The organism is Burkholderia territorii (genome assembly GCF_001718335.1).
GTDB lineage: Bacteria > Pseudomonadota > Gammaproteobacteria > Burkholderiales > Burkholderiaceae > Burkholderia > Burkholderia territorii.
This window is the reverse complement of sequence record NZ_CP013366.1, coordinates 2,393,425-2,449,484: the sequence shown is the minus strand read 5'-3', so window position 1 is coordinate 2,449,484 and position 56,060 is coordinate 2,393,425. Positions and strand designations below refer to the sequence as shown.

Below are 56,060 nucleotides of genomic sequence, written 5' to 3'. Positions count from 1 at the left end.
AGAAATACTCGTCGCACCAGGTCTTGAAACGCGGATAGAGCTCGGCACCGAACGGATCGAGCGCGTCCTTGCAGGTCTGGTGGAAATGCCGCGCGTCGTCCTCGAACGGATAAACGGGTGTCAGATCCATGCCGCCGCCGAACCAGAAGATCGGCGCCTCGCCCGGCTTGGTCGCGATCAGCATCCGCACGTTCATGTGCACGGTCGGGCAGTACGGGTTGCGCGGGTGCAGCACGAGCGACACGCCGAGCGCCTCGAAGCCGCGACCGGCCAGCTGCGGGCGCGCGGCGCTCGCCGACGGCGGCAGCGCGTCGCCCGCGACGTCGGAAAAGCCGATCCCCGCGCGCTCGAACACGCGGCCGCCTTCGAGAATCCGCGTGCAGCCGCCGCCGCGCAGGCGCTCTTGCGGCCCGCGCTGCCACGCGTCGGTCGCGAGCGGCGTGCCGTCGAGCGCGCCGAGCGCGTCGGCGATGCGTGTCTGCAGGCCCTGGAGGTACGTGCGCACGCGCGCCACGTCGTAGGTCGAATCGGTCATGTCTGAACTGGGTGCCGCCGCGCGAAGCGGGGGCCGTAAAAAAGGCATCTGCCGGGCATTCTATCGAACCCCGGCAGAGGAGGCCGCCGCTTGCGACGGCAAGGCGGCGGTCACGGCGTCAAGCGCTCTTGCGGTTCAGCGCGCGGAAGCCGATGTCGCGGCGGTACTGCATGCCTTCGAAATTGATCTGGTTGATCGTGTCGTACGCATGCTGCTGCGCTTCGCGCACCGAATCGGCGAGACCGACCACGCACAGCACGCGGCCGCCCGACGTGACGAGCTTGTCGCCTTCGGCGAGCGTCGTGCCCGCATGGAACGTGACGGCCTGCTCGGTTTCGGCCGGGATGCCGTTGATGCGGTCGCCCTTGCGCGGCGCGTCCGGATAGCCGTGCGCGGCCAGCACGACGCCGAGCGCGGTGCGGCGGTCCCAGTCGAGCTCGACCGTGTCGAGCGTGCCCGCGATCGCCTGCTCGACGACCTTCGAGAAATCGCTCTTCAGGCGCGCCATGATCGGCTGCGTCTCGGGGTCGCCCATCCGGCAGTTGAACTCGAGCGTGCGCGGATTGCCATCCTTGTCGATCATCAGGCCCGCATACAGGAAGCCCGTGAAGCGGATGCCGTCCTTCTCCATCCCGCGCACCGTCGGCATGATGATTTCGCGCATCACGCGCGCGTGCATCTGCGGCGTGACGATCGGCGCGGGCGAGTAGGCGCCCATGCCGCCCGTGTTCGGGCCGCGGTCCTCGTCGAGCAGGCGCTTGTGGTCCTGGCTCGAAGCCAGCGCCAGCGCGTGCTTGCCGTCGACCATCACGATGAAGCTCGCTTCCTCGCCGTCGAGGAATTCCTCGATCACGACGCGCGCGCCGGCATCGCCGAGCTTGTTGCCCGACAGCATCATGTCGACCGCGGCATGCGCTTCTTCCAGCGACATCGCGACGACGACGCCCTTGCCGGCCGCGAGGCCGTCGGCCTTCACGACGATCGGCGCGCCCTTCGCGTCGATGTACGCGTGTGCGGCGGCGGCGTCGGAGAAGGTTTCGTAGTCGGCGGTCGGGATGCCGTGGCGCTTCATGAACGCCTTCGCGAAATCCTTCGAGCTTTCGAGCTGCGCGGCTTCGCGGGTCGGCCCGAAGATCTTCAGGCCGCGTGCGCGGAACAGGTTGACGATGCCGGCCGCGAGCGGCGCTTCCGGCCCGACGAGCGTGAACGCGACGCCTTCGCTTTCCGCGAAATCGGCGAGCGCGTCGAGCGACGTGATGTCGACGTTCTTCAGACGCTCGTCCTGCGCCGTGCCGCCATTGCCGGGCGCGACGTAGACCATCTGGACACGCGGCGACTGCGCGAGCTTCCACGCCAGCGCATGTTCGCGGCCGCCGGAACCGACGACGAGTAGTTTCATGGGATTCCCCGCAGACTAGAAAACAGGGCGGCCGGCACGCTCAGGCGCGCCGGCCGCGAAATCGGTCGGGCCGCCGCCGCGACGATGCGCACGGCGGCCGGCATCTCATTCCTCGACGATGACGGCGTTCGTATACACCTCCTGCACGTCGTCGAGGTTCTCGAGCGCGTCCAGGAGCTTCTGCATCTTCGCCGCGTCGTCGCCGGTGAATTCGACTTCGTTCTGCGGCTTCATCGTCACTTCGGCGAGCTCGGCCTTGAAGCCCGCCGCTTCGAGCGCGTCCTTCACGGCCGAGAAGGCCTGCCAGTCGCACAACACTTCGATCGAGCCGTCGTCGTTCGTGCTGACGTCGTCCGCGCCGGCTTCGAGCGCCGCTTCCATCAGCGCGTCTTCCGACGTGCCGGGCGCGAACAGGAACTGGCCGACGTGATCGAACATGAACGCGACCGAACCGTCGGTGCCCATGTTGCCGCCGAACTTCGAGAATGCGTGACGGACTTCCGCGACCGTGCGGGTGCGGTTGTCGGTCAGCGTGTCGACGATGATCGCCGCGCCACCGATGCCGTAGCCTTCGTAGCGGATTTCTTCGTAGTTCGCGCCGTCCGCGCCGCCGACGCCGCGGTCGATCGCGCGCTTGACGTTGTCTTTCGGCATGTTCGCGTCGGCCGCCTTGTCGACGGCGAGACGCAGACGCGGGTTCGAGCTGGCGTCGCCGCCGCCGAGGCGGGCCGCGACCTGGATTTCCTTGATCAGGCGGGTCCAGATCTTGCCGCGCTTCGCGTCGGCCGCTGCCTTCTTATGCTTGATGTTGGCCCATTTCGAATGACCAGCCATACCTTTCTCCGTGCCCGGGCGCGCTGCGCGGGCGATTGTGCCAATGTGTCGTTGAATCGGCGGCCGTCTGGGCGGGCGTGATGCCGCGGGGCCGCGCGTGTCGAGTGGATCGTGATTTTATCACGCGGCGACCGTCGCTTCGGGGCCGCCGTGCATGGCCGAACGGCCGGGAGGGCCGCCCGGCGCGCCGGGCCGCGCGGCCCGGCCGCGGCACGCGTCAGTTCTTGGTGCCGAACAGGCGGTCGCCCGCGTCGCCCAGGCCCGGCACGATGTACGCATGCTCGTTCAGGTGCGAGTCGAGCGACGCGACGAACAGCTTCACGTCCGGGTGCGCGTCCTGGAACACCTGGACGCCCTCGGGAGCCGCGACCAGCGCGACGAACATGATGTTCGCGGCCGGCACGTTGCGGCGCTTGAGCACGTCGACCGCGTGCACGGCCGAATAACCGGTCGCGACCATCGGGTCGCACAGGATGAAGATGCGATCCTCGAGATCGGGCAGGCGCACCAGGTATTCGACCGGGCGGTGATCCTCGGCGCGATAGACGCCGATGTGGCCGACGCGCGCGGACGGCACCAGGTCGAGCAGGCCGTCCGACATCCCGATGCCGGCGCGCAGCACGGGCACGATCGCGAGCTTCTTGCCCGCGATCACCGGCGCGTCGACCGCCACGAGCGGGGTTTCGACCCGCTTGGTCGTGATCGGCAGATTGCGGGTGATCTCGTAGCCCATCAGCAGCGTGATCTCGCGCAGCAGTTCGCGGAACGTGCGCGTCGACGTGTCCTTGTCGCGCATGTGGGTCAGCTTGTGCTGGATCAGCGGGTGATCGGTGATGAAGAGATTCGGGAAACGGCTGTCCTGTTTCATGACGGGGTGCCTTGGCGGCAAAAGGGGATCGGGGGCGGCGCCGGCGCCAGGCCGGCCATCGCTTATGGCCGCAATTTTACCAAGGCGCGCCACGTGATCCGGATATTATCGACGTCTCACGACAATCCGCGCGCCGTGCGCGCCCGTACCCGACCGCTCGCCCGTTCCGGCAACGCGGCGGGGGCTCGGCCGGCGCGCGTCGCCACAAGGGAATCGACGATGGATCTCGGCATCGCAGGAAAGACCGCGCTCGTGTGCGCGGCGAGCAAGGGCCTCGGTCGCGGCTGCGCGGAAGCGCTGGCCGCCGAGGGCGTGAATCTCGTGATCGTCGCGCGCACGCGCGACACGCTGGAGCAAACCGCGCAGGAGATCCGCGCCGGGTCGAACGTGTCGGTCACCGCCGTCGCGTGCGACATCACGACGCCCGACGGCCGCGCGGCCGCGCTCGCCGCGTGCCCGCAGCCGGACATTCTCGTGACGAATGCCGGCGGGCCGCCGCCCGGCGACTTCCGCGATTTCTCGCACGACGACTGGATCCGCGCGCTGGAGTCGAACATGCTCACGCCGATCGAGCTGATCCGCGCGACCGTCGACGGGATGATCGCGCGCGGCTTCGGCCGGATCGTCAACATCACCAGTTCGGCCGTGAAGGCGCCGATCGACGTGCTCGCTCTGTCCAACGGCGCGCGCTCGGGGCTGACCGGCTTCGTCGCGGGGCTGTCGCGCAAGGTCGCGGGGCAGGGCGTGACCATCAACAACCTGCTGCCCGGGCTGTTCGACACCGACCGGATCGCGACGACGCTCGCGGCCTCGGCGAAGGCGCAGGGCGTGACGGTCGACGAGATGCGCGCGCGGCGCACGAAGGAAATCCCGGCCGGGCGCCTCGGCACGCGCGCCGAATTCGGCGCGGCGTGCGCGTTCCTCTGCAGCGTGCACGCCGGCTATATCACCGGGCAGAACTGGCTGCTCGACGGCGGCGCGTATCCGGGCACGTTCTGATGCGCGCGACGCCATTCGCACCTACGACAACGATCGAACCACGAAGGAACCGGAGATGAGCAAACCCCGCATCGCATTGATCGCGCACGACGCGAAGAAGGACGAGATCGTCGCGCTCGCGGGCCAGTACCGCGATACGCTCGCGCAATGCAGGCTGGTCGGAACGGGCACGACGGGCGGCCGCATCGCGGCCGCGCATGGCCTGGAGGTCGAGCGCAAGCTGTCGGGGCCGCTCGGCGGCGACCTGCAGATCGGCGCGGAACTGGCCGAAGGCCGCGTCGACATCGTCGTGTTCCTGCGTGACCCGATGACCGCGCAGCCGCACGATCCGGACATCACCGCGCTGGTGCGCGCGTGCGACGTGCACGACGTGCCGGTCGCGACGAACGTGGCCACCGCGCGGATGCTGCTCGACGATCTGGCGCGGATCATGCAGGACGTTTGCTAGCCCGTCGCCAGGCCGATTGCCCTTACTGACGGCAGGGCCATGCACGCTGCGCAGTGACGCGCGAGAATCGGGCGTCGCGACGTGCCCCGGCCGCCGGTCCCGTACCGATCGTGCGGGCCCGCGTCGGCGGCCCGAATATCCGTTGACCTAGATTCGGAAACTTCAGAAACGAGGAGCGAAACGATGCCGAAAGCAATCCGATACGACCAGCCGGGCGGCCCGGAAGTGATGAAGTGGGTCGATGTCGAGGTCGGCGCGCCGAAGGCGGGCGAAGTCCGCATCCGGCAGCATGCGGTCGGGCTCAACTACATCGACGTGTATTTCCGCACCGGCCTCTATCCGCAGCCGCTGCCCGGCGGCCTCGGGATGGAGGCGGCGGGCGAGGTGACGGCCGTCGGCGACGGCGTGACCGCGCTCAAGGCGGGCGACCGCGTCGCCTATGTCGGGCAGCCGCCGGGCGCGTATGCGCAGGAGCGCGTGATGCCGGCCGAGCGGCTCGTGAAGCTGCCCGACGGGATCAGCTACGACGACGCGGCATCGGTGATGCTGCAGGGGCTGACCGCGCACTACCTGCTGCGCCGCACGTACCCGGTGAAAGCCGGTGACACGATCCTCATCCACGCGGCGGCCGGCGGCGTCGGCCTGCTCGTGTGCCAGTGGGCGAAGGCGCTCGGCGCGACCGTGATCGGGACTGTCGGCTCCGACGAGAAGGCCGCGCTCGCGAAAGCGCACGGCTGCGATCATCCGGTCGTCTACACGCGCGAGAACTTCACGCAGCGTGTGAAGGAGATCACGCACGGCGCGGGCGTGCCGGTCGTCTACGATTCGATCGGCAAGGACACCTACGTCGGTTCGCTCGACTGTCTCGCGCCGCTCGGCTATTTCGTCAGCTTCGGCAATGCATCGGGCCCGCTGCCGCCGATCGACTCGAAGGAATTCTCGTCGCGCGGCTCGCTGTTCTTCACGCGGCCGACGCTGTTCTCGTACATCGCGAAGCGTGCGGATCTCGAGTCCGCGGCCGCCGAGCTGTTCGACGTGATCCTGTCGGGCAAGGTGAAGACCAGCATCAACCAGCGCTATCCGCTCGCGGAAGTCGGCCGCGCGCATGCCGACCTCGAGTCGCGCAAGACGACCGGCTCGACGATCCTCGTTCCGTGACGTATCCCTTCGTGCCGGCGCCACGCCGGCACGCACCGTGACGGGCGGCGCCGTCCCCCGTCCGTTCCGCCTTCATCCGTCGCGCCATTCCTGCCTCGTCGCACGCGTTTACGCGTTTTTTATACCGCTCCGATCACCTTTGACCCGACCTTTACGCGCGTTCCCATAAGGTTCTAGTCGTCCGATTTCGACGACGGAGAACACAAAAATGGATGGGGTTTTCATCGGCGCGCTGGTGTTGTTCACCGCGCTGATCCTCGGTTTGCTCGCCGGTTGCGAGAAGCTCGTGCAATACGGACGCGGGGGGCGCGCATGACCTGGATGCTTTGGCTCGCGGGTGCCTCGACGGCCCTGCTGTTCGCGTATCTCGTCTTTGCGCTGCTGCGCGCGGAGGACATCGAATGAACGCGAACAACCTGTTGCAGATGCTGCTGTTCATCGTCGTGCTGCTCGCGGCGGCGGTGCCGGTCGCGCGCTACCTGACGGGCGTGATGGACGGCAGCTCGCGCGTCGTGCGCGTGTTCGGGCCGCTCGAGCGCGTGCTGTACCGCATCGCCGGCGTCGACGCCGGCACCGAAATGAACTGGAGGCAGTATGCGATCGCCACGATCGCGTTCAACGCGCTCGGTGCGCTGTTCCTGTACGGCCTGCTGCGCCTGCAGGGTTTCCTGCCCGGCAATCCGCAGCAATTCGGCGCGATGACGGCCGACGGCGCGTTCAACACGGCCGTGAGCTTCGTCACCAACACGAACTGGCAGGACTACACGCCCGAGCAGACCGTCAGCTACCTCACGCAGATGCTCGGCCTGACCGTGCAGAACTTCCTGTCGGCGGCGACCGGCATCGTCGTCGTGATCGCGCTGATTCGCGGCTTCGCGCGCCATACCGCGCAGACGATCGGCAACTTCTGGGTCGACCTCACGCGCGTGACGATGTACGTGCTGGTGCCGATGGCCGCGCTCGTCGCCGCGCTGCTGATGAGCCAGGGCGTGATCCAGAACATGAAGGCGTACCAGGACGTGCCGGTGCTGCAGGCCAGCACGTATGCGGCGCCGAAGCTCGACGCGCAGGGCAACGCGGTGAAGGACGAAAAGGGCAACCCGGCGACGGTGCCGACCCCGCTCGTGAAGCAGACGCTCGCGATGGGCCCGGTCGCGTCGCAGGAAGCGATCAAGATGCTCGGCACCAACGGCGGCGGCTTCTTCAACGCGAACTCCGCACACCCGTACGAGAACCCGACGCCGTTCGCGAACTTCGTGCAGATCTTCTCGATCCTGATCATCCCGGCCGCGTTGTGTCTCGTGTTCGGCCGCATGATCGGCGACCGCCGGCAGGGCATCGCGGTGCTCGCGGCGATGACGGTCGCGTTCGCGATCGCGATCGGCGTCGAGGTCGGCGCCGAGCAGGCAGGCAATCCGACGCTCGCCGCGCTGCACGTCGACCAGTCGACGAGCGCGCTGCAGCCGGGCGGCAACATGGAAGGCAAGGAAACGCGCTTCGGCATCGCGCAGACCGGCATCTTCACGGTCGCGACGACGGCCGCGTCGTGCGGTGCGGTCGACACGATGCACGATTCGCTGACGCCGCTCGGCGGTCTCGTGCCGATGTTGCTGATGCAGCTCGGCGAGGTGATCTACGGCGGGGTCGGCTCCGGCCTCTACGGGATGCTCGTGTTCGCGCTGCTCGCGGTGTTCGTCGCCGGCCTGATGATCGGCCGCACGCCCGAATACGTCGGCAAGAAGATCGAGTCGTACGAGATGAAGATGGTGTCGATCGTCGTGCTGCTCACGCCGCTGCTCGTGCTGGTCGGCACGTCGATCGCGGTGCTGGCGGACGCCGGCCGTGCCGGCATCGCGAACCCGGGCCCACACGGCTTCTCGGAAATCCTGTACGCGTTCAGCTCGGCCGCGAACAACAACGGCAGCGCGTTCGCGGGCCTGACGGTCGGCACGCCGTTCTACAACTGGATGACCGCGATCGCGATGTGGTTCGGCCGCTTCGGCACGATCGTGCCGGTGCTGGCGATCGCCGGCTCGCTCGCCGCGAAGAAGCGCATCGCGGTGACGAGCGGCACGCTGCCGACCCACGGCCCGCTGTTCGTCGTGCTGCTGCTCGGCACCGTGATGCTGGTTGGCGCGCTGACTTACGTGCCGGCGCTCGCGCTCGGCCCGGGCGTCGAGCATCTGATGATGTGGCTGGGCGCGTGATGCGCGCGCACATGGCGACACCTTGCAAAGACTGAAGAGATTGAAGAGATCGCAATGACTCAACATTCCGCAACACGGTCCATGTTCGATCCGGCGCTGCTGCGCCCGGCGATCGTGGATTCGTTCAAGAAACTCACGCCGCGCACGCAGTTCCGCAACCCGGTGATGTTCTGCGTGTACGTCGGCAGCATCCTGACCACGATCCTGTGGATCGCGGCGCTTGCCGGCCAGGCCGAGGCGCCGGCGGGCTTCATCCTCGCGATCGCGCTGTGGCTGTGGTTCACGGTGCTGTTCGCGAACTTCGCCGAAGCGCTCGCCGAAGGGCGCTCGAAGGCGCAGGCCGCATCGCTGCGCAGCGCGAAGAAGGACGTGATGGCGAAGAAGCTCAACGAGCCGCATCCGAAGTCGCCGATCCGCATCACGACCGCGTCCGACCTGCGCCGCGGCGACGTCGTGCTGGTCGAGGCCGGCGACGTGATCCCGGCCGACGGCGAAGTCGTCGAGGGCGTCGCGTCGGTCGACGAATCGGCGATCACCGGCGAATCCGCGCCGGTGATCCGCGAATCGGGCGGCGACTTCTCGTCGGTGACGGGCGGCACGCGCGTGCTGTCCGACTGGATCGTCGTGAAGGTCACGGCGAACCCCGGCGAGGCGTTCCTCGACCGGATGATCGCGATGGTCGAAGGCGCGAAGCGCAAGAAGACGCCGAACGAGGTCGCGCTGACGATCCTGCTCGTCGCGCTGACGATCGTGATGCTGCTCGCGACCGCGACGCTGCTGCCGTTCTCGATGTTCTCGGTCGAAGCGATGAAGGCCGGTCACGTGGTGACGATCACCGCGCTCGTCGCGCTGCTGGTGTGCCTGATCCCGACGACGATCGGCGGCCTGCTGTCCGCGATCGGCGTGGCCGGGATGAGCCGGATGATGCAGGCGAACGTGATCGCGACGTCGGGCCGCGCGGTGGAGGCGGCCGGCGACGTCGACGTGCTGCTGCTTGACAAGACCGGCACGATCACGCTCGGCAACCGCCAGGCGTCGACGTTCGTGCCCGCGCCGGGCGTGACCGAGGAAGCGCTGGCCGACGCCGCGCAGCTGTCGTCGCTCGCCGACGAAACACCGGAAGGCCGCAGTATCGTCGTGCTGGCCAAGGAGCGCTTCAACATCCGCCAGCGCGACATGGCGCAACTGCATGCGACGTTCCTCGGCTTCTCCGCGCAGACGCGGATGAGCGGCGTCGATCTGCCCGGCCGCGAGATCCGCAAGGGCGCGGCCGATGCGATTCGCCGCTACGTCGAGGCGCACGGCAGCCGTTTTCCGGAGGACGTGCGCCGCGCGGTCGACGACGTCGCGCGCCGCGGCAGCACGCCGCTCGTCGTGGCCGACCTGCACGACGGCGTCGCGCGCGTGCTGGGCGTGATCGAGTTGAAGGACATCGTGAAGGGCGGCATCAAGGAACGCTTCGCGGAGCTGCGCAAGATGGGCATCAAGACCGTGATGGTGACGGGCGACAACCGCCTCACCGCCGCGGCGATCGCGGCCGAGGCCGGTGTCGACGACTTCCTCGCGGAAGCGACGCCGGAAACCAAGCTCGCGACGATCCGCGAGCACCAGGCGGCGGGGCGCCTCGTCGCGATGACGGGCGACGGCACCAACGACGCGCCGGCGCTCGCGCAGGCCGACGTGGCGGTCGCGATGAACACCGGCACGCAGGCGGCGAAGGAAGCCGGCAACATGGTCGATCTCGATTCGAACCCGACGAAGCTGATCGAGATCGTCGAGATCGGAAAGCAGATGCTGATGACGCGCGGCTCGCTGACGACGTTCTCGATCGCGAACGACATCGCGAAGTATTTCGCGATCATCCCGGCCGCGTTCGTGACGACGTACCCGCAGCTGCGCGTGCTCGACATCATGCATCTGAGCTCGCCGGCGTCGGCGATCCTGTCGGCGGTGATCTTCAATGCGCTGATCATCGTCGCGCTGATCCCGCTCGCGCTGAAGGGCGTCACTTACCGGCCGCTCGGCGCCGCGTCGCTGCTGCGCCGCAACCTGCTGGTGTACGGCCTCGGCGGCGTGCTGCTGCCGTTCCCGTTCATCAAGCTGATCGACATGACGCTCGCCGCGCTCGGCTGGGCCTGATGCGCCGTACCTGAAGGAAGAACCATCATGAAATCGTTGATTCGCCCGCTCGTCGTGATCTTCGTCGTACTGACCGTCGTGACGGGGCTCGCATACCCGGCCGTGATGACCGTGTTCGGCCAGGCCGTGTTTCCGTCGCAGGCGAACGGCAGCCTGCTCGAGAAGGACGGCAAGGCGGTCGGCTCCGCGCTGATCGGCCAGTCGTTCGATGCGCCGAAGTATTTCTGGGGCCGGCTGTCCGCCACGTCGCCGATGCCGTACAACGCGACCGGCTCCGGCGGCTCGAACCTGGGCCCGCTGAACCCGTCGCTCGCCGACCAGGTGAAGGCGCGCATCGCCGCGCTGCGCGACGCGGGCACCGACATGTCGAAGCCCGTGCCCGTCGATCTCGTGACGGCGTCGGCGAGCGGCCTCGATCCGGAGATCACGCCGGCCGCCGCCGCGTACCAGGTCGAGCGTGTCGCGAAGGCGCGCAACCTGACGGCCGGCGCGGTCGCGCAGCTCGTGGCCGCGAACACGACGGGCCGCCAGTTCGGCGTGCTCGGCGAGCCGCGCGTGAACGTGCTGAAGCTGAACCTCGCGCTCGATGCGGCGCAGGCCGCGCACTGAGCGCATGCGGCAACCGGCGTCCGGCGCGGCCCGATCCGCGTCGGGCGCGTCTTTCCGACGGCGCATGCGCCGTCTTTGCCTTTTGCGGCGATTTGGAACAACAATGACAGTACTCGTTCGCCATCCCGCGCTTCGCCTTCCTGACGCATGAACCGCCCCGATCCCGACCAACTCCTCGACAAGCTGCAGCGAGACGAAGAAAAGCAGCGGCGCGGCCAGCTCAAGATCTTCTTCGGCGCGTCCGCCGGCGTCGGCAAGACCTATGCGATGCTGCAGGCCGCGCGCCAGCGCCGGCAGGAGGGTGTCGACGTCGTCGTCGGCATCGTCGAGACCCACGGCCGCAATGAAACCGCCGCGCTGCTCGACGGCCTCGACGTGCTGCCGCTTGCGCGCATCGACTATCGCGGCCGCACGCTCAGCGAATTCGATCTCGACGGCGCGCTCGCGCGCGCGCCGCAACTGATCCTCGTCGACGAGCTCGCGCATTCGAACGTGCAGGGCGCGCGTCACCTGAAGCGCTGGCAGGACGTCTACGAACTGCTCGACGCGGGCATCGACGTGTACACCACCGTCAATGTCCAGCACCTCGAAAGCCTGAACGACGTGGTCGGTGCGATCACCGGCATCCGCGTGTGGGAGACCGTGCCCGACCGCGTGTTCGACGCGGCCGACGAGGTCACGCTGGTCGACCTGCCGGCCGAGGAACTGCTCGCGCGGATGCGCGACGGCAAGGTCTATCTCGCGCAGCAGGCCGAGCGCGCGGTGCGCAACTTCTTCCGCAAGGGCAACCTGATCGCGCTGCGCGAACTGGCGCTGCGACGCACGGCCGACCGCGTCGACGCGCAGATGCGCGAATACCGTGCCGACCGTTCGATCCAGCGTATCTGGCAGGCGCGCGAGCGGCTGCTCGTATGCGTCGGCCCGGGCCCCGAGGCGCCGACGCTCGTGCGCGCGGCCGCGCGGCTCGCCGCGAGCCTGAAGGCCGACTGGATCGCCGTCTACGTGGAGACGCCGCGGCTGCAACGGCTGCCCGACGCGCGCCGGCAGCGCACGCTCGATGCGCTGAAGCTCGCGGCCGAGCTCGGCGCGGAGACGGCCACACTCGCGGGCGACGACGCGGTCGCCGCGCTGATCGGCTATGCGAAGGTGCGCAACGTGTCGAAGCTCGTCGCGGGCGGCTCGCCGAAGGTCGGGCTCGCGCGTCGCTTCGCGCGGCCGTTCGGCGAAAAGCTCGCCGAACGCGCGGGCGACGTCGACCTGATGCTGATTCGCGCGTCAGCAAGCGACGAAGTGCGCGCGGCGCCGCTCGACGCACGCGCGCGCGACTGGCGCGACGCGTTCGCGCAGTTCGGCATGCGGCGCTCTCCGCCGCGTCACTACCTGTACGCGGCCGCGATCTGCGCGGCGATCACCGGCGTCGCGAGCATCGTGTCCGAGCGGCTCGACCTGACGAACCTCGTGATGCTGTACCTGCTCGGCGTCGTGTTCTCGGCCGTGCGGCTCGGACGCGGGCCGGGCGTGCTGCAGTCGTTCCTGTCGGTCGCCGCGTTCGATTTCTTCTTCGTGCCGCCGCGCATGTCGTTCTCGGTCAGCGACACGCAGTATCTGCTGACCTTCTTCGGGATGCTGCTGACGTCGCTCGTGATCAGCCACCTGACGTCGACGCTGACGCGCCAGGCGAGCATCGCGCAGCGTCGCGAGCGGCGCACGGGCGCGATCTACGCGATGGCGCGCGAACTCGGCGCGGCGTTGACGACCGAGCAGATCGTCGAGATCGGCAGCCGCCACGTGGGCGAGGTGTTTCGCGCGCGCGTCGCGTTCCTGCTGCCCGACAGTGCGGACCAGGTGCGGCAGAAGATCGAGGAGCCCGACGCGGCCGTCACGCTCACCGGCGCCGATCTCGACAGCGACGTCGGCCAGTGGGTGTACGACCAGCAGAAGCCGGCCGGGCGCGGCACCGACACGCTGCCCGCGACCGCCGCGCTGTACCTGCCGCTGAAGGCGCCGATGCGCACGCGTGGCGTGCTCGCGGTCGCGTCGCGCGACCCTCGTGAGCTCGAGGTGCCCGAGCAGTTGCGGATGCTCGATGCGTTCGCCGCGCAAATCGCGCTTGCGCTCGAGCGCGTGCACTACGTCGAGATCGCGCGCGACGCGCTCGTCAACATGGAGTCCGAGCGGCTGCGCAACTCGCTGCTGTCGGCGATCTCGCACGACCTGCGCACGCCGCTCACGACGATCGTCGGTTTCTCTTCGATGCTCGCGAACGGACGCGCGGCCGCGCGCGACGGCGACGCCGCGGCGGCCGAACGCGTCGCGCAGCGCGAGGGCGAGCTGGTCGACGCGATCCACGACGAGGCGCTGCGGATGACCGGCATCGTCACGAACCTGCTCGACATGGCGCGGCTGCAGGCCGGCAGCCTGCAGCTCAAGCGCCAGTGGTCGCTGCTCGAGGAAACCGTCGGCGCCGCGCTCGCCGCGTGCAAGCGCGTGCTCGCGCGGCATCCCGCGCGCGTGTCGCTGCCGCCCGACCTGCCGCTGCTGCAGATGGACGCGGTGCTGATGGAGCGGCTGTTCACCAACCTGTTCGAGAACGCGGCGAAGTACACGCCGCCCGATACGTCGATCGACATCGGCGCCGAGCGCGTGACCGACGACGGCCAGCCATTCGTGCGCGTGCATGTCGACGATCACGGCCCGGGGCTGCCGGCCGGCATGGAAACGCGGATCTTCGACAAGTTCACGCGTGGCGAGAAGGAATCGGCGACGCCCGGCATCGGGCTCGGCCTTGCGATCTGCCGCGCGATCGTCGAGGCGCACGGCGGTAAAATCGGCGCACTCAACCGTACCGCGCCCGACGGCCGCGTGACGGGCGCGCGCTTCTGGTTCACGCTGCCGGTCGACACGCCGCCGGCCGTGCCTGCCGTACCCGACGACGAACTCGACATGCCCGGCGCATCGTCCCCCTCCGAGCCATTGCCAGACCATGAGTGAACCGAGCCTGACCGTCGTCCTGATCGAGGACGAGAAACAGATCCGCCGCTTCGTGCGCGCCGCGCTCGAAGAGGACGGCGTCGCCGTGTTCGAGGCGGAGACGGGCAAGCAGGGGCTGATCGATGCGGCGACCCGCAAGCCCGATCTCGTGATCGTCGACCTCGGGCTGCCCGACACCGACGGCCTCGACGTGATCCGCGAGCTGCGCGGGTGGTCCGAGGTGCCGGTGATCGTGCTGTCCGCGCGCACGCAGGAAGAGGAGAAGGTCGCCGCGCTCGACGCGGGCGCCGACGACTACCTGACCAAGCCGTTCGGCGTGTCCGAGCTGCGTGCGCGCATCCGCGCACAACTGCGCCGGCGCAACCAGGGCGGCGCGAACGAATCGCCGAAGGTGAATTTCGGCGGCGTGAGCGTCGATCTCGCGCTGCGCCAGGTGTGGCGCGACGGCGAGATCGTGCATTTGACGCCGCTCGAATACCGGCTGCTCGCGACGCTCGTGCGGCATGCGGGGCGCGTGCTCACGCACCGTCAGCTGTTGCGCGACGTCTGGGGGCCGTCGCACGTCGAGAGTCATCACTATCTGCGCATCTACATGGCGCATCTGCGCCAGAAGCTCGAACGCGATCCCGCGCAGCCCGAGCACATCGTCACCGAAACCGGCGTCGGCTACCGGCTTGTCGGCGCTGCGTGACGTCGCGGCATGCCGCGCGATGCGGCGTGAATGCAGCGCGGCACGCCGGTGAAGTTGCATCGGCGCGACATTGCTGCCGCATGCGCCGGCGGCGCACACCGGCCGCGGATTCCCCGCTATGCTGACCGTTGTGCGAACGAAACCGAGGAGCGTGCCATGTCCGTCCGTCTCGTCGTCATCAGTGCGCTGGCGCTTGCCGCGCCCGGCGCGTTCGCGCAGCCGCTGCCGCCCGGACAACAGCCTCCCGCGTCACAGCAGACGCTCGCCAATCCCGCGTCGGTCAATTGCGAAAAGCTCGGCGGACGCCACGTGATCCGCAATCTGCCGCGCGGGCAGGTCGGCATGTGCGTGTTCAAGGACGGCCGCGTGTGCGACGAGTGGGCGCTGTATCGCGACGACCGCTGCGTCGGCGGTGTCGGGGCCAAGCGCGTGTCGAACTGAAGCCGCGTGCGGCAGGACGGGCGGGGTCGCACCGCGCGTCCGCCCGATCTCCGTTCGCCGCCGGGAGCCGCGCATCCGGCTTGCCCGTTAGCGCCTTGTTATACTCGGCGCCGCCCGGGGACGACCCCGGGCCATTCGCTGCAACGGGGACGGCCCCATCCGTTCTGGAGTACGTCGAGATGGCGTGGGTATTGTTGTTGATTGCCGGTTTGCTGGAAGTGGCCTGGGCCGCCGGCATGAAGTCGTCCGAGGGTTTCACGAAGCTCGGACCGTCGGTGTTTACGATCGTCACGGCGCTGGCCAGCTTCGGGCTGCTCGCGGTCGCGATGCGCCAGTTGCCGCTCGGCACCGCATATGCGGTATGGACGGGCATCGGCGCGGTCGGTGCATTCGTGTTCGGGATCGTGATGATGGGCGAGGCGCTCACGGTCGCCCGCGTCGCGAGCGCGTCGCTGATCGTGCTCGGGCTGGTCGGCCTGAAGCTGTCGTCGGCTGCCTGATGCCGACGGGCCGGCGCGCCCACCGGCGGACGCCCCCAGTCGTGATGCACCGCGGAATTGCGCCGGCCCGCCGGCGAGCCTGTCTATAATGGAACGCATTCGGGCCTGAATGTCGCCGCGCCGCTCCCGGCCGCGCGGCTCCGGTCGCCACGCGCCGCGCGGCCGTCGCACCGACTCGATCCGATCAATCGGCAAAGCGCACGGTAAAGTGCAAGGAGAGGGCCATGATCGAAGCCATTTCGCTCGGCGCGGGGCTCGCGTGGGCGAGCGGGCTGCGCCTTTACCTGACGGTGTTGATCGCCGGCGTGCTCGCGCGGGTCGGCTGGCTCCATCTGCCGGACACGCTCGCGGTCCTGACGTCGCCGTGGGTCATCGGCGCGGCCGCCGTGCTCGCCGTCACCGAATTCCTTGCCGACAAGATTCCGGCGTTCGATTCGCTGTGGGACGCGGTGCACACCTTCATCCGCATTCCGGCCGGCGCGGTGCTGGCCGCCGGCGCACTCGGCCATGCCGACCCGACCGTGCTCGCGGTCGCCGGGCTGGCCGGCGGTTCGCTCGCCGGTGCCGCGCACGTCGCGAAGGCCGGCACGCGCGCGCTGATCAACCTGTCTCCCGAGCCGATCTCGAACTGGGTCGCGTCGTCCACCGAGGACGGCCTCGTGTTCGGCGGCCTCGCTCTCGCGTTCTTCGTTCCGCTCGCCTTCCTCGTATTGCTCGCGGCGTTCATCGCGGCGTCGGCCTGGGCGCTGCCGCGTCTGTGGCGCGGCGTGTCGGGCGGCTTTCGCGGAATGGCGAACCACATGGTGTCGCGGCTCAACTCGATCGGGGGCAAGCGCGATTGAAGGCGCCTTCACCCGCCGAGCGGCAGCCTGCCGACCCTTTGCCGGCCGGGCGGCCCGGCCATGCCGGCCGCTTCGGCTGGCACGACCTGATCCGCCAGGCGGCGCGGATGACCGCGCGCGACTGGCGCGCCGGTGAACTCACGCTGCTCGTGCTGGCGCTGGTACTTGCGGTCGCCGCGCTGACGAGCGTCGGTTTCCTCGCCGACCGGCTGCGCCAGGGGCTCGAGCGCGACGCGCGCCAGATGCTCGGCGCCGATTTCGTCGTGCGCGCCGATCATCCCGTCGATCCGTCGTTCGACCGCGAGGCGCGTGCGCTCGGGCTGCGTACCGCGACCACCGCGATTTTCCCGAGCATGATCGCAGCGGCCGCCGGCGGGCAGGCGGGCGACGCGGCGCCCGCGCGCCTCGCGGCGGTGAAGGCCGTATCCACCGGGTATCCGCTGCGCGGCGCGGTCGAGATCGTGCCGGCCGGCGCGAGCGCCGCGCACAAGGCGACCGCGATCCCCGCGCCCGGTACCGTGTGGGCCGATCCCGCATTGCTCGATGCGTTGCATCTGAAGGCAGGCGGCACCGTGCGTGTCGGGCTGCGCACGTTCACGGTCGCCGCGTCGATCTCCCGCGAACTCGATCGCGGTTTTTCGTTCGTCAATTTTTCGCCGCGGCTGATGATGCGCGCGGACGAACTCGCCGCGACCGGGCTCACCGGCTACGGCAGCCGCGTCACGTACCGGCTGCTCGTGGCCGGCGACACGCCGGCCGTCGCGCGCTTCGAGGCTTACGCGCACGGGCGCGTCGACGGCGGCAAGCTGCGCGGCGTCGGCCTCGAATCGTTGCAGGAAGGCCAGCCGCAGGTGCGCCAGACGCTCGATCGCGCGCGCCATTTCCTGACGCTCGTCGCGCTGCTCACCGCGCTGCTCGCGGCGGTCGCAATCGCGATGGCCGCGCAGCGCTACATGCGGCGCCATCTGGACGGCTGCGCGACGATGCGCTGCCTCGGCGTGAGCCGCCGCACGCTCGGCGCGCTGTTCGCGCTCGAATTCGCCGGCGTCGGCATCGTCTCGGGGGGCGCCGGCGCGTTGCTCGGCTACGGCGGCCACTGGGCGCTCCTCGCGGCGCTCGGCAGCCTGATCGACGTCGTGCTGCCGCCGCCCACGCCCTGGCCCGCGCTCGTCGGCATCGGCGCCGCGCTCGTGCTGCTGCTCGGCTTCGCGCTGCCGCCGCTTGCACCGCTCACGCGCGTGCCGCCGGTGCGTGTGCTGCGGCGCGACTGGGGCGACGCTTCGCGCACGGCCTGGGCGTTGTATGCGCTCGGCGTCGTGCTGTTCGCGGGGCTGCTGATCGTCGCGGCGGGCAACCTCAAGCTCGGGCTGATCGTCGCGGGCGGATTCGCGGGCGCATTGATCGGTTTTTCGCTGATCGCGCGGCTCGTGCTCTACGTGGCGGCGCGCGCGGTGCGCGATGCGCGCGTGGCTGCCGGCGTCGGGTGGCGCTATGCGCTCGCGTCGCTGCACCGGCGCGGCACGGCGAGCGCGCTGCAGATCACCGCGCTCGCGCTGGGGCTGATGTGCCTGTTGCTGATCGCGATCACGCGCAACGACCTCGTCGCCGGCTGGCGGCAGTCGACGCCGCCCGACGCGCCGAACCAGTTCCTGATCGACATCCAGCCCGACCAGCGCGCCGACGTCGCGGCGTGGCTCGCCGCGCATGGCATACGCGACGCGGTGCCCGCGCCGATGGTGCGCGGCCGGCTCGTCGCGATCAACGGCAAGCCGGTCAACCCGGACGCGTACCCGTCGGACGAGGCGCGCCGGCTCGTCGACCGCGAGTTCAACCTGTCGTACACGAGCGAGCTGCCTTCCGACAACCGGATCGTCGCCGGCGACTGGTTCGGCCGCTCGGCCAGCCCGCAGATCTCGATCGAAGCCGGGCTCGCGAAGACACTGAACGTGAAGCCGGGCGACACGCTGCGCTTCGACGTGACGGGGCTCACGGTCGATGCGCCGATCACCAGCGTGCGCAAGCTCGACTGGGGCTCGTTTCGCGTCAACTTTTTCGTGCTGATGCCGCCGCCGGTGCTGAAGGATTTCCCGGCTGTCTACCTGACGAGCTTCCATTTGCCGGCCGAGCAGGCGGCGTTGCTCGATCCGCTGATCGCGCGCTACCCGAACCTGACCGCGATCGACGTCGCGCCGATCCTTGCCCAGTTGCAGCGGATGATGCTGCAGGTGGTCGGCGCGGTGCAGTTCCTGTTTGCGTTCACGCTCGCGGCGGGCGTGCTCGTGCTGTACACGGCGCTTGCCGGCTCGCGCGACGAGCGCGTGCGCGAGGCCGCGCTGCTGCGTGCGCTCGGCGCGTCGCGCGCGCAGGTCAATGCGGTGCAGCGCGCGGAATTCGTCGTCGTCGGCGCGCTCGCCGGCGCGCTGGCGTCGGCCGGTGCGATCGCGGTCGGCTGGGTGCTGGCGTCGCGCGTGTTCGACTTCCAGCTCGCCGTCGATCCGTGGCTCGTGCCGGCCGGTATCGCGGCCGGCGTCGCGTGCGCCGGTGCGGCCGGCTGGCTGAGCCTGCATAATGTGTTGCGGCGCCCGGCGCTGCAGTCGCTGCGCGACGCGTGAGCGCCGCCGGCGGCCCCGACTATCCCGTTTTCGACGATTCGTATGACCGATGTGAATGATGAAGCGCCGTCGCAGCCGACGGCGTTCGAGCTCGTGGGCGGCGAAGCCCGCGTGCGCGAAATGGTGGACCGCTTTTACGACCTGATGGACCTCGAGCCCGAGTTCGCGCAGATTCGCGCGCTGCATCCGGCGTCGCTCGACGGCTCGCGCGACAAGCTGTTCTGGTTCCTGAGCGGCTGGCTCGGCGGCCCCGACCACTACATCAGCCGGTTCGGTCATCCGCGGCTGCGCGCGCGGCACCTGCCGTTCCCGATCGCATCGGTCGAGCGCGATCAATGGCTGCGCTGCATGGCGTGGGCGATGGAGGACATCGGGCTGGCCGAGCCGTTGCGTGAACGGCTCATGCATTCGTTCTACGACACGGCCGACTGGATGCGCAACCGGCCCGGTTGATCGACCGGTACGCCGCTGTCCGCATCCCGGACGATCTGCGTCTGGGCGCCTGGCCGGTGCGGCGCGACACTGACCGTTTCCCCATCGATACGAGGCTCGCCCGATGACGACTCATGCCCTGTTTCGTGAAGATGCCTATCTGACGCAATGCGAGGCCGTCGTCGCGGCCGTCGGCGACGACGGCATCCGGCTCGACCGCACCGTGTTCTATCCGCTTGGCGGCGGGCAGGCCGGCGACAGCGGCACGCTGACGCTGCCTGACGGCAGCACGATCGCGATCGCCGACACGCGCAAGGCGAAGTTCGACGGCGCGACGCCGGACGATGCCGTGCACGTGCCCGCGCCGGGCCAGGAAGCGCACGTCGCGGCGCTCGTGCCGGGCGCGCGCGTGGTCGCGGGCATCGACTGGCTGCGCCGCTACCGGCACATGCGGCTGCATACGGCCGCGCACCTGATGTGCGCGGTGCTGCCGTATCCGGTCGACGGCTGCAGCGTGACGGCCGACTACGTGCGGCTCGATTTCGCGACGTCGGACGCGATCGACCGCGTCGACGTCGAGCGCCGTCTCGCGGCGCTGGTCCACGGCGCGCATGCCGTCACCACCGAATGGATCACCGACGCCGAGATGACCGGGCGGCCCGAGCTCGTGCGCACGATGAGCGTGAAGCCGCCGCTGGGGCTGGGCCGCGTGCGGCTGTTGCGCATCGAAGGCGTCGATCTTCAACCGTGCGGCGGCACGCATGTGCGCAATACGTCGGAAATCGGCGACCTGCGGGTCGCCAAACTTGAAAAGAAGAGCGCGCGGACACGGCGCCTCGTCCTGGAGTTTGCATGACGGTCGAACACCCGACGGACAGTGCCGCGGCGCTCGATCCGCAAGCACGCGAGATTCTCGATTTCTGGTTCGGCGAGCCGGGGTCGGCCGAATTCGGCCACGCGCGCAAGGTGTGGTTCAACGGCGGCGCGGCGTTCGACGACTTGCTGCGGACGCGCTACGGCGCGTTGCTCGACGCCGCGTGCGACGGCGCCCACGATCGCTGGGCCGACACGCCGCTCGGCGCGCTCGCGCTGATCGTCGTGCTCGACCAGTTCTCCCGCAACATTCATCGCGGCACGCCGCGCGCGTTCGCGGCCGATCCGAAGGCGCTGGCGCTCGCGCGGCGCGTCGTCGCGGCCGGCTGGGATGCGCGATTGCCGAGCGGCCATCACCGCGCGTTTGCGTACCTGCCGTTCGAACACGACGAATCGGGCGAGAGCCAGCGCGAGGCCGTGCGCCTGTGCGCGGGTATTCGCGGCGAGGCAGGGTGCGAGAGCTATCACGACTTCGCGTTGCGTCATGCGGCCGTGGTCGAGCGCTTCGGCCGCTTTCCGCACCGCAATGCGATTCTCGGCCGTCCGTCGACCGATGCGGAGGCGGCATTCCTGCGCGAGCCGGGCTCGTCGTTCTGACGTGCGCGAGCGGTGAGACGGCCGGCGTGAAACCGCGCTTCGATGCCGGTTGCGCGGCCTCCCGGAAATGACGACGGCGCCGTTTCGCGGCGCCGCCTCGTTTCACTGCGTTTCGTGCTCTTCGGGCGTGCGCACGTAGACGCGCAGCAGTTCCTCGTCGTCGCCCGGGCGAGCGCCGGTCCAGAATAGTTTCCATTCGCTGCCCGGCGCCGGATCGACGGCCCGCACGCCCTGGACGATCATCCACGTGCAGCGGGTCGTTTTCGCGTCGTCGATCGGCGTGTGCTGGATACCGGAGAAGTAGTACAGCATCGGCGCTTCCGATTCGCCGAGCCCGTGCAGGCTCGCCATGCAGTCGCCGTCGCTCCATTCGAGCGCGAGATGTGCGTTCAGGTCGTCGAACACCGACCGGTAGCTCTTCGCGACGTCGAGCCACGGCAGCAACAGCGTATACACGAGACCCCAGGCGACCAGCGCGCCGGCGCCCCACGACAGCGCGCCACGCCACGGGCCCGTCGTGCGCAGCTTCGGCAGCAGCCCCAGCCAGCCGACCGTCAGCACGAGCGCGCCGATCACGAACGCGGGCACGATCGGCATCGTCCAGTCGAGCGGCAGCCAGCGGCCAAGCAGCGCGAGGCCCGCACGCGATGAACCCGGATCGGCCATTACCGCCCAGATTCCCCACGCGAGCGCGACCACGGTGCCGAACAGCAATCGGCTCAGGTAATCCCATGCGAGATGCAGCCCGCGCGGCAGGCGCTCGATCGCCTGCGCGGCAACCAGCGCGAGCGGCGCGAAGAACGGCAGGATGTAGAGCTGGCGCGAGGTCGCGGACACTTGCAGCACCGCGAGGCCGATCCCGGCGAAGAGTACGGGCAGCGCGATGCGCGGCGTGCGCCATTCGCGCCATGCGCCGCGTGCCAGCGCGACGATCGCGAGCGGCGCGACCGGGAAGCCGAGGAGCAGGAACGCACGCAGGATGAAGAACGGCTTGTCGTTTTCCGCGCCGAGTTCCGGCACCGAGAAACCGAAGAAGCGGCCGACGTTGTTGTCCCAGAACCAGGTCATGAACAGCGTTTCGGAACGCAGGAACAGCGCCGTCGGCCAGATGAGCGCGAACGGTGCGAACACGAGCGCGGCGACACCGAGCGAGCGCGCGAACGCACGCGTGCGGCAGGCGGGGTAGAGCACCAGCGCGCCCGTGAGCGTGGCCGCGAACACGAGCGGCACGAACAGTCCCTTTGCCATCAGCGCGATGCCGACGCCCGCGCCGAAGATCGGCGCGGCCCAGCGGCCGGACGGCCGCACCGGCAGCCCGTGTCGCATCCGGCGCGCGCGCGCGACGTGCTGCATCACGAGCTCGAGCAGGCCGCAAAAGCCCATCGCGGTGCCCGCGAACAGCGCGACGTCGGTCATCATGTCGTGCACGTGCTTGATGACGACGAGCGTGCCCGCGCTCAGCACGACGGGGCCGATCACGCGCAGGTCGAGCCAGTTGTCGGCCCGGCTGGCACTGCGTGCCGCGCGTGCGACGAAGGCGAACGCGAGCGCCGCGAACAGCGCGCTCGCAAGCCGCGCCGCGTCGTGCAGCGGCATCACCCGCTGCAGCAGCCATGCGAGGCTCGTCGCGACCCACGCGTAGAGCGGCGGCTTTTCCATGAACGGCTGGCCGGCGTTGGTCGGCACGACGAAGTCGCCCGTCTCGAGCATGTGCTGGATGATGCCGAACGTATAGGTTTCGTCCTGCTTCCACGGATCGTGGCCGAGCACGCCCGGCAGCGTGTACGCGCAGACCAGCGCGGCAACCAGCAGCCAGACGCGCCAGCCCAGCCGCAGAGCGCGATTGCCGGCGGCGTCCGTCGCGGGGCTGCCGGCCACGGCGGGCGTGCCGGCGGCATGGAGGGTCGCGCTGAGGTCGGGATCGGCGGCTGATCGGGCATGCATGGCCGAAGCGGGCACGGATGTGCGTCGCCGGCCGGGCGCTGCTGTTCCTGGCATGGAAAAGATCTCGGTCGGGTCAAGCGGGCCCGGCGACATGGGCCGGATCCAATAAGGGTCGCATCGAGGCGAGATGACAGCCGGATGACCGGCTGTTTTTGGTTGGCGCTAGTAGAACACGGAACTGTTACCGATGTTTACTGGAATGGTCACGATATTGTGGAGATTTGTGGTGTCGTGACCACGGACCGGCTTCAGCCGGTCCGTTTTTGCCCTTTGAGGGCGCGATTATCGGCCGCCGCCGACATCGAGCAGGGCGCCCGTCGTGTATGACGCGGTGTCGCCGAGCAGCCAGACGATCGCTTCCGCGATCTCCTGCGCGTCGCCCGCGCGGCCGAGCGGCGTCTGCGCGCCGAGGCGTGCCGCGCGCCCCGGCTGGCCGCCGCTCGCATGGATTTCCGTCTCGATCAGGCCGGGCCGCACCGCGTTGACGCGCACGCCGTGCGGGCCGAGCTCCTTCGCGAGGCCGATCGTCAGCGAATCGACCGCGCCCTTCGAGCCCGCATAGTCGACGTACTCGTTAGGGGAACCGAGCCGCGACGCGATCGACGACACGTTGACGATCGCGCCGCCGCGCCCGCCGCGGTCGGTGGACAGCCGGCGCGCGGCTTCGCGCGCGCACAGGTAGGCGCCGAGCACGTTGGTATCGAAGATCCGCCGCAGCCGGTCGAGCGGCATGTCGGCGAGCGGCATCGACGGCGCGACGATCCCCGCATTGTTCACGAGTGCGTCGAGGCGACCGAATGCCGCCGAGACGGTGTCGAACATCGCGATCACGTCTGCTTCGTTCGCGACGTCGCCGGCGACGACGCACGCGCGCGCGCCGGCGTCGCGAACCGCTTGCGCGGTCAGTTCGGCTGCTGCCGCGTCGCGTGCATAGTTGATGCCGACGTCCCAGCCGCGTTCGGCCGCGAGCACGGCGGTCGCACGGCCGATGCCGCGACTCGCGCCGGTAATCAGGACGGCCTTGCGTTCGGACGACGGTGCGGGCATCGCGTGCGGCTCCCGATAAACTTTACTTGGCCGCGTCCGGCGCCCACTTGTCGCGCGCGGGCGGCTGGTAGCCGCGCAATTGTTCGATCAGCGCGACCGGTTCGGCGTCGATGCGCAGCGCGTCGAAGTAGGTCGGACGCATGAAGCCTTCGTCGACCGTGTGGCGCAGCAGCGCGATCAGCGGATCGAAGAACGAATCGATGTTGTACAGCGCGACCGGCTTGCGGTGATAGCCGAGCTGCGCCCACGTATAGACCTCGAAGAATTCCTCGAGCGTGCCGGCGCCGCCGGGCATCGCGACGAACGCATCCGCGAGGTCGGCCATCATCTTCTTGCGGTGATGCATGTCGGGCACGACGTGCAGCTCGGACAGCCCGGTATGGCCGACTTCCTTGTCGACCAGCAACTCGGGGATCACGCCGACCGCACGGCCGCCGGCCGCCATCACTTCATCGGCGATCACGCCCATCAGGCCGACGCGGCCGCCGCCGTAGACGAGCGTGAGGCCCGCATCGACGAGCGCGCGGCCGAACGCGCGCGCGGCGTCCGCATAGACGGGCCGCACGCCGGACGCCGAGCCGCAGTAAACACAGACAGCCTTCATTGTTTCGTATCCTTTGCGGCGGGCTTGGCCGCGACCGGGCTGCCGGCGGGGCGCGGCGAACCGTCGCGCGGCGGCAGGTAGTCGGAGAACTGGCGCTTGGGCAGCTTGCCGGAGACGAGATCGTCGAACAGCTGGCGCGAACGTCCGCGCAGGTACGGGGCCATGACCGAGATCACGTGCATGCTCACCTGGTGCAGCTCTTCGCGGATCGCGTCCTGGTCGTTGTATTTGCGCGGGTGCATCACGTACTGATACGACAGCCAGTACGTCGAGATCACGGCCATGTTGGTGGCGATGACTTCGATCTCGGCGGGCGTCGCGACCATTTCGCCGTCGGACACGAGCAGCTCGCACATGTCGTGCGCGAAGCGCACCTTGTGGCTGATGATCTGTTTGAAGTGCGTCTCGAGCGTGCGATTGCGCGCGAGCAGGTCGTTGAGATCGCGATACAGGAACCGGTAGGTCCACATGAAATCGGCCATGTACTGCAGGTACGACCAGGTCTCGTCGATCGTCGGACGGTGATCTTCGGGAAAGCGCAACCGCCGTTCGATCTGCTGCTCGAACTGCGCGAAGATGCTGTTGATGATGTCGTCCTTGTTGCGGAAATGGTAGTACAGGTTGCCTGGACTGATTTCCATTTCCTCGGCGATCGTCGTCGTCGTGACGTTCGGCTCGCCGATCTCGTTGAAGAGTTTCAACGACAACTCGAGAATCCGTTCGCGGGTGCGGCGGGGAGGTTTCGCTTCCATGTCGTCCGGCCCTGTGTATGCCGGACTGGCGGGCGCTGCAATCGATGCTGCGAGATTCGTCCGGCGCGGGTTGCTGTTCTAGGTCTGGCCGACGATTATAAACCGCGGATTCCTTACAACGGGCGCATTTCGTGATCGCGATGCGTTGCGCGCATGGTGCACCGCCGCACGCGGGCGGTGCGCCGCTGGTGCCGCTAGAAGCCGAGCCAGCGCGCGACGACCGGGCCCAGCACGAACGCCCACGTCGTCACGCACGCGAACAGCGCGACGGTGACCGCCGCGCTGCCCAGGTCCTTCGCGCGCTTCGACAACTCGTGGCGCTCGAGCGAGATGCGGTCGATCGCGGCCTCGACGCTCGAGTTCAGCAGCTCGACGATCAGCACCAGCAGGACCGATGCGATCAGCAGCGCGCGCGACGCGGCAGGCACCGGCGAGAACGCGCCGATCGGCAGCATCAGCGCGGCGAGCGTGAGCTCCTGGCGAAACGCGCTCTCCTCGCGGATCGCGACGCGAAACCCGTTCAGCGAATGCTTGAGCGCGTACCACGCGCGCGTGATGCCGCGGTGCCGCTTGTACGGGTTGGGCGGCAGCGGCGCCAGGCGGTCGTCGGGGCCGAGCGGCTCGTGCGTGTGCACGTCCGCATCGGCGTGCGGTTCTTCTTCGTCGAACGGGCCATGCGGTTGCGCCGTCGCGGCGGGGAGCGGGGTCTTGTCGTTCAGGTCTCGTTTCAAACGGCGGCACCTTCGGCGGGCGAGTACGCAGTTTTCGGCAGCGGCTTCAGATGCGACGCGAACTGCTCGGACGCCGCGCGCCACGAGAAGCGCTCGGCCCACGCGCGGGCAGTTTCGCGTTCGATCTTGAGCGCCTCGAGGCAGGCCTCCTGCAGATCTTCGTGCATCGCGCCGGCGCCGCCCGTGCCGAGCACGTCGATCGGGCCCGTGACGGGGTACGCGGCAACCGGCGTGCCGCATGCGAGCGCCTCCAGCAGCACGAGGCCGAACGTGTCGGTGCGACTCGGAAACACGAACACGTCGGCCGCAGCATACACCTTGGCGAGCTCGGCTTGCGACAGGACACCGAGATAGTTCGCCTCCGGGTAGCGCGATTTCAGTTCCGCGAGCGCCGGACCTTCGCCCGCGACCCACTTCGAGCCGGGCAGGTCGAGGCGCAGGAACGCCTCGACGTTCTTCTCGATCGCGACGCGTCCCACGTACAGGAAGATCGGCCGCGCGGTATTGAGCACCTTCGACTCCATCGGCCGGAAGATGTCGAGATCAACGCCGCGCGTCCACAGCACGACGTTCGTGAACCCGAACTTCTCGAGGTCCTGCTTCACGACCGGCGTCGGCGCCATCACCGCGAGCGACGGCCCGTGGAACCAGTGCAGGAACTTGTAGGTCGCCGCCAGCGGAATGCCGAAGCGTGCCTGCACGTATTCCGGAAAGCGCGTGTGATACGCGGTCGTGTACGGCAGCTTGCGTGCGCGTGCATAGCGTCGCGCGGCGAGGCCGAGCGGGCCTTCGGTCGCGATGTGCAGCGCATCGGGTGCGAACGCATCGATCCGCGCGCGCAGCTTGCGGTACGGCAGGATCGACAGGCGGATCTCGGGGTAGGTCGGGCAGGGCACCGTGCGGAATTCCAGCGGCGTCAGCATTTCGACGCGGTGGCCGAGCGCGGTGAGTTCGCGGGAGGTGCTCTTCAGCGTGCGCACGACGCCGTTGACCTGCGGTTCCCACGCGTCGGTGACGATCATGATCTTCATCGCGGCATGTGTCCTGTAAGTGGAGTTGTGTCAGGCGGCGGTGGCCTTGGCCTTGCGCGACGGAGCGGCGGACGGCGCGGTGCGCATCACCGTCCAGTAGACGATCTTCAGCTCGCCTTCCATCGTTTCGACGAGCGCGGACAGGCTCTCGACCCAGTCGCCGTCGTTGCAGTACAGCACGCCGTCGATGTCGCGGATCTCCGCCTTGTGGATGTGCCCGCACACGACGCCGTCGCAGCCGCGGCGGCGCGCTTCGTCGGTCATCACGGTCTCGAACTGCGAGATGAAGTTGACCGCGTTCTTCACCTGGTGCTTCAGGTACTGCGACAGCGACCAGTACTGGAAGCCGAGCCGGCTGCGGATCCGGTTGAACCAGCGGTTCAGCACGAGGATCAGCGTGTAGAGCGTGTCGCCGAGATACGCGAGCCATTTCGCGTGCTGGATTACGCCGTCGAACAGGTCGCCGTGCACGATCCACAAACGTTTGCCCGCGAGCGTCGTGTGAAATGCCTCGCCGCGCACCTGGATGTCGCCGAACGCGAGGTCGCAGAACTGCCGCGCGCCTTCGTCGTGGTTGCCCGGGATGTAGACCACCTGCGTGCCCTTGCGCGCCTTGCGCAGCACCTTCTGCACGACGTCGTTGTGCGCCTGCGGCCAGTACCAGCCCTTCTTCAGCTGCCAGCCGTCGATGATGTCGCCGACGAGGTACAGGTATTCCGAATCGTTGTGACGCAGGAAGTCGAGCAGGTACGGCGCCTGGCAGCCGCTCGAGCCGAGATGGATGTCGGACAGCCAGATCGTGCGGTAGCGATGGGTGGACGGCTCCGGGTCGTCGTGTTGCCTGGCGTGCGTGGTCGTCGGTTCGTGCGACGAAACGGCATCGGTGGCGGCCGACCCGGACAGGAAGGCGGTGACGGCGCGAGCGCCGAGCGGTTGACGGAACAGGGAGGTCGCGGACGTTTTCTGGCCCATGCATGACTCGCGCCGGTTGACATTACCGGCATTGCGCCATGCGGGCGTGACCATGCCGTGACAGTCACGAGACGTTCTTATTACTGTCGTTCGGGCGTGTTTAGCAGTGAATGCGGCGGCGTTGCGTAATCTGGCGAACCGACTGTCTTGCGCCGATCGGGCAGACGACGCGGATGGGCGCCACAGTGCCTTCGAGTCATTTCGTCTGATGAATAGGCTTGGGCGCGGGGCCTGTGGCCGTCGCGCGGCGCGTCAGCGCGGGATCGCGACGACGCGCGTGCGGGCGAGGCGGTCGTGCGGGAACTGGCGACCGGTGTGCAGGCGGGCCGCGCCGGCCCACGCGACGATCCACGCGGCAGCCAGCGCGAGCGTGACGGGCACCGACAGCCCGAGGAGCGGATGCAGCGCGAGCGGCGGCAGGAACCACAGCCACGCGAGCACGTAGCGGACGAGCGCGTGGCCGGCGCCGAGCGGGCGGCCGCTCGACGATTCGAGGCGCAGCCGCCAGGTCTTCATCGGCAGCGTCTGGCCGCCGTGGGTCCAGAACCAGACGAAATACGCGCCGACGACGAGCGCGATCCACGCAGCGAGGAGATTGTGATGAACGAGGCCGTTGCGCTGCTGCGTCGCGAGGCTGAATGCGAGACCGGCGAAGAACACGACGCCGAACAGCAGCACGGCTTCGTACAGCATCGCGGCGAGGCGCCGCCGCACGGACGGCGCGGCGGCGGCCGCGGCCTCGGATGCGGCGGGGGCGCTCGCCATGCCGGGTCAGGAACCCTTGAACATCGACGGCGCGTCGGCCGGCGAGACGGGCGTGACGGTCGCAGGCGCGGGTGCGGTGCCGGACGTGGACGATGCCGTCACGGGCGGCGCGCCGGCGCCCGGGGAAGCGGGCGCCGATGCCGGCGCGGCGCTGCTCGCCGGATGCTCGTGCGAATTGACGAGGCGGCGCACATCGCGGTCGGCGACCGCCGGCGGCGCACTGACGACGCTCGGCCGGCGGCGGCGCTCGGTTGCGGCGAGGCGCTGCTTCTGTTCTTCGGGAAGTTGCTGGTAGGCCTTCCACGCGCGCTCGCGCGCCTGCGCGGACAGCTCTTTCGCGCTCTGGTAATTCTCGCGCGCGACGCGACGCTGCTCGGGGGTCATCCGTGCCCACTCGGACATCCTGTCCTGCAGGTGCTTCTGCTCATCGGGCGTCAATTTCGCGAAACGTGATGCGATCTTCAGCCATTTACGCTTGCGTGCGTCGCTGAAGCCGTCCCACTGGTCGGCGAACGGCGCGAGGGCAGCGCGTTGCGCGGGCGTCAGGCGCGCCCACGACAGCGGGCCGTTGGCGGCCGGCAGCGGCAGGGGCAGCGGAACGAGTTCGGTGGCCTGCCCGGCGGCGGCCGAGGTCGGCGCGGGCGCGCTGCTGGCCGCGACGGAGGACGTCGCGGGAGGCGGGTTGAATCGGGAATAGGTGGCGACGTACGAAACGGCGATCGCGATCACGCATCCGAAAAATACGGCCAGGCCGCGTTTCTGACTCACCCGTGCGATCCCCTCGTTGTTCTCTGTTAGCGTGCGTGCGAAAGATACGCGTTGAACCCGTGGTCGAGATACGCGTTGAGCGGCAGGTCGTCGCTCAGCATCGCCGCGTCGATGTCGGCGAGCTCGGCGGTGCGCTGCATGTCTTCCCAGTACGCGATGCCGACCAGCCCGGCCAGCAGCAGCGCAAGCGGCCACGCGCGCAGCAGGCGGCGCGCGAACGACGTCTGCGGACGACTCGCGGGCGGCGTCCCGTATGCGGCGCCGGCGCCGGCGAAGGCGGGCACGAACACCGGCGCGCTCGCGGTTTCCGGCTTCTTGCGCGCGAGCGCGGCCCGGCGCGCGGCGGCCAGGCGATCGGTGGTCGCGGCAGGCAGCGCCGCGGCACGTTCGTCCAGCGCGCGGCGGACCTTCAGCGCGAATTCGTGTTCTCGATTTACGGGAGCGGAGCTCATAGCGTGATTCCTTTGGCCTTGAGCGCTTGCGCCAGGGTGTGGGTGGCTCGCGAGCAGTGCGTCTTGACGCTGCCTTCTGAGCACCCCATTGCGGCGGCAGTCTCGGCGACATCCATATCTTCCCAATAACGCATCAGGAACGCTTCCCGTTGACGCGTCGGAAGTTTCTGGATTTCCTCGTCGATCAGGGCCAGAACCTGCTCCCGCTCCAGGCGGTGCTCGGTGCTCTCGACGCCCGCATTGTCGTCCGCGGACTCGAGCGTTTCCAGCGGATCGAAGTCCTCGTCGTCCGTGCTGTTGAGCGACGAGAAGAGCGTGACCCAGGTATTGCGGACCTTCTGCCGCCGGAACCAGTCGTGGATCGCATTCTGCAGGATCCGCTGGAACAGCAGCGGCAGCTCGGCCGCGGGCCGGTCGCCGTATTTCTCCGCCAGCTTGATCATCGCGTCCTGCACGATGTCGAGCGACGCATCGTCGTCACGCACGGCGTACGCAGCCTGCTTGAACGCGCGCCTTTCGACGCCCGCCAGAAAGTCGGCGAGTTCCTTGTCTGATGCCATTCCGTAAAGGTATGCGCTGCGGACTGCGGCGTGTGAAAGGTCGAAAAATTTCGTAAAACCCGCGGATGCTAACAAATTTTCGCGCGATTTGGCACCGGTGGCGGCTCGCTACGTTGCGCGGCAGCAGCGTCCGCGGCCCGGCCGGAGGCGGCCATGATGCGCTGCGGGATATTTTGCTTGACGCCCCCATCACGACCCGCTATCGTCAGCGATTCGCAACATGAAGTGATAGTCTCATTTGAGGCTGGCCCAAGAAGCCCGCCCTTCAAACTGGACGCGCCGCTTGAACCCGAGCCACAAGCCCGGCAGAGAGCACCCGATCAATTTTTTGCCGAAAATTCGAAAGGTCAAAATGAACATGCCCAGCGCGGAATTCTCCACGTCGGAACCCCTTTCCCCTCCCGATAGCGACTCCATCGGCGCCACCGTGCTCATGAAGGCACTGGCCGACGAGAACGTCGAATTCATCTGGGGCTATCCCGGCGGCTCGGTACTCTACATCTACGACGAGCTTTACAAGCAGGACAAGATTCAGCACGTGCTGGTGCGCCACGAACAGGCGGCCGTGCACGCAGCCGATGCGTATGCGCGCTCCACCGGCAACGTCGGCGTCTGTCTCGTGACGTCCGGCCCCGGTGTCACCAACGCGGTGACCGGCATTGCAACGGCATACATGGACTCGATCCCGATGGTCGTGATCAGCGGCCAGGTGCCGACTGCCGCGATCGGCCAGGACGCGTTCCAGGAATGCGACACGGTCGGCATCACGCGTCCGTGCGTGAAGCACAACTTCCTCGTGAAGGACGTGCGCGACCTCGCGGAAACCGTCAAGAAGGCGTTCTACATCGCCCGCACCGGCCGCCCGGGCCCGGTGCTGATCGACATCCCGAAGGACATCTCGAAGACCGCGTGCCAGTACGAGCCGGTCAAGAGCGTGTCGCTGCGCTCGTACAACCCCGTGACGAAAGGCCATTCGGGCCAGATCCGCAAGGCCGTGTCGCTGCTGCTGTCGGCGAAGCGTCCTTATATCTACACGGGCGGCGGCATCATCCTCGCCGACGCGTCGCGCGAACTGAACCAGTTCGCCGACCTGCTCGGCTACCCGGTCACGAACACGCTGATGGGCCTTGGCGGCTATCGCGCGTCGGACAGGAAATTCCTCGGCATGCTCGGCATGCACGGCACCTACGAAGCGAACATGGCGATGCAGCACTGCGACGTGCTGATCGCGATCGGCGCCCGCTTCGACGACCGCGTGATCGGCGACCCGGCGCACTTCGCGTCGCGCCCGCGCAAGATCATCCACATCGACATCGACCCGTCGTCGATCTCGAAGCGCGTGAAGGTCGACATCCCGATCGTCGGCGACGTGAAGGAAGTGCTGAAGGAGCTGATCGAGCAGCTGCAGACGGCCGAGCATGGCCCCGACACCGAGGCGCTCGCGCAATGGTGGAAGGACATCGAGAGCTGGCGTTCGAAGGACTGCCTGAAGTTCGACCGCGAAAGCGAGATCATCAAGCCGCAGTACGTGGTCGAGAAGGCCTGGGAGCTGACGGACGGCAACGCGTTCGTGTGCTCGGACGTCGGCCAGCACCAGATGTGGGCCGCGCAGTTCTACCGTTTCAACAAGCCGCGTCGCTGGATCAACTCCGGCGGCCTCGGCACGATGGGCTTCGGCCTGCCGGCAGCGATGGGCGTCAAGATGGCGCACCCGGACGACGACGTGCTGTGCATCACGGGCGAAGGCTCGATCCAGATGTGCATCCAGGAACTGTCGACCTGCCTGCAGTACGACACGCCCGTGAAGATCATTTCGCTGAACAACCGCTATCTCGGCATGGTCCGCCAGTGGCAGCAGATCGAATACAGCAAGCGCTATTCGCATTCGTACATGGATGCGCTGCCTGACTTCGTGAAGCTCGCCGAGGCATACGGCCACGTCGGCATGCGGATCGAAAAGACCTCGGATGTGGAGCCGGCGCTGAAGGAAGCGCTGCGCCTGAAGGACCGCACCGTGTTTCTCGACTTCCAGACCGATCCGACCGAAAACGTCTGGCCGATGGTACAGGCCGGCAAGGGCATCACCGAGATGCTGCTCGGATCGGAAGATCTGTAACGGCGCGACGCGCGCGCGGGCCGAAGCGGCCGCCTTCACGAAGGGCGGTGCGGCATCGGGCGGTGCGCGGCGCGAGTGAATCGACACGGACACATTCTGGAAGAAGCGAACATGAGACACATCATTTCCGTCCTGCTGGAAAACGAACCGGGCGCGCTGTCGCGCGTGGTCGGTCTGTTTTCCGCACGCGGCTACAACATCGAAACCTTGACGGTGGCGCCGACCGAAGACCAATCGCTGTCGCGGCTGACCATCGTTTCCATTGGCTCGGACGACGTGATCGAACAGATCACGAAGCATCTGAACCGCCTGATCGAGGTGGTGAAAGTGGTGGACCTGACCGACGGTGCACACATCGAACGCGAGCTGATGCTGATCAAGGTACGTGCAGTGGGCAAGGAGCGCGAAGAAATGAAGCGGATGTCGGACATTTTCCGCGGCCGCATCATCGACGTGACCGAAAAGACCTACACGATCGAATTGACGGGCGCGAGCGACAAGCTCGACGCATTCATCCAGGGGCTGGACGCGACCGCGATCCTAGAGACCGTGCGTACCGGCAGCTCCGGCATCGGACGCGGCGAGCGCATCCTGAAGGTGTGATGCCGATATTGCAGAAAAGGCACGCCGAAGGCACGCCGGGTGCGCCGTCATGTCCCGGCCCGCAGTACTCCATCCGAACGAATTGTTGAATTTTTGAATTAGCGAAGGAACCATCATGAACGTTTTCTACGACAAAGACGCCGACCTCTCCCTCATCAAGGGCAAGCAAGTCACGATCATCGGCTACGGCTCGCAAGGCCATGCACACGCACTGAACCTGAAGGACAGCGGCGTGAACGTGACGGTCGGCCTTCGCAAGGGCGGCGCGTCGTGGAGCAAGGCCGAAAACGCGGGCCTGTCGGTCAAGGAAGTCGCGGAAGCGGTGAAGGGCGCGGACGTCGTCATGATGCTGCTGCCGGACGAGCAGATCGCCGACGTGTACGCGAAGGAAGTGCACGCGAACATCAAGCAGGGCGCCGCACTGGCATTCGCGCACGGCTTCAACGTCCACTACGGCCAGGTGATCCCGCGCGCCGACCTCGACGTGATCATGATCGCGCCGAAGGCGCCGGGCCACACCGTGCGCGGCACGTATTCGCAAGGTGGCGGCGTGCCGCACCTGATCGCGGTTGCGCAGAACAAGTCGGGCGCGGCGCGTGACATCGCGCTGTCGTACGCGGCGGCCAACGGCGGCGGCCGTGCAGGCATCATCGAGACGAACTTCCGCGAAGAGACCGAAACCGACCTGTTCGGCGAGCAGGCCGTGCTGTGCGGCGGCACCGTCGAGCTGATCAAGGCAGGTTTCGAGACGCTGGTCGAAGCGGGCTACGCGCCGGAAATGGCGTACTTCGAGTGCCTGCACGAACTGAAGCTGATCGTCGACCTGATCTACGAAGGCGGCATCGCGAACATGAACTACTCGATCTCGAACAACGCCGAATACGGCGAGTACGTGACGGGCCCGCGCGTCGTCACGGAAGAGACGAAGAAGGCGATGAAGCAGTGCCTGACCGACATCCAGACGGGCGAGTACGCAAAGAGCTTCATTCTCGAGAACAAGGCAGGCGCGCCGACGCTGCAGTCGCGCCGCCGCCTGACGGCCGAGCACCAGATCGAGCAAGTCGGCGCGAAGCTGCGCGCGATGATGCCGTGGATCGCGAAGAACAAGCTCGTCGACCAGTCGAAGAACTAAGCACGCCGTGCTGTTCCGGCCCTTCGAGTGGAGGGTCGGTATCAAAAAGCCGTCCGAAGGCAGCAGTGCCCCGGGCGGCTTTTGCTATCCTACGGGCTTTGCAATTCACCGAACACCGAACGAACCCATGAACTATCCTCATCCGATCATCGCGCGCGAAGGCTGGCCGTTCATCGCGATTGCAGCCGTCATCGCGTTGTTGATCCACGCCGTCGGGGGCTTCGGCTTCGCGTGGCCGTTCTGGCTGCTGCTCGTCTTCGTCGTCCAGTTCTTCCGCGATCCGCAGCGCCCGATCCCGGCGCAGCCGAACGCGGTGCTGTGCCCGGCGGACGGCCGCATCGTCGCCGTCGAGACCGCCCAGGATCCGTACGCGAATCGCGAAGCGCTGAAGATCAGCGTGTTCATGAACGTCTTCAACGTCCATTCGCAGCGTTCGCCGGTCGACGGCGCGGTCACCAAGGTCGAATACTTCCCGGGCGCTTTCCTGAACGCGGCGATCGACAAGGCGTCGACCGAGAACGAGCGCAATGCGGTCGTGATCCAGACGGCGAGCGGCAAGACCGTCACCGCCGTGCAGATCGCAGGCCTCATCGCCCGCCGGATCCTCTGCTACGTGCGTGCGGGCGAGCCGCTGTCGCGCGGTCAGCGCTACGGTTTCATCCGCTTCGGTTCGCGCGTCGACGTGTACCTGCCGCTCGGCAGCCGCGCGAAGGTGTCGATCGGCGAGAAGGTGTACGCGTCGTCGACGATCCTCGCCGAGCTCGAACAGTAAGCGGCGGGACGCACGATGGCCGCATTCAAACCGCGTCGGCCGCGCAACGGCTCCGGCCAGACGCCACGCCCGTTCCGCCGCAACAAGGTGATGGCGTCCGATCCGGCGCCCATCGAAAGCCGCCGCGCCGCGCGCCAGCGGTTTCTCAAGACGCGCGGCATCTATCTGCTGCCGAACGCGTTCACGACCGCCGCGCTGTTCTGCGGCTTCTTCGCGGTCGTGCAGGCGATGAACGTGCGCTTCGAGATCGCCGCGATAGCGATCTTCGTCGCGATGGTGCTGGACGGGATGGACGGGCGCGTCGCGCGGATGACGCATACGCAAAGCGCGTTCGGCGAACAGTTCGACAGCCTGTCGGACATGGTGTCGTTCGGCGTCGCGCCGGCGCTCGTGATGTACGAGTGGGTGCTGAAGGATCTCGGCCGCTGGGGCTGGCTCGCCGCGTTCGTCTATTGTTCGGGCGCCGCGCTGCGTCTCGCGCGCTTCAACACGAACATCGGCGTCGTCGACAAGCGCTTCTTCCAGGGGCTGCCGAGCCCGGCCGCCGCCGCGCTGATCGCCGGCTTCGTGTGGCTCGCGACCGACAACCGCGTGCCGATGAAGCTCGGCTGGCTGCCGTGGGTCGCGTTCGCGCTGACGATCTATGCAGGGGTGACGATGGTGTCGAACGCGCCGTTCTACAGCGGCAAGGCGCTCGACGTTCGGCACCGCGTGCCGTTCGCGGCGATCCTGCTGGTCGTCGTCGCGTTCGTGCTCGTGTCGTCCGATCCGCCGTTGATGCTGTTCTGTCTGTTCGTGCTGTACGGGCTGTCCGGCTACGTGTTCTGGGCCTACATGGCCGTGCGCGGACGGGCGAACCCCGCGCGCTCGTCGCAGCGCGATCACTGACGCGCAACCTGCCCGGCAACGGCGGCCTCGAGGCCGCCGTTTTCATTTGCCCCTTTTTCGCACGGCGCGGCCCGGCATCTCGGGTGCCGTCCGATTGCGCACCCAGCGGAATGCCGCTATAGTCTTCGGCATGACTGCATTTTCCCGCCTCTCCCTCCTCCTAGCCGGTGCGCCGCTACGCGCGCTAGCTTTGGCGCGCCTGCCGCGCTGACCGTTCTCGCCCTCCGTCAAGCCTCGTCTGTTGTTGAGCGTCGCCAGCGGTGGCGCGATCTCATTACGTTTGATTCCCGTATAAAGAGCCCTGGAGCCCCCCATGACAGACAAGCTGATCATTTTCGATACGACGTTGCGTGACGGTGAACAATCGCCCGGCGCGTCGATGACGAAGGAAGAGAAAATCCGCATCGCGAAGCATCTCGAGCGGATGAAGGTCGACGTGATCGAGGCCGGTTTCGCGGCCAGCTCGAACGGCGATTTCGACGCGATCCACACGATCGCCGGCCTGGTGAAGGACAGCACGATCTGCTCGCTGGCGCGCGCCAACGACAAGGACATCCAGCGTGCGGCCGACGCACTGAAGCCGGCCAACAGCTCGCGGATCCACACGTTCATCGCGACGTCGCCGCTGCACATGGAGAAGAAGCTGCGGATGACGCCGGACCAGGTGTTCGAGCAGGCGCGCCTCGCGGTGCGCTTCGCGCGCAAGTTCACCGACAACGTCGAATTCTCGCCGGAAGACGGCAGCCGTTCGGATCTCGACTTCCTGTGCCGTGTGCTGGAAGCCGTGATCGCCGAAGGCGCGACGACGATCAACATCGCCGACACGGTCGGCTATGGCGTGCCGGAACTCTACGGCAACCTCGTGAAGACGCTGCGCGAACGCATTCCGAACTCGGACAAGGCGATTTTTTCCGTGCACTGCCACAACGACCTCGGGATGGCGGTGGCGAACTCGCTCGCCGGTGTGAAGATCGGCGGTGCGCGGCAGATCGAGTGCACGATCAATGGTCTCGGCGAGCGCGCGGGCAACACGTCGCTCGAGGAAATCGTGATGGCCGTGAAGACCCGCAAGGATTACTTCGGCCTCGACGTCGGCATCGACACGACGCAGATCGTGCCGACGTCGAAGCTCGTGTCGCAGATCACCGGTTTCGTCGTGCAGCCGAACAAGGCCGTGGTCGGCGCAAACGCATTCGCGCACGCGTCGGGCATCCACCAGGACGGCGTGCTGAAGGCGCGCGACACCTACGAGATCATGCGCGCGGAAGACGTGGGCTGGACCGCGAACAAGATCGTGCTCGGCAAGCTGTCGGGCCGCAACGCGTTCAAGCAGCGTCTGCAGGAACTCGGCGTGTCGCTCGACAGCGAAGCCGAACTGAACGCCGCGTTCATGCGCTTCAAGGACCTCGCCGATCGCAAGGCCGAGATCTTCGACGAAGACATCATCGCGATCGTCTCCGAGGAATCGGCGCTTGCGCAGGAGCAGGAGCACTTCAAGTTCGTGTCGCTGTCGCAGCGTTCGGAGACGGGCGAGCAGCCGCAAGCGAAGATCGTCTTCGCGGTCGAAGGCAAGGAAGTGACCGGCGAGGCACGCGGCAACGGGCCGGTCGACGCGACGTTCAACGCGATCGAGGGCGAAGTCGGCAGCGGTTCCGAACTGCTGCTGTATTCGGTGAACGCGATCACGACCGGCACGCAGGCACAGGGTGAAGTGACCGTCCGGCTGTCGAAGAGCGGGCGGATCGTCAACGGCGTCGGCACCGATCCGGACATCGTCGCGGCGTCCGCGAAGGCGTACATCTCGGCGCTGAACAAGCTGCATTCGAAGGACGACAAGGTCAACCCGCAGCGCTCGTAAGCGAAGCGCTGCGCGTCGAGCGTCCGACGCACACGAAATGCCCCGTGCGGCCTTGCGCCGCCGGGGCGTTTTCTCATGCGCCGCTCATTCGGCCGCCGGTGCGCGGAACTGCCAGCGGCGCGCGGCCGGGCGGGGCGCCGGGCTGCGGCGGCGAAATTCGACTGCGATCCCGCGCCGCGGCGCATCGGCGACGAACGCGTCGAGCAGTTCCAGCACGTCGTGATCGATGTAGTCGGCGCGCGTCGCATCGATGATCACGGCCGCGCGGTCGGGAATGTGCCGCAGGTGATGCTTGACCTGCACCTTGCCGAGGAACGACACGTCCTTGCGGAACGACAGCAGGAAGTGGTCGTCGTGCTGCGCGAGCGTGACGGGGCTTTTCAGGTTCGCCACTGCGACTGCCAGCACGCTGCACGCGAGTCCGAGCGCGATGCCGAACAGCAGGTCGACCGCCAGCACGCCCGCGATTGTCGCAGCGAACGGCACGAACGCGGCCGGGCCCTGCTTCAGCACCGAGCGGAACAACGCCGGTTTCGCGAGCTTGAAGCCGGTGTGGATCAGGATCGCGGCGAGGCTCGCGAGCGGGATCAGGTTGATCAGCCCGGTGAGCGCGAACACGCTGGCAAGCAGCAGGATCCCGTGCACGATCGCCGACATCCGGCTTTGCGCACCCGCGTGCACGTTCACCGAACTGCGCACGATCACCGACGTGATCGGCAGTCCGCCGAACGCGCCCGCGACGAGATTGCCGACGCCCTGCGCCTTCAGTTCGCGGTCCGGCTGGGTCGGCCGGCGCTTCGGATCGATCTGTTCGACCGCCTCCAGGCTCAGCAGCGTCTCGAGGCTCGCGACAACCGCGAGCGTGATCGCGACGCGCCATACGTCCGGATTGACCAGTTGCGCGAAGTTCGGGCCGAACTCGGCGTGCTTGAGCGACGCCGCGAGTGCCGCGAACGATTCGAGCTCCGGCAGCGTGACGCGATGTGCGGCGCCCGGCGCGACCGACGGTGCAACGACGCCGAGCGCGAGCGTCGCGCCGATGCCGAACACGACGACCGCGAGCGGCGCGGGCACCGAGCGCACCCAGCCGAAGCGCTTGAGCGCCGGCTGGTCCCACGCGATGAGCATGACGAGCGACACGAGTGCGATGGCCGTCGCGGCCCAGGCGGTCGGCAGGTTCGGCCATGACGCAAACGATTGCGCGGCCGGCCCGCCGATGCCGAATGCGAACGGAATCTGCTTGACGATCAGCAGCAGGCCGATCGCGGCGAGCATGCCCTTGATGACGGGCGACGGCACGTAAGCGGCGAAGCGGCCGGCGCGGAGCATGCCGAAGCCGAACTGGAGCACGCCGGACAGCAGCACCGCGAGCAGGAATGCGGAAAAGCTGCCGAGTTGCGCGATCCCTTCGACGACGATCACGACGAGGCCGGCGGCCGGTCCGCTGACCGACAGCGACGAGCCGCTCAGCAGCGCGACGACGATGCCGCCGACGATGCCGGACACGAGCCCGGCGAACGGCTCGACGCCGGATGCATTGGCGATGCCGAGACACAACGGCAGCGCGACGAGGAAAACGACGATGCCGGCGACGATGTCGCGCGGCAGCGTGGAGAGATGCTCGTTCAGTTTCATGGTTGGCGCGATTTCATTGGCGTAAGAGGGGCGGATCAGCCGAGTGCGGCGGCCGTGGCGGCATGCTCCGGCTCGACTTCGACCGGGGCTGCCGTGTAGCCGGAGTCGAGTTCCTTCAGGCGGCCGTCGGCGAGCGAAAAGATCCAGCCGTGCACGAGCGGCGGCCGCTGCCGGCCGCGCACGATCGGCGACGCACGAAGCAGCCGCACCTGTTCGAGCACGTTGAGTTCGGCCAGGCGGTCGGCGGCCGCCGTGTCGTCGAGCCCGGCGAGCGCGTCGCGATGGCGCCGCGCAAGCGCGCACAGCGGCGCGATGCGGCGTGCAACGTGCGGCAGGTCGGCGGGCGGCGGCAGCAGCGACGCGCGCACGCCGCCGCATCCGTAATGGCCGCACACGATCACGTGATCGACTTCGAGCACGCGCACGGCGTACTCGAGCACGCTCGCCGAATTGTCGTCGTCGGGATGGAACAGGTTCGCGATGTTGCGATGGACGAACAGCTCGCCGGGCGCGCAGTGCGTGATGGTTTCGGCTGGCACCCGGCTGTCGGCGCAGCCGATCCACAGCACGCGCGGGTTCTGGCCGCGGGCAAGTGCCTCGAAGAAGCCGGGCGTGTGTTCGTGCGTCTCGCGGGCCCAGGCGATGTTGGCAACCAGCATGCTCTTGGGGCGATTCATGAGGACTCCTTTCTGATAGGGGCAAACAGATACCGGACGAAGTGGAGCAATATGATGCTTTCTAAATTGAAAGGTTCAATTTCGTCCGATATTAGGGGTATGCCCTAACGTCTGGTGCCATTGATACAAATTGTTTCAACTGGATCTGACCAGGTGCATCGAATGCACCAATAGAACGCACGATATGTATCGTGCATGCCTTTTCCCGCTGGCGCCCATGTGGCAAGGGGTTCCGCATGATGCTGCCGGTGCGGCGCGAATCGGAAAGGATTGCCGCATCGAATGGGAAGTTAATCGAATATGACGGAAAAAATGAAAATGGCCATTCGCGCAATAATTCGTGAATGGCCATTGTGAAAATTGCGTATGAACGCGCAATCGATCCGATCAGAACAGGTTTCGGCGGTCTGGGTCGTGCAGCGGGTCCGGCGTTTTCTGTGTGGTGCGCAGGATGCCCTGCTGGTCGAAGTAGAAGCTGTACATCATGTACCAGACGTTGTCTTCGAGATAGCGGTAAGTCCACACTTCGCGCTTCATCAGCGGAAAGTAGGACGTCTCGACCGGGCGGCCGAAATTGACCAGCACGTCGGTCTTGGTCCACTTGCCGATCTCGGCGCGATAGAACTCGCTCGGCTGCAGCACCTGGCGGACATTGACGATCCGGTGGGCCGCGTCGACGTCGGCGGCAATGGTGATTTCGCCCATCGGTTGGGTCGGCCACATCAGGCGCTTGCCGCCGCCGGGCAGATCGTAGATCTCGCGCGGCGGGCCCATGCGCGCGACGATCGCCGACTCGTCCTGGCCGGCCTGGTATTGCTGCCACGGTTGTGCACAACCGGCAAGCAGCGCCGCCGCGCAGGCGACCAGCACCGGCAGGCGCACGGGAATGCGAATGCGCATGTGTTTCTCCAGAGCTCTCTAACCGCGCAGTTGTATCACGGACGGCACGCGCCTGTGCATCGTGCCGAAAAAATCGGTGCGGATCGCGGGCTGCGGCCGTCGACGTGTCGCGGTGCGCCGCGCTTGCGGGTGGCGGCGCTCGCGGCCTATGATCCGCGCTTCTCGGACAGATTGAAGGGCGAGGAGTCGATGCAGCTGTGGAAACGGTGTGCGCTCGCATTGAGCGCGGGGTGGATGCTTGCGTCGTCCGCGTTGGCGGCGGGCGAGCCGGTGCGGATCGCGCTGATCGAAGGCATGTCGGGCCCGTTCGCGAACGCGGGCGCGGCGGTCGAGCGCAACCTGCGCTTCGGCGTCGAACAGGTCAATGCGGCCGGCGGCGTGAAACTGCGCGACGGCGCGCATCCGCTCGAACTCGTCGTGCTCGACAGCAAGGGCAGCCCGGAGGAGGCGCTCGTGCAGTTGCGCGCGGCGGCGGACCGGCACATCGGCTTCGTCGCGCAGGGCAACAGCTCGGCGGTCGCGGCCGCGCTCGTGGCGGCGCTCGACAAGCTGAACACGCGCAATCCGGACAACCGGATGCTGTTCCTGAACTATTCGGCCGACGATCCGGCGCTCACAGGTGCGCGTTGCAGCTTCTGGCACTTCCGCTTCGATGCGCACGCGGGAATGCGGATGGCCGCGCTGGCGGATGTCATGGCACGCGACCGCACGCTGCGCAAGGTCTACCTGCTGAACCAGGACTACAGCTTCGGTCACGACGTCAGCGCGCTGGCGCGGCAGGCGCTGGCCGAGCGGCGCCCCGACGTGACGATCGCCGGCGACGAATTCCATCCGATCGGGCGCATCAAGGATTTCTCGCCTTATATCGCGAAGATCCGGGCGAGCGGTGCGGACGCCGTCGTGACCGGCAACTGGGGCAACGATCTCACGCTGCTGGTGAAGGCGGCGCGCGAGCAAGGGCTGAACGCGAAGTTCTATACCTTCTACGGCAACAGCCTCGGCGCGCCCGCCGCGCTCGGCGATGCGGGCGTCGGGCGGGTGGTGGCCGTCGCGGACTGGCATCCGAACGCAGGAGGCGCGAAGTCGGACGCATTCTACCGCGCGTTCCGGACCCGTTTCCCCGCGGCGCAAGACGACTACCCGGTGCGGCGCATGAGCCTGATGATCGAAATGCTCGCGGCGGCAATGACGCGGGCCGGCTCGGCCGATCCTGTCGCGGTGGCCCGTGCGCTCGAGGGGCTGTCGTTCGACGACGGCTTCCACGCGTCGACGATGCGCGCGCAGGATCATCAGTTGATCCAGCCCCTTTATGTCATGGAAATGGACAAGGCCGGCGCGCCGGGCGTGCGCTTCGACAACGAGGGCTCGGGATATGGCTTCCGGACGGTCCTCGCGGTGCCCGCGCAGCGTGCGCAGACGCCGTCGACCTGTTCGATGACGCGCCCGTGACTGGGGGCGGTAGGAACGGCGTGCAGTTGTGCTACAATGCCCGCCGGTTGTAAGTCACGGCACGGCCATTCTTCCGTGTCCGCCTGTTCAGTTAGCAAGTAGGAATCAAAGGAAATCACATGTCTGTTGCAGATATCAAGAAGTCGGAAGTCGTTGCTCAGTTCGCCCGCGGTACCAACGACACGGGCTCGCCCGAAGTCCAGGTCGCACTGCTGACCGCACGTATCGTCGAACTGACGGGTCACTTCAAGACCCACGCGAAGGACCACCACAGCCGCCGCGGCCTGCTGCGCATGGTGAGCCGCCGCCGCAAGCTGCTCGACTACCTCAAGGGCAAGGATGCCGACCGTTACCGCGCGCTGATCGAGAAGCTGGGTCTGCGTAAGTAATCGAGGCGATTGCCGCCAGCAAGATGCCTGTGTCAGTCCGCTGATGCAGGCATTTTGTTTTTGCGCGGTGCGTAGCGTCACGCGCACCGCGGGTAGTCCGGCACGTGAGTGCCGGCTGCCGGAACGGCTGATACCGGGGTCGGGATTTGTGTCATTCCAGCGAGGCGCTCGTCGAGCGGCGCGCTGGAATGGCATAAAAAACACACCTTGCTCCGGGTGATTCGGTCGGGACGCCGCCGCACGGGATGGCCCGCGCGGCGAATGAAATGAATGAATACAAAGGAGCAACCATGTCCATGTTCAACAAGGTCGTGAAGGAATTCCAGTGGGGCCAGCACAAGGTGCGCCTCGAAACCGGTGAAGTCGCTCGCCAGGCGAGCGGTGCCGTGATCGTCGACGTGGAAGACACCGTCGTGCTGGCAACCGTCGTCGGCGCGAAGTCGGCGAAGCCGGGCCAGGATTTCTTCCCGCTGACCGTCGACTACCTCGAAAAGACCTACTCGGCCGGCAAGATCCCGGGCGGTTTCTTCCGTCGCGAAGGCCGTCCGTCGGAACACGAGACGCTGACGTCGCGCCTGATCGACCGTCCGCTGCGCCCGCTGTTCCCGGAAGGCTTCTACAACGAAGTCCAGGTCGTGGTCCACGTGCTGTCCGTGAACCCGGAAATTCCGGCGGACATCCCTGCGCTGATCGGCGCATCGGCCGCGCTTGCCGTGTCGGGCCTGCCGTTCAACGGTCCGGTCGGCGCCGCGCGCGTTGCGTACATCGACAACGCATACGTGCTGAACCCGACGCGTGAGCAGCTCAAGGCATCGAGCCTCGACCTCGTCGTCGCCGGCACGGAGCGTGCGGTGTTGATGGTCGAGTCGGAAGCCGACCAGCTGCCGGAAGACGTGATGCTGGGCGCGGTCGTGTTCGGCCACGAGCAGATGCAGGTGGCGATCGATGCGATCCACGAACTCGTGCGCGACGGCGGCAAGCCCGAATGGGACTGGCAGCCGGCACCGAAGAACGAGGCGCTGATCGCGCGCGTGACGGAACTGGCGCACGGCGACCTGCTCGCCGCTTACCAGCTGCGCGACAAGCAAGCGCGTTCGACGAAGCTGAAGGAAGTCTACGCGGCGACCTCGGCGAAGCTCGAGGAAGAAGCGCTGGCGGCCGGCACGGTCGCGGCCGACAAGGCTACGGTCGGCAACATCCTGTTCGACATCGAAGCGAAGATCGTGCGTTCGCAGATCCTGAACGGCGAGCCGCGCATCGACGGTCGCGACACGCGCACCGTGCGCCCGATCGAGATCCGCACCGGCGTGCTGCCGCGCACCCACGGCTCGGCGCTGTTCACGCGCGGCGAAACGCAGGCGCTCGTCGTGGCGACGCTCGGCACGAAGGGTGACGAGCAGATCATCGACGCGCTCGAAGGCGAATACCGCGAGCGCTTCATGCTCCACTACAACATGCCCCCGTTCGCAACCGGCGAAACGGGTCGCGTCGGCTCGCCGAAGCGCCGTGAAATCGGTCACGGCCGTCTCGCGAAGCGCGCACTGGTCAAGTGCCTGCCGAGCGCCGAGGAATTCGGCTACTCGATCCGTGTCGTGTCGGAAATCACCGAGTCGAACGGTTCGTCGTCGATGGCGTCGGTGTGCGGCGGCTGCCTCGCGCTCATGGATGCAGGCGTGCCGATGAAGGCGCACGTCGCGGGTATCGCGATGGGCCTGATCCTCGAAGGCAACAAGTTCGCGGTGCTGACCGACATCCTCGGCGACGAGGATCACCTCGGCGACATGGACTTCAAGGTGGCCGGCACCGAGCACGGCGTGACGGCGCTGCAGATGGACATCAAGATCCAGGGCATCACGAAGGAAATCATGCAGGTCGCGCTCGCGCAGGCGAAGGAAGGCCGCATGCACATCCTCGGCAAGATGACGTCGGCGGTCTCTGGCGCGAACACGCAACTGTCGGAATTCGCACCGCGCATGATCACGATCAAGATCAACCCGGAAAAGATCCGCGACGTGATCGGCAAGGGCGGTTCGGTGATCCGCGCGCTGACCGAGGAAACCGGCACGACCATCGACATCTCGGACGACGGCGTCGTGACGATCGCGAGCACGAGCAGCGAAGGCATGGCCGAGGCGAAGAAGCGCATCGAGAACATCACGGCCGAGATCGAAGTCGGCCAGGTGTACGAAGGCACGGTGCTCAAGCTGCTCGACTTCGGCGCGATCGTGAACCTGCTGCCGGGCAAGGACGGCCTGCTGCACATCTCGGAAATCGTCAACGAACGCGTGAAGGACATCAACGACTACCTGAAGGAAGGCCAGCAGGTTAAGGTCAAGGTGATCCAGACGGACGAGAAGGGTCGCGTGCGTCTGTCGGCGAAGGCGCTGCTGAACGAAGCAGCGGCAGCGTCGCAGGCGGATACGCCGCCGCAGCAGTAAGCGGACAGGCGTGAGAACGGCCGGCAGTGCGAAAGCGTGCCGGCCGTTTTTTCTGTAGCATCGTTGTGCGGCGCAGCAGCGCCTGCGAGGCGCCCGTGCCGCGCGCGGGTGCGCCATCCGACCGATCCTGGAGCGACCACCATGAAAGCCATCGAAATCACCGAATTCGGCGCCCCCGACGTGCTGAAGCTCGCGGAGCGTCCACGCCCCGAACCGAAGCGCGGCGAAGTGCTGATCAAGGTGGCGGCTTCCGGCGTGAACCGGCCGGACGTGTTTCAGCGCAAGGGCGCGTATGCGCCGCCGCCCGGCGCATCGGATCTGCCTGGCCTCGAGGTCGCGGGCGAGATCGTCGGCGGCGACCTGTCCGATGCGACGCTGAACCCGTTCGGCCTGAAGCTGGGCGATCGCGTCTGCGCGCTGCTCGCGGGCGGCGGCTACGCCGAATATGCGGTCGCGCCGCTGCCGCAATGCCTGCCGGTGCCCGACGGGCTGACCGACATCGAGGCCGCATCGCTGCCCGAAACCTTCTTCACGGTGTGGAGCAACGTGTTCGACCGTGCGTTGCTCGGCGCGGGCGAGGGCGGCGAGCAGGAAACGCTGCTCGTGCAGGGCGGCTCGAGCGGAATCGGCGTGACGGCGATCCAGATCGCGCACGCGCTCGGCTTTCGCGTGTTCGCGACGGCCGGGAATGCCGACAAATGCCGCGCATGCGAGGCGCTCGGTGCAGAGCGTGCGATCAACTACAAGACCGAGGACTTCGTCGAGGTCGTCAAGTCGCTGACGCACGATCGCGGCGTCGACGTGATCCTCGACATGGTCGCGGGCTCGTACGTGCCGCGCGAGCTGTCCGCGCTCGCGGATGGCGGCCGCCTCGTGCTGATCGCGCTGCTCGGCGGTGCGAAGGCCGAGGTCAACCTCAACGAGATCCTGCGCCGCCGGCTGACGGTGACGGGCTCGACGCTGCGCCCGCGCCCGGTGGAATTCAAGGCGCGCATCGCCGCGCAGCTGAAGGCACGCGTCTGGCCGCTGCTCGCGGACGGCCGCATCCGGCCGGTGATCTACCGCGTGCTGCCGGCCGGCGACGCCGCGCAGGCGCATGCGCTGATGGAGAGCGGCGAGCACATCGGCAAGATCGTGCTGGATTGGGGCGCGAACACGTGATGGCCCGGGGCGGCGGGCTTGACATGCGCGGTTTGACCGGTTCAAGCCGTGCGCAGTAAAATCGCGGGTTTGCTTCGCCAGATCCAACCTGACGGGCCGAATTCCGGCGCGTCAATGACAAGATAGTGACGAGACAGACACGATGTCGAAACAACGAACGAAGCGAGTGATCGGCAACTGGAAGATGCACGGCCGGCTGGCCGGCAACCAGGCATTGCTGAACGAAGTGGTGCAGGGCGCGGGCGCGGTGCCGGCCGAAACGTCGGTCGGCGTATGCGTGCCGTTCCCGTACCTCGCGCAGGTTCAGGCGCAACTCGGCGGCGGCCGTATCGCGTTCGGCGCGCAAGATGTATCCGCGCACGAGCAGGGCGCGTTCACCGGTGAAGTGGCGGCCGCGATGGTGGCGGAGTTCGGCGCGCAGTATGCGATCGTCGGTCACTCGGAGCGTCGCGCGTATCACGGCGAGCGCAACGAAACCGTCGCCGCGAAGGCGCAGCGCGCGCTCGCGGCGGGCCTCACGCCCGTCGTGTGCGTCGGCGAAACGCTCGACGAGCGCGAAGCGGGCGCGACCGAGCAGGTCGTCGGGGCGCAGCTCGATGCCGTGCTGGCCGTGCTGACGGCCGACGAGGCAGCGCGGATCGTCGTCGCGTACGAGCCGGTCTGGGCGATCGGCACGGGCAAGAGCGCGACGTCGGCGCAGGCGCAGGACGTACACGCATTCCTGCGTGCGCGTCTCGCGGCGAAGGGTGCGGCGGACGTGTCGGTGCTGTACGGCGGCAGCGTGAAGCCGGACAACGCGGAAGAGCTGTTCGCGCAGCCGGATATCGACGGCGGCCTGATCGGCGGCGCGTCGCTGAAGGCGGAAGATTTCCTGGCGATCTGCCGGGCCGCGCGTTAAGCGGTCCGGGATCGAATTGAAGAACCATGATGGCGGCCGGTCGATCCGGTTGCCTGATCCAATCGGGTGGGTGTGATGCTGTTATTCAAGACGCTGATTATTGTCGTGCAGGTGCTGTCTGCACTCGGTGTGATCGGACTCGTGCTGCTGCAGCATGGCAAGGGTGCCGACATGGGTGCCGCATTCGGCAGCGGTGCGTCGGGCAGCCTGTTCGGCGCAACGGGCTCCGCGAACTTCCTGTCGCGCACGACGGGCATCCTCGCGACGATCTTCTTCGTCGCGACGCTCGCGCTGACGTACCTCGGATCGTACAAGTCGACGCCGTCGGCAGGCGTGCTCGGCGCGGTCGCTACGGCGCCGGCGTCGGCACCTGCGGCTTCGGCGCCGGCCGTGGCGGCATCTGCTGCCGCGGGCTCGGCAGCGAGCGCGCCGGGCCAGGACGTCCCGAAATAAAAAGTTCGTTTTTTTGCGTTTGTGCGTTGAACAAATCTGAAACTCGGGTTAGAATTTAATTCTTGAAGCGATTCGCGGGAACAAGCAGCACAACCCGAGTTGCATGCAGTGCCGACGTGGTGAAATTGGTAGACACGCTATCTTGAGGGGGTAGTGGCGAAAGCTGTGCGAGTTCGAGTCTCGCCGTCGGCACCAAAGTTACTCAATGCCAGCCGCTTCTAGTGGCTGGCATTTTTCATTTGTGGGGTGTGCCTTGCGATTGTCTTGTGATCGCATGCACTCCGAAATGATTCCTTCCGCCGGAAGTGGTATTCTCCGGACGCTCAGAACCAACCGATAGAGGATTGCCTTGAACCTCGCAGCCTATTACCCCGTCTTGTTGTTCCTCCTCGTGGGCACTGGTTTAGGTATAGCGCTGGTCAGCATCGGCAAGCTCCTTGGTCCCAACAAGCCGGACGTCGACAAGAACGCACCGTACGAGTGCGGCTTCGAAGCATTTGAAGACGCCCGGATGAAATTCGACGTCCGGTACTATCTCGTCGCCATCCTGTTCATCATCTTCGATCTCGAAACCGCATTCCTGTTTCCGTGGGGCGTCGCGCTCCGGGACATCGGCTGGCCGGGTTTCATCGCAATGATGATTTTTCTGCTCGAATTCCTGCTGGGCTTTGCCTATATCTGGAAGAAAGGCGGCCTCGACTGGGAGTGATGGGTTAATCGCCGGTTTGCATGGGCGGCCACGCTGGGCCGCTCGTCTGGAGTGGAAAGCAAATGAGTATCGAAGGGGTCTTGAAGGAAGGGTTTGTCACCACGACGGCTGACAAGCTGATCAACTGGACGCGTACCGGCTCGCTGTGGCCGATGACGTTCGGGCTCGCGTGTTGCGCCGTCGAGATGATGCATGCGGGCGCGGCCCGTTATGACCTGGACCGGTTCGGGGTCGTGTTCCGTCCGAGTCCGCGTCAGTCGGACGTGATGATCGTCGCCGGCACGCTGTGCAACAAGATGGCGCCCGCGCTGCGCCGCGTGTACGACCAGATGGCCGAGCCGCGCTGGGTGATCTCGATGGGGTCGTGCGCGAACGGTGGCGGGTACTACCACTACTCGTACTCGGTGGTCCGCGGTTGCGACCGGATCGTGCCGGTCGACGTCTACGTGCCGGGCTGTCCGCCCACGGCCGAGGCGCTGGTCTACGGCGTGATCCAGCTTCAGGCGAAGATCCGCCGCACCAACACCATCGCCCGTCAATAAAGCCCCGAGCGTCCCCTCAATATGGCAAGCAAAATCGAGACCCTCAAGGCAAACCTCGAAGCCGCGCTCGGCGCGCGCGTGGTGAGCCTCACCGAAGCGATCGGTGAACTGACGCTCGTCGTGAAGGCGAGTGATTACCTCGAAGTCGCAAAGATGCTGCGCGACGATCCGAAGTTCCGTTTCGAGCAGCTGATCGACCTCTGCGGCGTCGACTACCAGACCTACGGCGACGGCGCCTACGACGGTCCGCGTTTCGCGGCCGTGTCGCAGCTGCTGTCGGTCACGAACAACTGGCGCCTGCGCCTGCGCGTATTCGCGCCGGACGACGATCTGCCGATCGTCGCATCGCTCGTCGACATCTGGACCTCCGCGAACTGGTACGAGCGCGAAGCGTTCGACCTGTACGGCCTCGTGTTCGAGGGTCACCCCGATCTGCGCCGCATTCTCACCGACTACGGCTTCATCGGCCATCCGTTCCGCAAGGACTTCCCGGTGTCGGGCTATGTCGAAATGCGTTACGACCCGGAAGAAAAGCGGGTCGTCTACCAGCCGGTGACGATCGAGCCGCGCGAAATCACGCCGCGCGTGATCCGCGAGGATCGCTATGGCGGTCTGAAACATTAAGGGGGCGTCATGGCAGAAATCAAGAACTACACCCTCAACTTCGGTCCGCAGCACCCGGCAGCGCACGGCGTGCTGCGCCTCGTGCTCGAGCTCGACGGCGAAGTCATCCAGCGCGCCGATCCGCACATCGGCCTGCTGCACCGCGCGACTGAAAAGCTCGCGGAAAACAAGACCTTCATCCAGTCCGTGCCGTACATGGACCGTCTCGACTACGTGTCGATGATGGTCAACGAGCACGGCTACGTGCTCGCGATCGAGCGTCTGCTCGGCATCGACGTGCCGGAGCGCGCGCAGTACATCCGCGTGCTGTTCGACGAGATCACGCGCGTGCTGAACCACCTGATGTGGATCGGCGCGCACGCGCTCGACGTCGGCGCGATGGCCGTGTTCCTGTACGCATTCCGCGAGCGCGAAGACCTGATGGACGTGTACGAAGCGGTGTCCGGCGCCCGGATGCACGCGGCGTACTACCGCCCGGGCGGCGTCTACCGCGATCTGCCTGACGCAATGCCGCAATACAAGGCGTCGAAGATTCGCAACGAGAAGGCGCTCGCGAAGATGAACGAAGCGCGCAGCGGCTCGGTGCTCGACTTCATCGACGACTTCTTCACGCGTTTCCCGAAGTGCATCGACGAGTACGAAACGCTGCTGACCGACAACCGGATCTGGAAGCAGCGTCTGGTCGGGATCGGCGTCGTCAGCCCGGAACGCGCGCTGCAGATGGGCCTGACGGGCCCGATGCTGCGCGGCTCGGGTATCGCGTGGGACCTGCGCAAGAAGCAGCCGTACGAAGTGTACGACCGCATGGATTTCGACGTGCCGGTCGGCGTGAACGGCGATTGCTACGACCGCTATCTGGTGCGCGTCGAAGAAATGCGCCAGTCCGTCCGCATCGCGAAACAGTGTATTGAGTGGCTCCGCAAGAATCCGGGCCCGGTGATGACCGACAATCACAAGGTTGCGCCGCCGTCGCGCGTCGGCATGAAGACCAACATGGAAGACTTGATTCACCACTTCAAGCTCTTCACCGAAGGTTTTCACGTGCCGGAAGGCGAAGCGTACGCGGCGGTCGAGCATCCGAAGGGTGAATTCGGCATCTACCTCGTGTCGGATGGTGCCAACAAGCCGTATCGCCTCAAGATCCGCGCACCGGGCTTCGCGCACCTCGCGTCGCTCGACGAAATGGCGCGCGGCCACATGATTGCCGACGCCGTCACGATCATCGGTACGCAGGACATCGTGTTCGGCGAAATCGATCGCTAATGGTTGCGCCGCCCGCGCGAGCGGGCGGCGAGCAGTAAGTCACACGCGATGCGCGCTGAACCGGCGCGGCTTCGCAAGCTGTCAACAGTGAGCGCCAGGTCTGCCGTCCTTGCACAGCAGTGCGGCAGGTTGTTCGTTCGGTAGGAATTGAAAGAGTCGTGTCTGAAAATGATCTCAGCTGAAGGCCTGAAGGAAATCGATCGAGCGTTGACGAAGTATCCCGCCGATCAGAAACAGTCCGCCGTGATGTCGGCGTTGGCCGTCGCTCAGGAAGAGCACGGCTGGCTGTCGCCCGAACTGATGCAGTTCGTCGCGGACTATCTCGGCATGCCGGCCGTCGCCGTGCAGGAAGTCGCGACGTTCTACACGATGTACGAGCTCAAACCGGTCGGCAAGCATAAGATCACGCTCTGCACGAACCTGCCGTGCCAGCTTGGCCCGCACGGTGGCGCGGAAGCGACTGCCGACTACCTGAAACAGAAGCTGGGCATCGGCTTCGGCGAAACCACGCCCGACGGCAAGTTCACGCTGAAGGAAGGCGAATGCATGGGCTCGTGCGGCGATGCGCCGGTGCTGCTGGTGAACAATCACAGAATGTGCAGCTTCATGAGCCGCGAGAAGATCGACCAGCTGCTTGAGGAGCTCTCGAAATGACGTCCCTCCACGACCGTCACATCAAACCGCTGATCCTCGCTGGTCTGAACGGCGAGAACTGGCATCTCGAAGACTACGTTGCGCGCGGCGGCTACAAGCAGCTGCGCCGCATTCTCGAAGAAAAGATTCCGCCGGAGCAGGTGATCGCCGACGTGAAGGCATCGGGCCTGCGCGGCCGCGGCGGTGCGGGCTTCCCGACCGGCCTGAAGTGGAGCTTCATGCCGCGTCAGTTCCCGGGGCAGAAGTACCTCGTCTGCAACTCGGACGAAGGCGAACCGGGCACGTTCAAGGATCGCGACATCCTGCGCTGGAACCCGCACGCGCTGATCGAAGGCATGGCCATCGGCGCGTACGCGATGGGCATCACCGTCGGCTACAACTACATCCACGGCGAAATCTTCGAAGTGTATCGACGCTTCGAGGCCGCGCTCGATGAAGCGCGTGCCGCGGGTTTCCTCGGCGACAACATCATGGGCTCGGAATTCTCGTTCCAGCTGCACGCGCACCACGGTTACGGCGCGTACATCTGCGGCGAGGAAACGGCGCTGCTCGAGTCGCTCGAAGGCAAGAAAGGCCAGCCGCGCTTCAAGCCGCCGTTCCCGGCGAGCTTCGGCGTGTACGGCAAGCCGACCACGATCAACAACACCGAGACGTTCGCTGCGGTGCCGTTCCTGCTGTCCATCGGGCCGCAGAATTACCTCGAGATCGGCAAGCCGAACAACGGCGGCACGAAGATCTTCTCGGTGTCGGGCGACGTCGAGCGTCCGGGCAACTATGAAGTGCCGCTCGGCACGCCGTTCGCGACGCTGATGGAGCTCGCCGGCGGGATGCGCGGCGGTCGCAAGATCAAGGCCGTGATTCCGGGCGGCTCGTCGGCACCGGTGATCCCGGGCGACATCATGATGCAGACCGATCTCGATTACGACTCGATCGCGAAGGCCGGCTCGATGCTCGGCTCCGGCGCGGTGATCGTGATGGACGAGACGCGCTGCATGGTGCGTTCGCTGCTGCGCCTGTCGTACTTCTACTACGAGGAATCGTGCGGCCAGTGCACGCCGTGCCGTGAGGGCACCGGCTGGCTGTATCGCGTCGTGAATCGTATCGAGCACGGCGAAGGGCGCCAGGAAGATCTGGACCTGCTGAACTCGGTTGCAGAGAACATCATGGGCCGCACGATTTGCGCGCTCGGCGATGCGGCGGCAATGCCGGTGCGCGGCATGCTCAAGCATTACTGGGACGAGTTCGCGTACCACGTCGAGCACAAGCAGTGCATGGTCGGCGGCCATGCGCACGCGGCGGCAGCCTGAAGCGAAGCACCGGTTGCGGAATTTGAGCGCACGGTCGGGCGAACGCGCGAACGGGCGGAAATAGGTTAAGGACCATTCACCATCATGGTTGAACTTGAAATAGACGGCAAGAAGGTCGAGGTGCCCGAAGGCAGCATGGTGATCCAGGCTGCGCACAAGGCGGATACGTACATTCCTCACTTCTGCTATCACAAGAAACTGTCGGTTGCGGCCAACTGCCGGATGTGTCTCGTCGAAGTCGAGAAGATGCCGAAGGCCGTGCCTGCCTGCGCGACGCCCGTGTCGGCCGGCATGATCGTGCGCACGCAGTCCGACAAGGCCGTGAAGGCGCAGCAGTCGGTGATGGAATTCCTCCTCATCAACCACCCGCTCGACTGCCCGATCTGCGATCAGGGCGGCGAATGCCAGCTGCAGGATCTGGCGGTCGGCTACGGCAAGTCGTCGTCGCGCTACTCGGAAGAAAAGCGCGTGGTGTTCCACAAGAACGTGGGCCCGCTGATCTCGATGGAAGAAATGTCGCGCTGCATTCACTGCACGCGCTGCGTCCGCTTCGGCCAGGAAATCGCCGGCGTGATGGAGCTCGGCATGCTGGGCCGCGGCGAGCATTCGGAAATCACGACGTTCGTCGGCAAGACGGTCGATTCCGAACTGTCGGGCAACATGATCGACCTGTGCCCGGTCGGCGCGCTGACCAGCAAGCCGTTCCGCTACAGCGCCCGTACGTGGGAACTGTCGCGGCGCAAGTCGGTGAGCCCGCACGATTCGGTCGGCGCGAACCTCGTCGTGCAGGTGAAGAACAACCGCGTGATGCGCGTGCTGCCGTTCGAGAACGAAGCGATCAACGAATGCTGGATCTCGGACAAGGATCGTTTCTCGTACGAAGGCCTGAACAGCGAAGAGCGCCTGACGAAGCCGATGCTCAAGCAGGGCGGCCAGTGGATCGAAACCGACTGGCAGACCGCGCTCGAATATGTCGCGAAGGGCCTGAAGGGCATCGCCGCGGATCACGGCGCGAACGCGCTGGCGATGCTCGCGAGCGCGCACAGCACGGCCGAGGAGCTGTTCCTCGTGAAGCAGCTCGCCAACGAACTGAAGACGCCGAACGTCGACTTCCGTCTGCGTCAGCAGGATTTCTCGGCACCGGTCCTGGGCGCACCGTGGCTCGGCATGCCGATCGCCGAACTGTCGAACGTGGATGCCGCGTTCGTCGTCGGTTCGTTCCTGCGCCGCGACCACCCGCTGTTCGCCGCTCGCCTGCGCCAGGCCGCGAAGAACGGTGCGACGCTGCACTTCCTGCACGCGACCGCCGATGACTCGCTGATTCCGACCGCGAAGCGCATCGTCGCCGCGCCGTCGGCATGGCTCGACGAACTGGCCGGCATCGCCGCGGCCGTCGCGCAACTGCGCGGCGTCGCGCTGCCCGACGCGCTCGCCGGCGTCGCCGCATCGCCCGCAGCGCAAGCTGTCGCGCAGTCGCTCGCGAACGGCCAGCGCCGCGCGGTGCTGCTCGGCAACGCGGCCGTCCGTCACCCGCAATTCGCGAAACTGCACGCCGTCGCACAGTGGATCGCCGACAACACCGGCGCCACGTTCGGCTTCCTGACGGAAGCGGCGAACACGGTCGGCGCGCACGTCGTCGGCGCCCTGCCGGGCGAAGGCGGCCTGAACGCGCGCGAAGCGTTCGCGCAGCCGCGCAAGGGCTACGTGCTGCTGAACGTCGAACCGGAATTCGACACCGCCGATCCGGCACAGGCGCTTGCCGCGCTGAACCAGGCCGAAATGGTCGTCGTGATGTCGCCGTTCAAGCATGGTCTCGACCATGCGGACGTGCTGCTGCCGATCGCGCCGTTTACGGAAACAGCCGGCACGTACGTGAACGCCGAAGGCTCGGTGCAGAGCTTCAACGGCGTCGTGCGTCCGCTCGGCGACACGCGTCCGGCGTGGAAGGTGCTGCGCGTGCTCGGCAGCCTGCTCGGCCTGCCGAACTTCGAATACGAAACGGCGGAAGAAGTGCGTCTCGCGGCGCTCGGCGACGCAGGCGTCGCGAACCGTCTGTCGAACCAGACGTCGGTCGCGCCGGCGCGCGCCGCGGCAGCCGCGGCGAACGGCGGCTTCGAACGTCTCGCCGACGTGCCGATCTATCATGCCGACGCACTCGTGCGCCGCGCGGGTGCGCTGCACCTGACGGCCGCCGCGAAGGCTGCGAATGTCGCAGCGCTGCCGGCCGGGCTGTTCGACAAGCTGGGCTTGAAGGAAGGCGACGCGGTGCGCGTGCGCCAGGGCGAGCGTGCGGTGCAGTTGCCGGCCGTGCGCGACGCGAATCTTGCGGAGACGGTCGTTCGCGTGTCGGCGGCGACGCCTGCCGGCGCAGCGCTCGGCAGCCTGTCCGGTGAACTGGTGGTGGAGAAGGCGTAAATGAGCTTGTTCGATACGATCAACGCGGGCGGAGCCCAGCTTCTCGGCGTCGCGTGGCCGACGGTGTGGGCCCTCGTGCGCATCCTCGTCGTCGCCGTCGTGATCCTGCTGTGCGTCGCGTACCTGATTCTGTGGGAACGCAAGCTGATCGGCTGGATGCACGTGCGTCTCGGCCCGAACCGCGTCGGCCCCGGCGGTCTGCTGCAGCCGATCGCCGACGTGCTGAAACTGCTGCTGAAGGAAGTCATTCAGCCGAGCGCGGCGAGCCGTTGGCTGTACCTGATCGCGCCGATCATGACCGTCGTGCCGGCGTTTGCCGTGTGGGCGGTGATTCCGTTCCAGGCCGAAGCGGTGCTCGCGAACGTGAATGCGGGCC

Annotated in this window: 54 protein-coding genes and 1 tRNA gene (2 of these 55 only partly in view); 37 read left to right on the top strand and 18 right to left on the bottom strand. The window is 67.1% G+C overall.

The window, feature by feature from the left end; translation table 11 throughout:
• The 4 genes from hemF to upp all read right to left on the bottom strand — a co-directional run.
• Positions 1 to 535 carry the 5' portion of an oxygen-dependent coproporphyrinogen oxidase gene (hemF, locus tag WS51_RS21875; RefSeq protein WP_059502652.1) on the bottom strand. The gene continues 386 nt to the left of window position 1, outside the view, so 535 of the gene's 921 nt are visible here — the first part of the coding sequence; it begins with the start codon at positions 533 to 535; the stop codon falls past the left edge of the window.
• 118 nt (positions 536 to 653) lie between these two features.
• On the bottom strand, positions 654 to 1,934 hold the full coding sequence (gene purD / locus WS51_RS21870) for a phosphoribosylamine--glycine ligase (protein ID WP_059502650.1): 1,281 nt from the start codon (positions 1,932 to 1,934) through the stop codon (positions 654 to 656).
• Positions 1,935 to 2,039: 105 nt separating this feature from the next.
• Positions 2,040 to 2,768: a YebC/PmpR family DNA-binding transcriptional regulator gene (locus WS51_RS21865; RefSeq protein ID WP_059448698.1), complete on the bottom strand. Its 729-nt coding sequence runs from the start codon at positions 2,766 to 2,768 to the stop codon at positions 2,040 to 2,042.
• A gap of 217 nt (positions 2,769 to 2,985) precedes the next feature.
• Positions 2,986 to 3,636, bottom strand: coding sequence for a uracil phosphoribosyltransferase (gene upp, locus WS51_RS21860; protein ID WP_006478229.1), 651 nt, complete (start codon positions 3,634 to 3,636; stop codon positions 2,986 to 2,988).
• Positions 3,637 to 3,855: 219 nt separating this feature from the next.
• Between upp and WS51_RS21855 the strand changes: the two genes are divergently transcribed.
• The 16 genes from WS51_RS21855 (at position 3,856) to WS51_RS21780 (ending at position 21,175) form a co-directional block, all read left to right on the top strand.
• Entirely contained in the window at positions 3,856 to 4,635 is a 780-nt protein-coding gene (locus WS51_RS21855; RefSeq protein WP_059502648.1) for an SDR family oxidoreductase, read from the top strand.
• A gap of 55 nt (positions 4,636 to 4,690) precedes the next feature.
• Positions 4,691 to 5,083, top strand: a complete 393-nt coding sequence (locus tag WS51_RS21850; RefSeq protein WP_069229770.1) for a methylglyoxal synthase — start codon at positions 4,691 to 4,693, stop codon at positions 5,081 to 5,083.
• A gap of 183 nt (positions 5,084 to 5,266) precedes the next feature.
• Positions 5,267 to 6,241, top strand: a complete 975-nt coding sequence (locus WS51_RS21845) for a quinone oxidoreductase family protein (protein ID WP_059502644.1) — start codon at positions 5,267 to 5,269, stop codon at positions 6,239 to 6,241.
• Between the two features lie 312 nt (positions 6,242 to 6,553).
• Positions 6,554 to 6,646 carry a K(+)-transporting ATPase subunit F gene (kdpF, locus tag WS51_RS21840; RefSeq protein ID WP_006752209.1) on the top strand — a complete coding sequence of 31 codons (93 nt, stop codon included), beginning with the start codon at positions 6,554 to 6,556 and terminating at the stop codon, positions 6,644 to 6,646.
• On the top strand, positions 6,643 to 8,448 hold the full coding sequence (gene kdpA, locus WS51_RS21835; RefSeq protein ID WP_069229769.1) for a potassium-transporting ATPase subunit KdpA: 1,806 nt from the start codon (positions 6,643 to 6,645) through the stop codon (positions 8,446 to 8,448). Before kdpF ends, kdpA begins: the two co-directional genes overlap by 4 nt.
• Positions 8,449 to 8,502: 54 nt before the next feature.
• Positions 8,503 to 10,587 (top strand): potassium-transporting ATPase subunit KdpB, encoded by a 2,085-nt coding sequence (kdpB, locus tag WS51_RS21830; protein ID WP_059502640.1) that lies wholly within the window; start codon positions 8,503 to 8,505, stop codon positions 10,585 to 10,587.
• Between the two features lie 27 nt (positions 10,588 to 10,614).
• On the top strand, positions 10,615 to 11,196 hold the full coding sequence (kdpC, locus tag WS51_RS21825) for a potassium-transporting ATPase subunit KdpC (protein ID WP_059542477.1): 582 nt from the start codon (positions 10,615 to 10,617) through the stop codon (positions 11,194 to 11,196).
• A 147-nt stretch (positions 11,197 to 11,343) separates the two neighbouring features.
• Positions 11,344 to 14,187 (top strand): sensor histidine kinase, encoded by a 2,844-nt coding sequence (locus tag WS51_RS21820; protein ID WP_059770845.1) that lies wholly within the window; start codon positions 11,344 to 11,346, stop codon positions 14,185 to 14,187.
• Positions 14,180 to 14,878, top strand: coding sequence for a two-component system response regulator KdpE (kdpE, locus tag WS51_RS21815; RefSeq protein WP_059448706.1), 699 nt, complete (start codon positions 14,180 to 14,182; stop codon positions 14,876 to 14,878). Before WS51_RS21820 ends, kdpE begins: the two co-directional genes overlap by 8 nt.
• Positions 14,879 to 15,034: 156 nt before the next feature.
• Complete coding sequence (locus WS51_RS21810; protein WP_059502769.1) at positions 15,035 to 15,319, top strand: putative hemolysin; 285 nt, start codon at positions 15,035 to 15,037, stop codon at positions 15,317 to 15,319.
• 179 nt (positions 15,320 to 15,498) lie between these two features.
• Positions 15,499 to 15,819: a quaternary ammonium compound efflux SMR transporter SugE gene (gene sugE / locus WS51_RS21805; protein WP_059448707.1), complete on the top strand. Its 321-nt coding sequence runs from the start codon at positions 15,499 to 15,501 to the stop codon at positions 15,817 to 15,819.
• 224 nt (positions 15,820 to 16,043) lie between these two features.
• Positions 16,044 to 16,661 carry a DUF4126 domain-containing protein gene (locus WS51_RS21800; RefSeq protein ID WP_040144699.1) on the top strand — a complete coding sequence of 206 codons (618 nt, stop codon included), beginning with the start codon at positions 16,044 to 16,046 and terminating at the stop codon, positions 16,659 to 16,661.
• 107 nt (positions 16,662 to 16,768) lie between these two features.
• On the top strand, positions 16,769 to 19,273 hold the full coding sequence (locus WS51_RS21795; protein ID WP_418219702.1) for an ABC transporter permease: 2,505 nt from the start codon (positions 16,769 to 16,771) through the stop codon (positions 19,271 to 19,273).
• A gap of 42 nt (positions 19,274 to 19,315) precedes the next feature.
• On the top strand, positions 19,316 to 19,726 hold the full coding sequence (locus WS51_RS21790) for a group II truncated hemoglobin (RefSeq protein ID WP_059502633.1): 411 nt from the start codon (positions 19,316 to 19,318) through the stop codon (positions 19,724 to 19,726).
• A 103-nt stretch (positions 19,727 to 19,829) separates the two neighbouring features.
• Entirely contained in the window at positions 19,830 to 20,561 is a 732-nt protein-coding gene (locus tag WS51_RS21785; protein ID WP_059770850.1) for an alanyl-tRNA editing protein, read from the top strand.
• Positions 20,558 to 21,175 carry a DUF924 family protein gene (locus tag WS51_RS21780; protein ID WP_059502630.1) on the top strand — a complete coding sequence of 206 codons (618 nt, stop codon included), beginning with the start codon at positions 20,558 to 20,560 and terminating at the stop codon, positions 21,173 to 21,175. The genes WS51_RS21785 and WS51_RS21780 overlap by 4 nt, the downstream gene beginning before the upstream one ends.
• Positions 21,176 to 21,277: 102 nt before the next feature.
• On the opposite strand, the gene WS51_RS21775 is transcribed toward WS51_RS21780, so the two are convergent.
• The 11 genes from WS51_RS21775 to WS51_RS21725 form a co-directional block, all read right to left on the bottom strand.
• Positions 21,278 to 23,173 carry an ArnT family glycosyltransferase gene (locus tag WS51_RS21775; RefSeq protein ID WP_059808667.1) on the bottom strand — a complete coding sequence of 632 codons (1,896 nt, stop codon included), beginning with the start codon at positions 23,171 to 23,173 and terminating at the stop codon, positions 21,278 to 21,280.
• 228 nt (positions 23,174 to 23,401) lie between these two features.
• Positions 23,402 to 24,166: an SDR family oxidoreductase gene (locus WS51_RS21770; protein ID WP_069229767.1), complete on the bottom strand. Its 765-nt coding sequence runs from the start codon at positions 24,164 to 24,166 to the stop codon at positions 23,402 to 23,404.
• Between the two features lie 22 nt (positions 24,167 to 24,188).
• Entirely contained in the window at positions 24,189 to 24,770 is a 582-nt protein-coding gene (locus tag WS51_RS21765) for an LOG family protein (RefSeq protein ID WP_059502628.1), read from the bottom strand.
• Positions 24,767 to 25,522 (bottom strand): TetR/AcrR family transcriptional regulator, encoded by a 756-nt coding sequence (locus WS51_RS21760; protein ID WP_059448714.1) that lies wholly within the window; start codon positions 25,520 to 25,522, stop codon positions 24,767 to 24,769. Before WS51_RS21760 ends, WS51_RS21765 begins: the two co-directional genes overlap by 4 nt.
• Positions 25,523 to 25,716: 194 nt before the next feature.
• The gene (locus WS51_RS21755) at positions 25,717 to 26,253 is read right to left on the bottom strand and encodes a diacylglycerol kinase (protein WP_059502626.1); all 537 of its coding nucleotides are present in this window, start codon (positions 26,251 to 26,253) and stop codon (positions 25,717 to 25,719) included.
• Complete coding sequence (locus WS51_RS21750; RefSeq protein WP_059448716.1) at positions 26,250 to 27,284, bottom strand: glycosyltransferase family 4 protein; 1,035 nt, start codon at positions 27,282 to 27,284, stop codon at positions 26,250 to 26,252. The genes WS51_RS21755 and WS51_RS21750 overlap by 4 nt, the downstream gene beginning before the upstream one ends.
• Before the next feature lie 30 nt (positions 27,285 to 27,314).
• A complete protein-coding gene (locus WS51_RS21745) occupies positions 27,315 to 28,256 on the bottom strand; it encodes a UDP-2,3-diacylglucosamine diphosphatase (RefSeq protein ID WP_059448717.1) in 942 nt (313 codons plus the stop codon).
• Positions 28,257 to 28,508: 252 nt separating this feature from the next.
• Entirely contained in the window at positions 28,509 to 29,021 is a 513-nt protein-coding gene (locus WS51_RS21740; RefSeq protein ID WP_059846338.1) for an RDD family protein, read from the bottom strand.
• Positions 29,022 to 29,027: 6 nt separating this feature from the next.
• Positions 29,028 to 29,789, bottom strand: a complete 762-nt coding sequence (locus tag WS51_RS21735; protein ID WP_069229766.1) for a DUF3106 domain-containing protein — start codon at positions 29,787 to 29,789, stop codon at positions 29,028 to 29,030.
• A 26-nt stretch (positions 29,790 to 29,815) separates the two neighbouring features.
• Complete coding sequence (locus WS51_RS21730) at positions 29,816 to 30,241, bottom strand: DUF3619 family protein (RefSeq protein WP_059448720.1); 426 nt, start codon at positions 30,239 to 30,241, stop codon at positions 29,816 to 29,818.
• Positions 30,238 to 30,801, bottom strand: coding sequence for an RNA polymerase sigma factor (locus tag WS51_RS21725; RefSeq protein ID WP_059448721.1), 564 nt, complete (start codon positions 30,799 to 30,801; stop codon positions 30,238 to 30,240). Before WS51_RS21725 ends, WS51_RS21730 begins: the two co-directional genes overlap by 4 nt.
• Before the next feature lie 352 nt (positions 30,802 to 31,153).
• Between WS51_RS21725 and WS51_RS21720 the strand changes: the two genes are divergently transcribed.
• The 6 genes from WS51_RS21720 (at position 31,154) to WS51_RS21695 (ending at position 38,170) form a co-directional block, all read left to right on the top strand.
• The gene (locus tag WS51_RS21720; protein WP_069229765.1) at positions 31,154 to 32,917 is read left to right on the top strand and encodes an acetolactate synthase 3 catalytic subunit; all 1,764 of its coding nucleotides are present in this window, start codon (positions 31,154 to 31,156) and stop codon (positions 32,915 to 32,917) included.
• 111 nt (positions 32,918 to 33,028) lie between these two features.
• Positions 33,029 to 33,520 (top strand): acetolactate synthase small subunit, encoded by a 492-nt coding sequence (gene ilvN, locus WS51_RS21715; RefSeq protein ID WP_034207977.1) that lies wholly within the window; start codon positions 33,029 to 33,031, stop codon positions 33,518 to 33,520.
• A gap of 115 nt (positions 33,521 to 33,635) precedes the next feature.
• Positions 33,636 to 34,652 carry a ketol-acid reductoisomerase gene (ilvC, locus tag WS51_RS21710; RefSeq protein WP_059448723.1) on the top strand — a complete coding sequence of 339 codons (1,017 nt, stop codon included), beginning with the start codon at positions 33,636 to 33,638 and terminating at the stop codon, positions 34,650 to 34,652.
• Between the two features lie 127 nt (positions 34,653 to 34,779).
• Entirely contained in the window at positions 34,780 to 35,424 is a 645-nt protein-coding gene (locus tag WS51_RS21705) for a phosphatidylserine decarboxylase (RefSeq protein ID WP_059448724.1), read from the top strand.
• A gap of 15 nt (positions 35,425 to 35,439) precedes the next feature.
• Positions 35,440 to 36,312 (top strand): CDP-diacylglycerol--serine O-phosphatidyltransferase, encoded by an 873-nt coding sequence (gene pssA, locus WS51_RS21700; RefSeq protein WP_059448725.1) that lies wholly within the window; start codon positions 35,440 to 35,442, stop codon positions 36,310 to 36,312.
• Between the two features lie 313 nt (positions 36,313 to 36,625).
• Entirely contained in the window at positions 36,626 to 38,170 is a 1,545-nt protein-coding gene (locus WS51_RS21695; RefSeq protein ID WP_059448726.1) for a 2-isopropylmalate synthase, read from the top strand.
• An 84-nt stretch (positions 38,171 to 38,254) separates the two neighbouring features.
• Here WS51_RS21695 and WS51_RS21690 read toward each other — a convergent pair whose 3' ends face one another.
• The 3 genes from WS51_RS21690 to WS51_RS21680 all read right to left on the bottom strand — a co-directional run bounded on the left by WS51_RS21690 (position 38,255) and on the right by WS51_RS21680 (position 41,382).
• On the bottom strand, positions 38,255 to 39,805 hold the full coding sequence (locus tag WS51_RS21690; RefSeq protein WP_059502618.1) for a SulP family inorganic anion transporter: 1,551 nt from the start codon (positions 39,803 to 39,805) through the stop codon (positions 38,255 to 38,257).
• 35 nt (positions 39,806 to 39,840) lie between these two features.
• Positions 39,841 to 40,482: a carbonic anhydrase gene (locus WS51_RS33215; protein WP_059502616.1), complete on the bottom strand. Its 642-nt coding sequence runs from the start codon at positions 40,480 to 40,482 to the stop codon at positions 39,841 to 39,843.
• A gap of 387 nt (positions 40,483 to 40,869) precedes the next feature.
• Positions 40,870 to 41,382: a hypothetical protein gene (locus WS51_RS21680; RefSeq protein ID WP_059448729.1), complete on the bottom strand. Its 513-nt coding sequence runs from the start codon at positions 41,380 to 41,382 to the stop codon at positions 40,870 to 40,872.
• A 189-nt stretch (positions 41,383 to 41,571) separates the two neighbouring features.
• On the opposite strand from WS51_RS21680, the gene WS51_RS21675 reads away from it, so the two are divergent.
• The 15 genes from WS51_RS21675 to nuoH all read left to right on the top strand — a co-directional run.
• Positions 41,572 to 42,831, top strand: a complete 1,260-nt coding sequence (locus WS51_RS21675) for a branched-chain amino acid ABC transporter substrate-binding protein (protein ID WP_060330434.1) — start codon at positions 41,572 to 41,574, stop codon at positions 42,829 to 42,831.
• A 119-nt stretch (positions 42,832 to 42,950) separates the two neighbouring features.
• Positions 42,951 to 43,220: a 30S ribosomal protein S15 gene (rpsO, locus tag WS51_RS21670; protein ID WP_006398792.1), complete on the top strand. Its 270-nt coding sequence runs from the start codon at positions 42,951 to 42,953 to the stop codon at positions 43,218 to 43,220.
• Positions 43,221 to 43,510: 290 nt separating this feature from the next.
• Complete coding sequence (gene pnp, locus WS51_RS21665; RefSeq protein WP_059448730.1) at positions 43,511 to 45,658, top strand: polyribonucleotide nucleotidyltransferase; 2,148 nt, start codon at positions 43,511 to 43,513, stop codon at positions 45,656 to 45,658.
• 141 nt (positions 45,659 to 45,799) lie between these two features.
• The gene (locus tag WS51_RS21660) at positions 45,800 to 46,819 is read left to right on the top strand and encodes an NAD(P)H-quinone oxidoreductase (RefSeq protein ID WP_059770861.1); all 1,020 of its coding nucleotides are present in this window, start codon (positions 45,800 to 45,802) and stop codon (positions 46,817 to 46,819) included.
• 142 nt (positions 46,820 to 46,961) lie between these two features.
• On the top strand, positions 46,962 to 47,717 hold the full coding sequence (gene tpiA / locus WS51_RS21655) for a triose-phosphate isomerase (RefSeq protein WP_059448014.1): 756 nt from the start codon (positions 46,962 to 46,964) through the stop codon (positions 47,715 to 47,717).
• A 75-nt stretch (positions 47,718 to 47,792) separates the two neighbouring features.
• A complete protein-coding gene (gene secG, locus WS51_RS21650) occupies positions 47,793 to 48,170 on the top strand; it encodes a preprotein translocase subunit SecG (RefSeq protein ID WP_031401913.1) in 378 nt (125 codons plus the stop codon).
• 110 nt (positions 48,171 to 48,280) lie between these two features.
• Positions 48,281 to 48,365, top strand: a tRNA-Leu gene (locus tag WS51_RS21645).
• Between the two features lie 154 nt (positions 48,366 to 48,519).
• Complete coding sequence (locus WS51_RS21640) at positions 48,520 to 48,879, top strand: NADH-quinone oxidoreductase subunit A (RefSeq protein WP_059448012.1); 360 nt, start codon at positions 48,520 to 48,522, stop codon at positions 48,877 to 48,879.
• Positions 48,880 to 48,941: 62 nt separating this feature from the next.
• On the top strand, positions 48,942 to 49,421 hold the full coding sequence (locus WS51_RS21635; protein ID WP_006398799.1) for a NuoB/complex I 20 kDa subunit family protein: 480 nt from the start codon (positions 48,942 to 48,944) through the stop codon (positions 49,419 to 49,421).
• 21 nt (positions 49,422 to 49,442) lie between these two features.
• Positions 49,443 to 50,045, top strand: coding sequence for an NADH-quinone oxidoreductase subunit C (locus WS51_RS21630; protein WP_069229764.1), 603 nt, complete (start codon positions 49,443 to 49,445; stop codon positions 50,043 to 50,045).
• A 9-nt stretch (positions 50,046 to 50,054) separates the two neighbouring features.
• Positions 50,055 to 51,308 (top strand): NADH-quinone oxidoreductase subunit D, encoded by a 1,254-nt coding sequence (locus tag WS51_RS21625; protein ID WP_059448010.1) that lies wholly within the window; start codon positions 50,055 to 50,057, stop codon positions 51,306 to 51,308.
• A gap of 168 nt (positions 51,309 to 51,476) precedes the next feature.
• Positions 51,477 to 51,962 carry an NADH-quinone oxidoreductase subunit NuoE gene (nuoE, locus tag WS51_RS21620; RefSeq protein WP_006478266.1) on the top strand — a complete coding sequence of 162 codons (486 nt, stop codon included), beginning with the start codon at positions 51,477 to 51,479 and terminating at the stop codon, positions 51,960 to 51,962.
• Positions 51,959 to 53,269, top strand: coding sequence for an NADH-quinone oxidoreductase subunit NuoF (gene nuoF, locus WS51_RS21615; RefSeq protein WP_059448009.1), 1,311 nt, complete (start codon positions 51,959 to 51,961; stop codon positions 53,267 to 53,269). The genes nuoE and nuoF overlap by 4 nt, the downstream gene beginning before the upstream one ends.
• A gap of 84 nt (positions 53,270 to 53,353) precedes the next feature.
• The gene (gene nuoG / locus WS51_RS21610; protein WP_059502606.1) at positions 53,354 to 55,684 is read left to right on the top strand and encodes an NADH-quinone oxidoreductase subunit NuoG; all 2,331 of its coding nucleotides are present in this window, start codon (positions 53,354 to 53,356) and stop codon (positions 55,682 to 55,684) included.
• Positions 55,685 to 56,060: the 5' end (the start) of an NADH-quinone oxidoreductase subunit NuoH gene (gene nuoH, locus WS51_RS21605; protein ID WP_059448007.1), read on the top strand. 692 nt of this gene lie beyond the right edge of the window; 376 of the gene's 1,068 nt are visible here — the first part of the coding sequence; its start codon is at positions 55,685 to 55,687; its stop codon lies beyond the right edge, outside the window.

Excerpts from the sequence above, each read along its gene's own strand:
- WS51_RS21760 (WP_059448714.1), bottom strand. The coding sequence starts at position 25,522 with ATGGAAGCGAAACCTCCCCGCCGCACCCGCGAACGGATTCTCGAGTTG.
- WS51_RS21625 (WP_059448010.1), top strand. The coding sequence starts at position 50,055 with ATGGCAGAAATCAAGAACTACACCCTCAACTTCGGTCCGCAGCACCCG.
- pnp (WP_059448730.1), top strand. The coding sequence starts at position 43,511 with ATGTCCATGTTCAACAAGGTCGTGAAGGAATTCCAGTGGGGCCAGCAC.
- sugE (WP_059448707.1), top strand. The coding sequence starts at position 15,499 with ATGGCGTGGGTATTGTTGTTGATTGCCGGTTTGCTGGAAGTGGCCTGG.
- WS51_RS21865 (WP_059448698.1), bottom strand. The coding sequence starts at position 2,768 with ATGGCTGGTCATTCGAAATGGGCCAACATCAAGCATAAGAAGGCAGCG.
- tpiA (WP_059448014.1), top strand. The coding sequence starts at position 46,962 with ATGTCGAAACAACGAACGAAGCGAGTGATCGGCAACTGGAAGATGCAC.
- WS51_RS21770 (WP_069229767.1), bottom strand. The coding sequence starts at position 24,166 with ATGCCCGCACCGTCGTCCGAACGCAAGGCCGTCCTGATTACCGGCGCG.
- WS51_RS21690 (WP_059502618.1), bottom strand. The coding sequence starts at position 39,805 with ATGAAACTGAACGAGCATCTCTCCACGCTGCCGCGCGACATCGTCGCC.
- WS51_RS21780 (WP_059502630.1), top strand. The coding sequence starts at position 20,558 with ATGACGGTCGAACACCCGACGGACAGTGCCGCGGCGCTCGATCCGCAA.
- WS51_RS21745 (WP_059448717.1), bottom strand. The coding sequence starts at position 28,256 with ATGGGCCAGAAAACGTCCGCGACCTCCCTGTTCCGTCAACCGCTCGGC.
- nuoG (WP_059502606.1), top strand. The coding sequence starts at position 53,354 with ATGGTTGAACTTGAAATAGACGGCAAGAAGGTCGAGGTGCCCGAAGGC.
- purD (WP_059502650.1), bottom strand. The coding sequence starts at position 1,934 with ATGAAACTACTCGTCGTCGGTTCCGGCGGCCGCGAACATGCGCTGGCG.
- rpsO (WP_006398792.1), top strand. The coding sequence starts at position 42,951 with ATGTCTGTTGCAGATATCAAGAAGTCGGAAGTCGTTGCTCAGTTCGCC.
- WS51_RS21790 (WP_059502633.1), top strand. The coding sequence starts at position 19,316 with ATGACCGATGTGAATGATGAAGCGCCGTCGCAGCCGACGGCGTTCGAG.
- WS51_RS21775 (WP_059808667.1), bottom strand. The coding sequence starts at position 23,173 with ATGCCAGGAACAGCAGCGCCCGGCCGGCGACGCACATCCGTGCCCGCT.
- WS51_RS21730 (WP_059448720.1), bottom strand. The coding sequence starts at position 30,241 with ATGAGCTCCGCTCCCGTAAATCGAGAACACGAATTCGCGCTGAAGGTC.
- upp (WP_006478229.1), bottom strand. The coding sequence starts at position 3,636 with ATGAAACAGGACAGCCGTTTCCCGAATCTCTTCATCACCGATCACCCG.
- WS51_RS21725 (WP_059448721.1), bottom strand. The coding sequence starts at position 30,801 with ATGGCATCAGACAAGGAACTCGCCGACTTTCTGGCGGGCGTCGAAAGG.
- kdpE (WP_059448706.1), top strand. The coding sequence starts at position 14,180 with ATGAGTGAACCGAGCCTGACCGTCGTCCTGATCGAGGACGAGAAACAG.
- WS51_RS21810 (WP_059502769.1), top strand. The coding sequence starts at position 15,035 with ATGTCCGTCCGTCTCGTCGTCATCAGTGCGCTGGCGCTTGCCGCGCCC.
- WS51_RS21855 (WP_059502648.1), top strand. The coding sequence starts at position 3,856 with ATGGATCTCGGCATCGCAGGAAAGACCGCGCTCGTGTGCGCGGCGAGC.
- WS51_RS21680 (WP_059448729.1), bottom strand. The coding sequence starts at position 41,382 with ATGCGCATTCGCATTCCCGTGCGCCTGCCGGTGCTGGTCGCCTGCGCG.
- WS51_RS21820 (WP_059770845.1), top strand. The coding sequence starts at position 11,344 with ATGAACCGCCCCGATCCCGACCAACTCCTCGACAAGCTGCAGCGAGAC.
- WS51_RS21675 (WP_060330434.1), top strand. The coding sequence starts at position 41,572 with ATGCAGCTGTGGAAACGGTGTGCGCTCGCATTGAGCGCGGGGTGGATG.
- kdpC (WP_059542477.1), top strand. The coding sequence starts at position 10,615 with ATGAAATCGTTGATTCGCCCGCTCGTCGTGATCTTCGTCGTACTGACC.
- WS51_RS21705 (WP_059448724.1), top strand. The coding sequence starts at position 34,780 with ATGAACTATCCTCATCCGATCATCGCGCGCGAAGGCTGGCCGTTCATC.
- WS51_RS21850 (WP_069229770.1), top strand. The coding sequence starts at position 4,691 with ATGAGCAAACCCCGCATCGCATTGATCGCGCACGACGCGAAGAAGGAC.
- nuoE (WP_006478266.1), top strand. The coding sequence starts at position 51,477 with ATGATCTCAGCTGAAGGCCTGAAGGAAATCGATCGAGCGTTGACGAAG.
- WS51_RS21845 (WP_059502644.1), top strand. The coding sequence starts at position 5,267 with ATGCCGAAAGCAATCCGATACGACCAGCCGGGCGGCCCGGAAGTGATG.
- kdpA (WP_069229769.1), top strand. The coding sequence starts at position 6,643 with ATGAACGCGAACAACCTGTTGCAGATGCTGCTGTTCATCGTCGTGCTG.
- pssA (WP_059448725.1), top strand. The coding sequence starts at position 35,440 with ATGGCCGCATTCAAACCGCGTCGGCCGCGCAACGGCTCCGGCCAGACG.
- WS51_RS21660 (WP_059770861.1), top strand. The coding sequence starts at position 45,800 with ATGAAAGCCATCGAAATCACCGAATTCGGCGCCCCCGACGTGCTGAAG.
- WS51_RS21750 (WP_059448716.1), bottom strand. The coding sequence starts at position 27,284 with ATGAAGATCATGATCGTCACCGACGCGTGGGAACCGCAGGTCAACGGC.
- kdpF (WP_006752209.1), top strand. The coding sequence starts at position 6,554 with ATGACCTGGATGCTTTGGCTCGCGGGTGCCTCGACGGCCCTGCTGTTC.
- WS51_RS33215 (WP_059502616.1), bottom strand. The coding sequence starts at position 40,482 with ATGAATCGCCCCAAGAGCATGCTGGTTGCCAACATCGCCTGGGCCCGC.
- secG (WP_031401913.1), top strand. The coding sequence starts at position 47,793 with ATGCTGTTATTCAAGACGCTGATTATTGTCGTGCAGGTGCTGTCTGCA.
- ilvC (WP_059448723.1), top strand. The coding sequence starts at position 33,636 with ATGAACGTTTTCTACGACAAAGACGCCGACCTCTCCCTCATCAAGGGC.
- WS51_RS21800 (WP_040144699.1), top strand. The coding sequence starts at position 16,044 with ATGATCGAAGCCATTTCGCTCGGCGCGGGGCTCGCGTGGGCGAGCGGG.
- kdpB (WP_059502640.1), top strand. The coding sequence starts at position 8,503 with ATGACTCAACATTCCGCAACACGGTCCATGTTCGATCCGGCGCTGCTG.
- WS51_RS21635 (WP_006398799.1), top strand. The coding sequence starts at position 48,942 with ATGAGTATCGAAGGGGTCTTGAAGGAAGGGTTTGTCACCACGACGGCT.
- WS51_RS21765 (WP_059502628.1), bottom strand. The coding sequence starts at position 24,770 with ATGAAGGCTGTCTGTGTTTACTGCGGCTCGGCGTCCGGCGTGCGGCCC.
- nuoF (WP_059448009.1), top strand. The coding sequence starts at position 51,959 with ATGACGTCCCTCCACGACCGTCACATCAAACCGCTGATCCTCGCTGGT.
- WS51_RS21695 (WP_059448726.1), top strand. The coding sequence starts at position 36,626 with ATGACAGACAAGCTGATCATTTTCGATACGACGTTGCGTGACGGTGAA.
- WS51_RS21720 (WP_069229765.1), top strand. The coding sequence starts at position 31,154 with ATGAACATGCCCAGCGCGGAATTCTCCACGTCGGAACCCCTTTCCCCT.
- WS51_RS21795 (WP_418219702.1), top strand. The coding sequence starts at position 16,769 with ATGACCGCGCGCGACTGGCGCGCCGGTGAACTCACGCTGCTCGTGCTG.
- WS51_RS21630 (WP_069229764.1), top strand. The coding sequence starts at position 49,443 with ATGGCAAGCAAAATCGAGACCCTCAAGGCAAACCTCGAAGCCGCGCTC.
- WS51_RS21740 (WP_059846338.1), bottom strand. The coding sequence starts at position 29,021 with ATGGCGAGCGCCCCCGCCGCATCCGAGGCCGCGGCCGCCGCCGCGCCG.
- ilvN (WP_034207977.1), top strand. The coding sequence starts at position 33,029 with ATGAGACACATCATTTCCGTCCTGCTGGAAAACGAACCGGGCGCGCTG.
- WS51_RS21785 (WP_059770850.1), top strand. The coding sequence starts at position 19,830 with ATGACGACTCATGCCCTGTTTCGTGAAGATGCCTATCTGACGCAATGC.